Origin of the sequence: Salmonella sp. SAL00670 (genome assembly GCF_046552235.1) — a bacterium.
GTDB lineage: Bacteria > Pseudomonadota > Gammaproteobacteria > Enterobacterales > Enterobacteriaceae > Salmonella > Salmonella enterica.
Genome location: NZ_JBGDUO010000007.1, coordinates 115,343 through 173,013 on the forward strand (window position 1 = coordinate 115,343; position 57,671 = coordinate 173,013).

At 54.5% G+C, this 57,671-nt stretch carries 52 protein-coding genes, 1 pseudogene and 1 riboswitch (2 of these 54 running past the window's edge); of the genes and pseudogenes, 22 read left to right on the plus strand and 31 right to left on the minus strand.

Annotated features, from left to right (window positions below; genetic code table 11):
- Together ACLJRS_RS19935 and ACLJRS_RS19940 are read left to right on the plus strand one after the other, a co-directional pair.
- A protein-coding gene (locus ACLJRS_RS19935; protein WP_000357534.1) for a glycoside-pentoside-hexuronide (GPH):cation symporter crosses the window boundary here: on the plus strand, positions 1-1,209 show its 3' portion. Its footprint begins 198 nt before the window's first position; the window shows 1,209 of its 1,407 coding nt (coding positions 199-1,407); its start codon lies off the left edge, out of view; it ends in the stop codon at positions 1,207-1,209.
- Positions 1,209-2,159 carry a family 43 glycosylhydrolase gene (locus ACLJRS_RS19940; RefSeq protein ID WP_000024778.1) on the plus strand — a complete coding sequence of 317 codons (951 nt, stop codon included), beginning with the start codon at positions 1,209-1,211 and terminating at the stop codon, positions 2,157-2,159. Before ACLJRS_RS19935 ends, ACLJRS_RS19940 begins: the two co-directional genes overlap by 1 nt.
- A gap of 91 nt (positions 2,160-2,250) precedes the next feature.
- On the opposite strand, the gene ampE is transcribed toward ACLJRS_RS19940, so the two are convergent.
- Complete coding sequence (ampE, locus tag ACLJRS_RS19945; RefSeq protein WP_410957887.1) at positions 2,251-3,105, minus strand: beta-lactamase regulator AmpE; 855 nt, start codon at positions 3,103-3,105, stop codon at positions 2,251-2,253.
- Positions 3,102-3,665, minus strand: coding sequence for a 1,6-anhydro-N-acetylmuramyl-L-alanine amidase AmpD (ampD, locus tag ACLJRS_RS19950; protein WP_000936329.1), 564 nt, complete (start codon positions 3,663-3,665; stop codon positions 3,102-3,104). The genes ampE and ampD overlap by 4 nt, the downstream gene beginning before the upstream one ends.
- 87 nt (positions 3,666-3,752) lie before the next feature.
- On the opposite strand from ampD, the gene nadC reads away from it, so the two are divergent.
- The 4 genes from nadC (at position 3,753) to hofC (ending at position 7,892) form a co-directional block, all read left to right on the plus strand.
- Entirely contained in the window at positions 3,753-4,646 is an 894-nt protein-coding gene (gene nadC, locus ACLJRS_RS19955) for a carboxylating nicotinate-nucleotide diphosphorylase (protein WP_001135135.1), read from the plus strand.
- A 221-nt stretch (positions 4,647-4,867) separates the two neighbouring features.
- On the plus strand, positions 4,868-5,305 hold the full coding sequence (gene ppdD / locus ACLJRS_RS19960; protein WP_410957888.1) for a prepilin peptidase-dependent pilin: 438 nt from the start codon (positions 4,868-4,870) through the stop codon (positions 5,303-5,305).
- 9 nt (positions 5,306-5,314) lie between these two features.
- Positions 5,315-6,700, plus strand: coding sequence for a type II secretion system protein GspE (gspE, locus tag ACLJRS_RS19965; protein WP_000650600.1), 1,386 nt, complete (start codon positions 5,315-5,317; stop codon positions 6,698-6,700).
- The gene (gene hofC / locus ACLJRS_RS19970) at positions 6,690-7,892 is read left to right on the plus strand and encodes a protein transport protein HofC (RefSeq protein ID WP_000114101.1); all 1,203 of its coding nucleotides are present in this window, start codon (positions 6,690-6,692) and stop codon (positions 7,890-7,892) included. Before gspE ends, hofC begins: the two co-directional genes overlap by 11 nt.
- A gap of 30 nt (positions 7,893-7,922) precedes the next feature.
- Here hofC and ACLJRS_RS19975 read toward each other — a convergent pair whose 3' ends face one another.
- The gene (locus ACLJRS_RS19975; protein WP_001217365.1) at positions 7,923-8,966 is read right to left on the minus strand and encodes a GMP reductase; all 1,044 of its coding nucleotides are present in this window, start codon (positions 8,964-8,966) and stop codon (positions 7,923-7,925) included.
- A 225-nt stretch (positions 8,967-9,191) separates the two neighbouring features.
- Here ACLJRS_RS19975 and coaE point away from each other — a divergent pair, with 225 nt between their 5' ends.
- From coaE to yacG, 3 genes are read left to right on the plus strand one after another with little or no spacing between them, the layout of a single operon-like run.
- Positions 9,192-9,812, plus strand: a complete 621-nt coding sequence (coaE, locus tag ACLJRS_RS19980) for a dephospho-CoA kinase (RefSeq protein ID WP_001270913.1) — start codon at positions 9,192-9,194, stop codon at positions 9,810-9,812.
- Positions 9,812-10,555 carry a cell division protein ZapD gene (gene zapD, locus ACLJRS_RS19985; RefSeq protein WP_000557443.1) on the plus strand — a complete coding sequence of 248 codons (744 nt, stop codon included), beginning with the start codon at positions 9,812-9,814 and terminating at the stop codon, positions 10,553-10,555. The genes coaE and zapD overlap by 1 nt, the downstream gene beginning before the upstream one ends.
- Positions 10,556-10,564: 9 nt before the next feature.
- Positions 10,565-10,756: a DNA gyrase inhibitor YacG gene (gene yacG / locus ACLJRS_RS19990; protein WP_001286419.1), complete on the plus strand. Its 192-nt coding sequence runs from the start codon at positions 10,565-10,567 to the stop codon at positions 10,754-10,756.
- Here yacG and ACLJRS_RS19995 read toward each other — a convergent pair.
- Positions 10,753-11,694: a LysR family transcriptional regulator gene (locus ACLJRS_RS19995; RefSeq protein ID WP_001622534.1), complete on the minus strand. Its 942-nt coding sequence runs from the start codon at positions 11,692-11,694 to the stop codon at positions 10,753-10,755. The genes yacG and ACLJRS_RS19995 overlap by 4 nt on opposite strands.
- 85 nt (positions 11,695-11,779) lie before the next feature.
- Between ACLJRS_RS19995 and ACLJRS_RS20000 the strand changes: the two genes are divergently transcribed.
- Positions 11,780-12,769, plus strand: coding sequence for an aldo/keto reductase (locus ACLJRS_RS20000; protein ID WP_001200034.1), 990 nt, complete (start codon positions 11,780-11,782; stop codon positions 12,767-12,769).
- A 33-nt stretch (positions 12,770-12,802) separates the two neighbouring features.
- Here the strand turns inward: ACLJRS_RS20000 and mutT are convergent, their stop codons facing one another.
- From mutT to leuO, 23 genes are all read right to left on the minus strand, one after another.
- Positions 12,803-13,198 carry an 8-oxo-dGTP diphosphatase MutT gene (gene mutT, locus ACLJRS_RS20005; RefSeq protein WP_000736055.1) on the minus strand — a complete coding sequence of 132 codons (396 nt, stop codon included), beginning with the start codon at positions 13,196-13,198 and terminating at the stop codon, positions 12,803-12,805.
- A gap of 151 nt (positions 13,199-13,349) precedes the next feature.
- Positions 13,350-16,055 carry a preprotein translocase subunit SecA gene (gene secA / locus ACLJRS_RS20010; protein ID WP_000905756.1) on the minus strand — a complete coding sequence of 902 codons (2,706 nt, stop codon included), beginning with the start codon at positions 16,053-16,055 and terminating at the stop codon, positions 13,350-13,352.
- A gap of 61 nt (positions 16,056-16,116) precedes the next feature.
- Entirely contained in the window at positions 16,117-16,614 is a 498-nt protein-coding gene (secM, locus tag ACLJRS_RS20015; protein WP_000014333.1) for a secA translation cis-regulator SecM, read from the minus strand.
- A gap of 278 nt (positions 16,615-16,892) precedes the next feature.
- Entirely contained in the window at positions 16,893-17,810 is a 918-nt protein-coding gene (gene lpxC, locus ACLJRS_RS20020; protein WP_000595488.1) for a UDP-3-O-acyl-N-acetylglucosamine deacetylase, read from the minus strand.
- Positions 17,811-17,910: 100 nt separating this feature from the next.
- Complete coding sequence (ftsZ, locus tag ACLJRS_RS20025) at positions 17,911-19,062, minus strand: cell division protein FtsZ (RefSeq protein WP_000462785.1); 1,152 nt, start codon at positions 19,060-19,062, stop codon at positions 17,911-17,913.
- A gap of 60 nt (positions 19,063-19,122) precedes the next feature.
- On the minus strand, positions 19,123-20,385 hold the full coding sequence (gene ftsA / locus ACLJRS_RS20030) for a cell division protein FtsA (protein ID WP_000588463.1): 1,263 nt from the start codon (positions 20,383-20,385) through the stop codon (positions 19,123-19,125).
- A complete protein-coding gene (ftsQ, locus tag ACLJRS_RS20035) occupies positions 20,382-21,212 on the minus strand; it encodes a cell division protein FtsQ (protein WP_000075728.1) in 831 nt (276 codons plus the stop codon). The genes ftsA and ftsQ overlap by 4 nt, the downstream gene beginning before the upstream one ends.
- A gap of 1 nt (position 21,213) precedes the next feature.
- On the minus strand, positions 21,214-22,134 hold the full coding sequence (locus ACLJRS_RS20040; protein WP_000763905.1) for a D-alanine--D-alanine ligase: 921 nt from the start codon (positions 22,132-22,134) through the stop codon (positions 21,214-21,216).
- The gene (gene murC, locus ACLJRS_RS20045; RefSeq protein WP_001096070.1) at positions 22,127-23,602 is read right to left on the minus strand and encodes a UDP-N-acetylmuramate--L-alanine ligase; all 1,476 of its coding nucleotides are present in this window, start codon (positions 23,600-23,602) and stop codon (positions 22,127-22,129) included. Before murC ends, ACLJRS_RS20040 begins: the two co-directional genes overlap by 8 nt.
- Positions 23,603-23,720: 118 nt before the next feature.
- On the minus strand, positions 23,721-24,788 hold the full coding sequence (gene murG / locus ACLJRS_RS20050; RefSeq protein WP_000016619.1) for an undecaprenyldiphospho-muramoylpentapeptide beta-N-acetylglucosaminyltransferase: 1,068 nt from the start codon (positions 24,786-24,788) through the stop codon (positions 23,721-23,723).
- Complete coding sequence (gene ftsW, locus ACLJRS_RS20055) at positions 24,785-26,029, minus strand: cell division protein FtsW (RefSeq protein WP_001239803.1); 1,245 nt, start codon at positions 26,027-26,029, stop codon at positions 24,785-24,787. Before ftsW ends, murG begins: the two co-directional genes overlap by 4 nt.
- The gene (gene murD / locus ACLJRS_RS20060) at positions 26,029-27,345 is read right to left on the minus strand and encodes a UDP-N-acetylmuramoyl-L-alanine--D-glutamate ligase (protein WP_000796443.1); all 1,317 of its coding nucleotides are present in this window, start codon (positions 27,343-27,345) and stop codon (positions 26,029-26,031) included. Before murD ends, ftsW begins: the two co-directional genes overlap by 1 nt.
- 2 nt (positions 27,346-27,347) lie before the next feature.
- Complete coding sequence (mraY, locus tag ACLJRS_RS20065; protein ID WP_000964138.1) at positions 27,348-28,430, minus strand: phospho-N-acetylmuramoyl-pentapeptide-transferase; 1,083 nt, start codon at positions 28,428-28,430, stop codon at positions 27,348-27,350.
- Positions 28,424-29,782, minus strand: coding sequence for a UDP-N-acetylmuramoyl-tripeptide--D-alanyl-D-alanine ligase (murF, locus tag ACLJRS_RS20070; protein WP_000626633.1), 1,359 nt, complete (start codon positions 29,780-29,782; stop codon positions 28,424-28,426). The genes mraY and murF overlap by 7 nt, the downstream gene beginning before the upstream one ends.
- Complete coding sequence (gene murE, locus ACLJRS_RS20075) at positions 29,779-31,266, minus strand: UDP-N-acetylmuramoyl-L-alanyl-D-glutamate--2,6-diaminopimelate ligase (RefSeq protein WP_000775069.1); 1,488 nt, start codon at positions 31,264-31,266, stop codon at positions 29,779-29,781. Before murE ends, murF begins: the two co-directional genes overlap by 4 nt.
- Positions 31,253-33,019, minus strand: a complete 1,767-nt coding sequence (ftsI, locus tag ACLJRS_RS20080; RefSeq protein ID WP_000642235.1) for a peptidoglycan glycosyltransferase FtsI — start codon at positions 33,017-33,019, stop codon at positions 31,253-31,255. The genes murE and ftsI overlap by 14 nt, the downstream gene beginning before the upstream one ends.
- Before the next feature lie 15 nt (positions 33,020-33,034).
- Positions 33,035-33,400 (minus strand): cell division protein FtsL, encoded by a 366-nt coding sequence (gene ftsL, locus ACLJRS_RS20085; RefSeq protein ID WP_000625651.1) that lies wholly within the window; start codon positions 33,398-33,400, stop codon positions 33,035-33,037.
- Complete coding sequence (gene rsmH, locus ACLJRS_RS20090) at positions 33,397-34,338, minus strand: 16S rRNA (cytosine(1402)-N(4))-methyltransferase RsmH (protein WP_000970444.1); 942 nt, start codon at positions 34,336-34,338, stop codon at positions 33,397-33,399. Before rsmH ends, ftsL begins: the two co-directional genes overlap by 4 nt.
- Position 34,339: 1 nt before the next feature.
- On the minus strand, positions 34,340-34,798 hold the full coding sequence (gene mraZ, locus ACLJRS_RS20095; RefSeq protein ID WP_000488294.1) for a division/cell wall cluster transcriptional repressor MraZ: 459 nt from the start codon (positions 34,796-34,798) through the stop codon (positions 34,340-34,342).
- Between the two features lie 605 nt (positions 34,799-35,403).
- Positions 35,404-36,408: a catabolite repressor/activator gene (cra, locus tag ACLJRS_RS20100; RefSeq protein WP_000762406.1), complete on the minus strand. Its 1,005-nt coding sequence runs from the start codon at positions 36,406-36,408 to the stop codon at positions 35,404-35,406.
- A 283-nt stretch (positions 36,409-36,691) separates the two neighbouring features.
- The gene (ilvN, locus tag ACLJRS_RS20105; protein WP_001750262.1) at positions 36,692-37,183 is read right to left on the minus strand and encodes an acetolactate synthase small subunit; all 492 of its coding nucleotides are present in this window, start codon (positions 37,181-37,183) and stop codon (positions 36,692-36,694) included.
- A 2-nt stretch (positions 37,184-37,185) separates the two neighbouring features.
- Entirely contained in the window at positions 37,186-38,910 is a 1,725-nt protein-coding gene (gene ilvI, locus ACLJRS_RS20110; protein ID WP_000425617.1) for an acetolactate synthase 3 large subunit, read from the minus strand.
- A 321-nt stretch (positions 38,911-39,231) separates the two neighbouring features.
- Complete coding sequence (leuO, locus tag ACLJRS_RS20115; RefSeq protein WP_001115420.1) at positions 39,232-40,176, minus strand: transcriptional regulator LeuO; 945 nt, start codon at positions 40,174-40,176, stop codon at positions 39,232-39,234.
- A gap of 656 nt (positions 40,177-40,832) precedes the next feature.
- Here leuO and leuL point away from each other — a divergent pair.
- The 5 genes from leuL to leuD all read left to right on the plus strand — a co-directional run bounded on the left by leuL (position 40,833) and on the right by leuD (position 45,688).
- The gene (gene leuL / locus ACLJRS_RS20120; RefSeq protein ID WP_001575587.1) at positions 40,833-40,919 is read left to right on the plus strand and encodes a leu operon leader peptide; all 87 of its coding nucleotides are present in this window, start codon (positions 40,833-40,835) and stop codon (positions 40,917-40,919) included.
- Between the two features lie 87 nt (positions 40,920-41,006).
- Positions 41,007-42,578: a 2-isopropylmalate synthase gene (gene leuA, locus ACLJRS_RS20125; protein ID WP_000082819.1), complete on the plus strand. Its 1,572-nt coding sequence runs from the start codon at positions 41,007-41,009 to the stop codon at positions 42,576-42,578.
- Positions 42,578-43,669, plus strand: a complete 1,092-nt coding sequence (gene leuB, locus ACLJRS_RS20130; protein WP_000042336.1) for a 3-isopropylmalate dehydrogenase — start codon at positions 42,578-42,580, stop codon at positions 43,667-43,669. The genes leuA and leuB overlap by 1 nt, the downstream gene beginning before the upstream one ends.
- A gap of 2 nt (positions 43,670-43,671) precedes the next feature.
- Positions 43,672-45,072 carry a 3-isopropylmalate dehydratase large subunit gene (gene leuC / locus ACLJRS_RS20135; RefSeq protein WP_001140629.1) on the plus strand — a complete coding sequence of 467 codons (1,401 nt, stop codon included), beginning with the start codon at positions 43,672-43,674 and terminating at the stop codon, positions 45,070-45,072.
- Positions 45,073-45,082: 10 nt separating this feature from the next.
- On the plus strand, positions 45,083-45,688 hold the full coding sequence (gene leuD / locus ACLJRS_RS20140; protein WP_000818270.1) for a 3-isopropylmalate dehydratase small subunit: 606 nt from the start codon (positions 45,083-45,085) through the stop codon (positions 45,686-45,688).
- Positions 45,689-46,022: 334 nt separating this feature from the next.
- Here leuD and sgrT read toward each other — a convergent pair whose 3' ends face one another.
- Entirely contained in the window at positions 46,023-46,145 is a 123-nt protein-coding gene (gene sgrT, locus ACLJRS_RS20145) for a glucose uptake inhibitor SgrT (protein WP_001248755.1), read from the minus strand.
- Positions 46,146-46,237: 92 nt separating this feature from the next.
- Here sgrT and sgrR point away from each other — a divergent pair, with 92 nt between their 5' ends.
- From sgrR to thiQ, 4 genes are all read left to right on the plus strand, one after another.
- The gene (gene sgrR, locus ACLJRS_RS20150) at positions 46,238-47,896 is read left to right on the plus strand and encodes an HTH-type transcriptional regulator SgrR (protein ID WP_001139045.1); all 1,659 of its coding nucleotides are present in this window, start codon (positions 46,238-46,240) and stop codon (positions 47,894-47,896) included.
- Between the two features lie 46 nt (positions 47,897-47,942).
- A riboswitch (TPP riboswitch) is annotated at positions 47,943-48,042 on the plus strand.
- Between the two features lie 31 nt (positions 48,043-48,073).
- Complete coding sequence (gene thiB, locus ACLJRS_RS20155) at positions 48,074-49,057, plus strand: thiamine ABC transporter substrate binding subunit (protein WP_000915326.1); 984 nt, start codon at positions 48,074-48,076, stop codon at positions 49,055-49,057.
- On the plus strand, positions 49,033-50,643 hold the full coding sequence (thiP, locus tag ACLJRS_RS20160; protein WP_000235635.1) for a thiamine/thiamine pyrophosphate ABC transporter permease ThiP: 1,611 nt from the start codon (positions 49,033-49,035) through the stop codon (positions 50,641-50,643). The genes thiB and thiP overlap by 25 nt, the downstream gene beginning before the upstream one ends.
- Positions 50,627-51,334, plus strand: coding sequence for a thiamine ABC transporter ATP-binding protein ThiQ (gene thiQ / locus ACLJRS_RS20165; protein ID WP_000915978.1), 708 nt, complete (start codon positions 50,627-50,629; stop codon positions 51,332-51,334). The genes thiP and thiQ overlap by 17 nt, the downstream gene beginning before the upstream one ends.
- 38 nt (positions 51,335-51,372) lie before the next feature.
- Here thiQ and ACLJRS_RS20170 read toward each other — a convergent pair whose 3' ends face one another.
- Both ACLJRS_RS20170 and araC read right to left on the minus strand, forming a co-directional pair.
- Entirely contained in the window at positions 51,373-52,140 is a 768-nt protein-coding gene (locus ACLJRS_RS20170) for a DedA family protein (RefSeq protein WP_001148369.1), read from the minus strand.
- 118 nt (positions 52,141-52,258) lie between these two features.
- A complete protein-coding gene (gene araC / locus ACLJRS_RS20175; protein ID WP_000852387.1) occupies positions 52,259-53,104 on the minus strand; it encodes an arabinose operon transcriptional regulator AraC in 846 nt (281 codons plus the stop codon).
- 340 nt (positions 53,105-53,444) lie between these two features.
- Between araC and araB the strand changes: the two genes are divergently transcribed.
- From araB to araD, 3 genes are all read left to right on the plus strand, one after another.
- Complete coding sequence (araB, locus tag ACLJRS_RS20180; protein WP_000951820.1) at positions 53,445-55,154, plus strand: ribulokinase; 1,710 nt, start codon at positions 53,445-53,447, stop codon at positions 55,152-55,154.
- A gap of 10 nt (positions 55,155-55,164) precedes the next feature.
- Positions 55,165-56,667: an L-arabinose isomerase gene (gene araA / locus ACLJRS_RS20185; protein WP_000151691.1), complete on the plus strand. Its 1,503-nt coding sequence runs from the start codon at positions 55,165-55,167 to the stop codon at positions 56,665-56,667.
- A gap of 140 nt (positions 56,668-56,807) precedes the next feature.
- Positions 56,808-57,503: an L-ribulose-5-phosphate 4-epimerase gene (araD, locus tag ACLJRS_RS20190; protein ID WP_000888689.1), complete on the plus strand. Its 696-nt coding sequence runs from the start codon at positions 56,808-56,810 to the stop codon at positions 57,501-57,503.
- Positions 57,504-57,508: 5 nt separating this feature from the next.
- Here araD and ACLJRS_RS20195 read toward each other — a convergent pair.
- Positions 57,509-57,671: pseudogene (locus tag ACLJRS_RS20195) on the minus strand (DUF4751 family protein); its annotated part runs 53 nt beyond the window's last position; the annotation flags it as partial.

Genomic DNA, 57,671 nt, shown 5'->3' on the forward strand with positions numbered 1-57,671 from the left:
GCGCTTGCCGATCGTACCCAAAGTAAATATGGTCGTTTCCGCCCTTGGCTACTGTGGATTGCATTTCCCTACGCGCTGTTCAGCGTTCTGATGTTCACGACGCCGGACTGGGGCTATAACAGCAAAGTTGTCTATGCTTTCGTCACCTATTTTCTGCTTTCCGTGACCTACACCGCCATCAATATTCCCTATTGCTCACTGGGCGGCGTGATCACCAACGATCCAAAAGAGCGCGTGGCCTGTCAGGCTTATCGCTTCGTGTTAGTCGGCATCGCGACGCTGTTGCTATCGTTAACGCTATTGCCGATGGTGGACTGGTTTGGCGGCGGCGACAAAGCCAAAGGCTATCAGTTGGCGATGACCGTGCTGGCGATTATCGGCATGGGTATGTTTCTGTTCTGCTTTGCCAGCGTCCGCGAACGCGTTCGCCCTGCCGTTCCGACGCACGATGATATGAAGAATGATTTCAAAGACGTGTGGAAAAACGATCAATGGGTACGCATTCTGCTATTGACCTTATGTAACGTCTGCCCGGGGTTTATCCGTATGGCGGCGACCATGTATTACGTCACCTGGGTGATGGGACAAAGCCCCCATTTCGCTACGCTTTTTATTAGCCTTGGCGTGGTCGGTATGATGATCGGCAGTATGCTGGCAAAAGTCTTAACCGATCGCTGGTGTAAATTGAAGGTATTTTTCTGGACCAATATTGCGCTGGCGATTTTCTCCTGCGCGTTCTATTTCTTTGATCCGAAAGCCACCGTGATGATAGTGGCGCTCTACTTCCTGCTCAATATTCTGCATCAGATCCCTTCCCCGCTGCACTGGTCGCTGATGGCGGACGTCGATGATTACGGCGAATGGAAAACCGGCAAACGCATTACCGGTATCAGCTTCTCCGGTAACCTGTTCTTCCTCAAGCTGGGCCTGGCGATTGCCGGGGCGATGGTCGGCTTTTTGCTCTCCTGGTACGGTTATGACGCCAGCGCTAAAGCGCAAAGCGCCTCGGCGATGAACGGTATTATGCTGTTGTTTACCGTTATCCCCGGCGTTGGCTATCTGATTACCGCAGGCGTGGTACGTCTGCTGAAAGTTGACCGTGAACTGATGAAAAAAATCCAGGACGATTTGGAAAAACGTCGCACTAATTACCGCGAATTGAGTGAGTTGCAGGAGCTCAAAGCCGCTGAAAGCGTAAGGAAAGCCTGATGGCAAACTGGCCAAACCCGTTTATTGAACAACGTGCCGATCCGTTTATTTTACGCGACGGCAGCGATTACTACTTTATTGCCTCCGTACCGGAATATGACAGGCTGGAAATCCGCCGGGCTAATTCGCTGGAAGGGTTGCGCGCCGCCGACCCCGTTGTCGTCTGGCGTAAACCGGAAAGCGGCCCGATGAGCCAGCTCATCTGGGCACCGGAAATGCACCGCATCAACGGCAAGTGGTACATCTATTTTGCCGCTACCCATACTCAAGCGCTTGATAAGCTGGGAATGTTCCAGCATCGCATGTTTGCCCTGGAGTGCGCCGATGCCGACCCACTCACCGGCAAGTGGACGGAGAAAGGTCAAATTAAAACACCGTTTGATACCTTCGCCCTCGATGCCACCACTTTTTATCATCAGGGAAAGCAGTGGTATCTGTGGGCGCAAAAAGCGCCGGATATTGCCGGTAACTCAAATATTTATCTGGCTGAACTGGAAAATCCGTGGACGATTAAAGGCGAGCCGGTAAGACTCAGTAAGCCAGAGTACGACTGGGAGTGTCGGGGTTTTTGGGTTAACGAAGGTCCGGCCGTCGTGGTGCATGGCGACAAGCTGTTTATCAGCTATTCGGCCAGCGCCACCGATGAAAACTACTGTATGGGATTACTGTGGATTAACGTAAACGACGATCCGCGCGATCCGGCCAACTGGCATAAATCACCGCGCCCGGTCTTTACCACCAGCTATGAAAATCGCCAGTATGGGCCGGGACATAACAGCTTTACGCAAACGCCGGAAGGTGAAGATGTACTGGTGTACCACGCGAGAAATTACACCGAAATTGAAGGCGATCCGTTGTACGATCCCAACCGCCATACGCGTCTGAAACGGGTGCGCTGGGACGAAAACGGGATGCCTGATTTTGGCGTGCCGCCAGCCGATACGATCTAAGCCGTTGCACTGCCCGGTGGCGCTAGCGCTTACCGGGCCTACAGATTTTTCCATTGTAGGCAGCATAAGCGTTAGCGCCATCGGCACAACGCTACACTAATGCCCCATAAATGGTGAGCAACGCAATAATCACCACCACCACAAACGAGGCCTTCTTCGCCATCGACACCGCCGCTTTGGGGGTTTCTACTTTGTCAGTATGCGGTTCACGCGCCAGTGAGAACTGCGCCAGACGTGTGAGTACCTGATACTGCGAAGTATGCAGATCCGCCAGCGAGGCAAACCAGGCCGGCAACGCTTTCTCGCCATGCCCCAGTAATGCATACACTACGCCCGCCAGACGTACCGGAATCCAGTCCAGCACATGAAGAATAGCGTCAGTGCCGGATTGCAAACGTTGGTGCGGCGTCTGATAGCGCGCCAGCCAGGTCTGCCAGGCCCGTAAAAACGCATAGCCCACCAGCGTTACCGGCCCCCACGGACCGCCAACGATAAACCAAAATAGCGGTGCGAGGTAAAAACGGAAATTTATCCATAACAACGCATTTTGCAGCTCACGCAAAAATTCACGCTCATTACAATCCGGCGGCACGCCGTGAATCAGCGTAAGCTCGCTGGCCATCGCCTCGCAAGGATGCGGATCGTTACGGGACGCCGCTTTCAGCCAGGCGTGATAATGTACTCGCACTTTGCCCGCGCCGATACACAGCACGCCCAGGAGAATCCACACCACCAGCGTCGGCACGTTAAATAGCAGCCCTTTTAACGCCTGGAGCAGTAGAAAAGTCACCACCATCGCGATCGCCGTCATTCCCATCGTGCGCAACATCGAAAAATGCGTAATCCGACGGAATAGCGCCTCCAGCCGATGATCGAGCTGCCAGTGCTCGCCCAGCTTAAACAGGCGCTCGACAATCAGCACCAGTAATGTCGTAAACAGCGTCATGTCATCTCCTTGTGCGACGAGAGGGCTACCAAAGCGCGAAAGCGCGGCCAGTCAAAGGCAGGGCCAGGGTCCGTTTTGCGGTCAGGCGCAATGTTGCAGTGTCCGGTCATATTGTCGGCGATCGCCGGATAGCTAGCGATAAGCGTGCGCGTCACGGCGGCTAGCTGCTGATACTGCGCATCGGTATAAGCCAGCGTATCCGTCCCCTCCAGCTCAATACCAATGGAGAAATCATTACAACGTTCCCGCCCCTGATAGTTTGACACGCCCGCATGCCACGCACGCTTATCAAAAGGCACATACTGGACGATTTCACCGTCGCGACGAATCAGACAATGGGCCGAAACACGAAGATGAGCGATTTCTGCAAAAAAAGGATGGGCGTCTGGATCTATCGTTCCGGTGAATAATGCATCGATCCACGGACCGCCAAACTCGCCGGGGGGCAGGCTAATATTATGCACCACCAGCAAGGACGGTTTTTCGTCATCCGGACGGCAATCATAATGCGGAGAAGGGACGCGTCGCGCCTCTACCAACCAACCCTTATCTGGCAACATGCAGAGTCTCCTTTTGAGTGGTGCTTATAGCTGCTTCAGAGTAGCATGTTTCTACCTTATGATTCGTTAGCAATTTGGAGTTTTATCATGCCGCCTCGCCGTTATAACCCAGACGACCGACGTGACGCGCTACTGGAACGCATTAATCTCGATATCCCTGCCGCCGTTGCTCAGGCGCTGCGTGAAGATTTAGGTGGAGAAGTCGATGCTGGCAACGATATCACCGCGCAACTTTTGCCGGCAGATACGCAAGCCCATGCCACGGTGATCACTCGTGAAGACGGCGTTTTCTGCGGCAAGCGCTGGGTTGAAGAGGTCTTCATCCAACTGGCGGGCGATGATGTGCGCCTCACCTGGCATGTCGATGACGGCGACGCCATTCACGCCAACCAAACAGTGTTTGAACTGAACGGCCCGGCTCGCGTATTGCTGACCGGCGAGCGCACGGCGCTAAACTTTGTCCAGACCCTTTCCGGCGTCGCCAGTGAAGTACGCCGCTACGTTGGACTGCTGGCTGGCACCCAAACCCAGTTGCTCGACACGCGTAAAACGCTGCCGGGTCTGCGCACCGCGCTCAAATATGCGGTTTTATGCGGCGGCGGCGCCAATCATCGTCTGGGCCTCACTGACGCGTTCCTGATTAAAGAAAACCATATCATCGCCTCCGGTTCGGTTCGTCAGGCGGTGGAAAAAGCGTTCTGGCTACATCCGGACGTGCCGGTAGAAGTCGAGGTCGAAAATCTGGATGAACTGGACGATGCGCTGAAAGCAGGCGCGGATATTATCATGCTGGATAATTTCAACACCGACCAGATGCGCGAGGCGGTGAAACGCGTCAACGGCCAGGCGCGGCTGGAAGTATCCGGCAACGTCACCGCGGAAACCTTACGCGAATTTGCTGAAACCGGGGTGGATTTCATCTCCGTTGGCGCGCTGACCAAGCACGTGCGCGCGCTCGATCTCTCCATGCGTTTTTGCTGATCCTCTCCACCCGATGGCGCTGCGCCGTCGGGTCTATAAATCACCTGTCCGTAGATCCGCGTCATTATTCGGTAAAATATTCGTAGCGCCTCGCAATAACGTTGCCGTGTCATGTAACGCAGCGAAAATCTTCAGAATCCGCCTTCCCGTTTTACCTTTTACCGCTCGCCCGCTCTTCCCGCGTTTGCCACAGTAGCGCCAGCTAACTCAAGGAGCGAACAATGGAAAAACAACGCGGTTTCACGCTTATCGAACTGATGGTCGTTATTGGCATCATCGCCATTTTAAGCGCCATTGGCATTCCGGCTTACCAGAACTATCTGCGTAAAGCGGCGCTGACGGATATGTTGCAAACGTTTGTCCCCTACCGTACTGCCGTCGAACTCTGCACTCTGGAACATGGTGGGACGAGCACATGCGATGCGGGCGTCAACGGTATCCCCTCGCCCGTCATCACCCGTTATGTTTCGGGCATGAGCGTGGAAAAAGGCGTCATCACGCTTACCGGCCAGGAGAGTCTGAGCGGGCTTAGCGTCATCATGACGCCCGCCTGGGACAATGCTAACGGCATTACTGGCTGGACGCGTAACTGCAATATTCAAAGCGACAGCGCGTTACAACAGGCTTGTGAAGATGTCTTCCGTTTTGACGCCAACTAAGGAGACAAGATGAAAGACGCTCAGCTCAACACCTTGTGTCAACGTCATCAGGCTGTACTGATCAATAGCGCCAGCAACAGTATCACTGTTGCGGTGGTCGACGCGCCCTCTCATGCGTTACTGGACGCTCTGCATTTCGCCACGCAAAAACAGATTGATATTGTGTGCTGGACTCGCCAGCAAATGGAAAATCATCGGCATAAGCCGGATCAGGCACCCTCGGCAAACGCCGCGAAAGGCGGAGAAACCGCAGCCCAGCTTCTCAATCAGACATTACGCTCGGCGATGGCGAAACGCGCCTCTGATATCCATCTTGAACCCGGCGCCAGCCGCTACCGAATAAGACTCCGCATCGACGGCGTTCTTCATATTCTGCAGGACATCGCCAAAGAGACGGGGCTTGCGCTGACGGCCAGATTGAAAGTCCTGGGAAATTTGGACATCGCTGAACATCGACTGCCGCAGGACGGGCAATTTACCGTTGACCTGTCGGGAGACAGCATCTCTTTTCGTATCGCCACGCTTCCCTGTAAAGAAGGCGAAAAAGTCGTCTTACGGTTGTTGCATCAGGTTGAACAAACGCTGGATCTGGACACGCTGGGCATGTACGGGGCACAACTTACCGCTTTTAGACAAGCCCTACAGCAACCTCAGGGGCTGGTACTGGTGACTGGCCCCACCGGTAGCGGAAAAACGGTCACGCTATACAGCGCGCTACAAACCCGGAATACGCCGGGTATCAACCTCTGTAGCGTTGAGGATCCGATAGAAATTCCACTGGATGGGATTAACCAGACGCAGATCCATCCCCGCGCCGGGCTCACCTTTCAAAATGTGCTGCGTGCGCTATTACGCCAGGACCCTGACATCATCATGGTAGGTGAAATTCGTGACGGCGACACCGCAGAAATCGCCATTAAGGCGGCACAAACGGGCCATCTGGTACTTTCAACGCTACATACGAACTCCACCAGTGAAACCCTGATACGTTTGCAGCAAATGGGCGTAGCACGCTGGATGATCTCATCGGCGCTTACGCTGGTGGTAGCGCAACGCCTGGTAAGGAAGCTTTGCCCGCACTGCAAACAGCGCCTGAGCGATCCCGTAGTGCTATCGCCCAATCTTTGGCCCAGCGCGCTACCGCGCTGGCAGGCAAACGGCTGTCAGCATTGCTACCACGGCTTTTATGGCCGAACCGCGTTATTCGAAGTGTTAACCGTTACCCCGGCATTACGTCAGTTAATTGCGAGCGGCGCATCGGCGCAAGCACTGGAAGCCCACCTCCAACAGACCGGTACAGGGACGCTTTTTGAAAATGGCTGTCGCGCCGTTGAGCAAGGCATGACGTCCTTTGAAGAGATACTGCGCGTTCTGGGAATGCCCCATGAGCGTTAAACAGCTCTGGCGCTGGCAAGGCGTTAACGATAAAGGTCAACTGGAACAAGACGTTGTATGGGTGGACAATCGTCTGGCGCTGATCATCACCCTGCAACATCAGCGCATTATGCCGCTTCGCATCAAGCGCATAGGCGTTAACGCCGCACTGTGGAAAGAAGAGCAAAGCGCTGAAATTATTCATCAGTTGGCCACGCTCATTCATGCCGGGCTGACGCTTTCAGAAGGGCTGGAACTCCTTGCGAAACAGCATCCCCACCGACAATGGCAAGCGCTGTTGCGCACGCTGGCTCACGAGCTTGAACAGGGCGTCCCTTTTTCCAGCGCATTAGTCTCCTGGCCGCAGGTATTTCCGCCGCTCTACCAGACGATGATCCGCACCGGAGAACTGACCGGCAAACTGGCCGAATGCTGCTTTGAACTGGCCCGTCAGCAAAAAGCGCAACGGCAGATTACGGTTAGCGTGAAAAAGGCGCTGCGCTATCCCGCCATTATTCTAACAATGGCCGCCCTGGTCGTTTTCGCCATGCTGCACTTTGTCCTGCCGGAATTTGCCGCCATTTACCGTAGCTTCAATACCCCGCTTCCTCTTCTGACACGCGGTATTATTGCGATAGCGCAATGGGGGTCGGCATGGGGTTGGCTCATCTTGTTCCTGACGATGCTCGTTGCTATCGCTCACCGCAGGGTAAAACAAAAGCCGTCCTGGCAAGCGCAGCGGCAGCGTCTTCTGCTACGGCTTCCCGTTATGGGTCGCCTGATAAGAGGCCAGAAACTAGCGCAAATATTCACCGTACTGGCATTAACCCAAAGCGCAGGTATTCCTTTTCTTCAGGGACTGGAAAGCGCTATCGATAGTCTCGGCTGCCCTTACTGGTCACAGCGTTTAACGCAGGTACATCAGGAGATCGCCGCGGGCAATCCGGTCTGGTTGGCGCTAAAAAATACCCAGGAATTTAGTCCGCTATGCCTGCAACTGGTCAGAACGGGCGAAGCGTCCGGTTCACTCGATATCATGCTGCATAACCTTGCCCGTCACCACAGTGAAACTACGCTGGCGCTGGCCGATAATCTGGCGTCGTTGTTGGAACCGGCGTTATTGATCATCACCGGCTTAATTATCGGTACGCTGGTGGTGGCGATGTATTTGCCGATTTTTCATCTGGGAGACGCGATGAGCGGGATGGGATAAGGCTGGCGCACATTTACGCCAGCCAGAATATTAGAGGCTATTGAAAATGCGGTTTTCTTGTTCCTGCACCCGAATAAAGGTGGTGCGTTTGGTCAACTCTTTCAGGCGAGACGCGCCGACATAAGTGCAGGCTGAGCGTAGACCGCCCAGGATATCGCGGGCAGTATTGCCCACCGGCCCACGCAGCGGCAATTTAACCGTTTTACCTTCTGCCGCGCGGTATTTCGCAACGCCGCCGACATGACGGTTCATCGCAGATTCCGAACTCATGCCGTAGAACAGCATAAATTTCTCGCCGTTCTCTTCTACCACGCTGCCGCCGCTCTCTTCGTGCCCCGCCAGCATGCCGCCCAACATAACGAAATCCGCGCCGCCGCCAAAGGCTTTTGCTACGTCGCCTGGCATGGTGCAGCCGCCATCGCTGACGATCATACCGCCCAGGCCATGCGCCGCGTCAGCACATTCGATAACCGCCGACAGTTGCGGATAACCAACGCCGGTTTTTACACGCGTCGTGCATACGGAGCCGGGACCAATTCCCACTTTCACGATATCGGCGCCGGAGAGGATAAGCTCTTCGCACATCTCGCCCGTTACCACATTGCCTGCGCAGATTGTTTTTGTCGGCCATGCTTCACGCGCTTTTGCGACGAACTGCACAAAATGTTCTGAATAGCCATTGGCCACATCAATACAGACAAAGTTCAGCGCAGGATTCAGCGCCAGAATCTGCACGGTTTTTTCGAAATCAGCATCAGAGGTCCCGGTGGAAACCATCACATGCTTCAGAACATCAGCCGAGGCCGTGTTGATAAAAGCTGCCCATTCTTCAACGGTATAATGTTTATGTACAGCAGTCAGAATATCAAACCCGGCCAATGCTTGCGCCATTTCAAACGTCCCGACGGTATCCATATTGGCCGCGATAATCGGTACGCCAGACCAGGTCTGACCTGAGTGTTTAAAGGTGAATTGACGTTCCAGTTCGACATCGGAACGGCTTTTGAGGGTAGAACGCTTAGGACGGATAAGAACGTCTTTGAAACCTAACTTCAGATCTTCTTCAATACGCATGTACGGATTCCTGGGGTTAATGGCGAAAAATCGAAACTCACAACTCCAGTGACGCTATCATACGCACTAATCATGGCCGTACAAGACTGCGAAATTCTCTTTTTTTACGTTACAATCCCATAAATTTACCTGGCGAATAGTAGGTTAATGCTCAGAGCGTATTGTCTTTGTATGTTTAAAATTTAACCTTTTGATTATCAAACTAAAATTCCGGAAGCTGGAGATATGAGGTATACCGTAGCCTTAACCGGCGGTATTGGCAGCGGTAAAAGTACCGTCGCTGATGCCTTCGCTGACCTCGGAATAACCGTCATCGACGCGGATATTATCGCGCGCCAGATGGTTGAGCCAGGGCAGCCCGCCCTGAACGCAATAGCGGAACATTTTGGTTCTGAACTTATCGCCGCCGACGGCACGTTACGTCGCCGGGCGCTGCGTGAGCGTATTTTTTCGCATCCGGAAGAAAAAGCCTGGCTTAACGCCCTGCTTCACCCCTTAATTCAGCAGGAAACCCAACGACAGTTTCAACAGGCTACGTCGCCCTATGTGTTATGGGTTGTGCCTCTGCTGGTTGAAAACAGGCTGTATCAAAAAGCCAACCGCGTACTGGTGGTTGACGTGACGCCCGAAACGCAGCTCATACGCACAATGCAGCGTGATGATGTTACGCGCGAGCATGTTGAACACATTCTCGCTGCGCAGGCGACGCGTGAAGCGCGCCTTGCCGTGGCGGACGATGTTATTGATAATAACGGCGCACCGGATGCTATCGCATCAGATGTGGCCCGCCTGCACGCCAGTTATCTTAAGCTCGCGTCGCAGTTTGTCTCACAGGAAAAACCGTAATGCACACCCAGGTCCTATTTGAACACCCTCTCAATGAGAAGATGCGTACGTGGCTGCGCATAGAGTTTTTGATCCAACAGCTCTCCATCAACCTGCCAATTGCAGACCATGCTGGCGCACTGCATTTTTTCCGTAATATCAGCGATCTACTGGATGTGTTCGAACGGGGCGAAGTCCGTACCGAACTGCTGAAAGAACTGGAGCGCCAGCAGCGTAAATTACAGGCCTGGGTTGAGGTTCCCGGCGTCGATCAAGACCGTATTGAAGCCCTGCGCCAGCAGTTAAAATCGGCGGGCAGCGTGCTGATCTCCGCCCCGAGGATTGGCCAGCAGCTACGCGAAGATCGCTTGATTGCCCTTGTGCGTCAACGCTTAAGTATTCCTGGCGGCTGTTGCAGTTTCGATTTACCCACTCTGCATATCTGGTTGCACCTACAACAGGCGCAGCGCGACGCCCAGATTGAAACCTGGCTTGCCAGCCTGAATCCCCTCACCCAGGCGCTGACGCTGGTGCTTGATCTGATCCGTAATTCAGCGCCTTTCCGTAAGCAAACCAGCCTGAACGGTTTTTATCAGGATAACGGGGACGACGCCGATTTGCTGCGTCTTATGCTGACGCTCGATTCACAACTTTATCCGCAAATTTCCGGCCATAAGAGCCGTTTTGCCATTCGCTTTATGCCGCTGGATAGTGAAAATGGTCTGGTGCCGGAGCGTCTTGATTTTGAACTGGCCTGTTGCTAAGGAGTAAAAATGTCTGACGTGACCGTCGTAAACTGTCCGACCTGCGGTAAACCGGTCGTCTGGGGGGAAATTAGCCCCTTCCGCCCATTTTGTTCTAAACGCTGTCAGTTAATTGATTTGGGCGAATGGGCCGCCGAAGAGAAACGAATCGCCAGCAGCGGCGACCAGTCTGATAGCGACGACTGGAGCGAAGAGCGCTAACAGTGATGGCTCTGTTGAGATGGCAATATCGCCTTATGACAAAAATAATCAATAAATACGCGTAGTTTTGGCGCCATATGCGCGCGGCCGGGATAATACAAATAAAACCGGTCCGCCGCAGGCAGCCACTCCTCAAGTACGGAACACAACCGCCCATCCTGTAAGTCTTCGTGGACATCCTGTTCAAAAACATAGGTTAGCCCTGCCCCATCACGCGCGGCGGAGAGACGCAACGCTTTATCATTCACCATTAACGCGGCTTCCGGCGTAATTTCCAGCCGTTGCGCTCCGTGAACAAACTCCCACCGATATAGCCCGCTCTCACGCGTAAAACGATGGCAAAGGCAGCGGTGATTGATGAGTTCCTGAGGGTGCAGCGGCGTGCCAAAACGCGCAAGGTATGCAGGGGATGCTACGATCGCCGGGCGTAAAACATCACCGAGCGGAACGACATTCATATCAAGTTGTACCGCATCGCCAAAGCGAATACCGGCATCAAAGCGTTCGTTAATTAAATCCACAAAACCGTCATTCACATCGATATCCAGCCGAATATCGGGATAATCGCGCATGAAACCGGCGAGATTAGGTTGTAACAGAAGCGTAGCCGCCGTGCGCGGTACGGTCAGGCGTAATGTCCCTCCGGGTATATCGCGGCTCTGGCGGGCATGTTCCATCGCCTCATCAATATGGTTTAATGCGGGCCTGATACTGGCAAGAAAGGCATGTCCTGCTTCTGTCAAACCGACACGCCGGGTGGTTCGGTTCAACAATTTCACGCCAAGTTCATCCTCCAGTTGACGCATATTCTGACTTAACGCCGATGTAGAAATATGTAACTGCGCCGCTGCCCGCGTGAAGCTATGGTTTTCAGCAATCATGCAAAAAGCATGCAATATGGACATCACATCATGACGCATTATTAAGCCAGCCTTCATAAACCATGCTTATTCCCCCTATTTTTCATCTTATACGCCAGGTATAGACTGCCTGCCATGCACAAAATATCCTCATGGAGGTAGTATGCAATATCGTACATTAGGCGCAAACGGACCGCGAGTGTCAGCCATCGGACTGGGATGTATGGGCATGAGCGCATTTTACGGCGCTCATGACGACAGCACCTCAATTAAGACGCTACATTATGCGTTAGATCAGGGGGTAACACTGCTCGATACCGCAGATATGTATGGCCCTTATACCAATGAAAGGTTAGTTGGAAGAGCCATCGCCGATCGTCGCGATCGGGTATTTTTAGCGACGAAATTTGGTATCGTTCTCGACCCTGCTAACCCTATGGCGCGTGGCGTCAATGGCAGACCGGAGTACGTTCGCCGTAGTTGTGAGCAAAGCCTGCAACGCCTGGGGGTCGATCATATCGATCTGTACTATCAACATCGCGTTGATCCATCAGTTCCCATAGAAGAGACTGTCGGTGCAATGGCGGACCTGGTGCGCGAGGGAAAAGTGCGTTATCTCGGGCTATCCGAAGCATCAACGCAAACGCTGGAACGCGCCCATAACGTTCACCCTATTACCGCGCTGCAAAGTGAGTATTCGCTTTGGTCCCGCGAAGCGGAAATTTCAGCACTTTCCACCTGTGAACGGTTGGGTATAGGATTTGTCGCTTACAGCCCGCTGGGACGCGGATTTCTGACCGGTACGATTAAAACGCCAGAAGATTTTGCTGCGAATGACTTCCGTCGCACAAATCCCAGGTTCATGGGTGAGAACTTCTCGCGCAATTTACGTCTGGCTGAAGCAATAAAACAAATGGCACGCGAAAAAGAGTGTACCCCCGCACAATTAGCGCTGGCCTGGCTGCTGGCCCGCAACAGGCACATCGTTCCCATTCCCGGCACCCGCCACTGCGCCAGGGTGGATGAAAACCTCGGCGCGTTATCACTGACCCTAAGCCCGCAGGAGCTGGCGGCAATTGAGGCGGTTTTTCCTCACGACGCCGCGGCCGGCCCCCGCTACTGGCCGGAAATTATGTCGACATTAAATCGCTAATAAGATCGATGGGGATCGTGTTGCGATCCCCCACTAAGGCGCAAATTGGCGTAATTTACGAATAATCGGTTCATTGGCCGGCGGAAAATCGTCCGTATTCAACGCGTTTTGCGCGATCCACCGTCCCGGCTGTCCTTCTTTCCCCCACGGTTCGCCCTCCCAGCGTTCAACCAGCCAAAACCACAGCGTAATGTGTCTATCCGGGAATTGATATTCCAGAGTGTCGAATAATGTCACCTGTGTTGGCGTAATCCCCACCTCTTCCTGTAGCTCCCGGATCAACGCCTGCTCTGGTGTTTCGCCGGCTTCAATTTTTCCGCCGGGAAATTCCAGCTTGTTCGCCATATGCGCATCAGCGGCGCGTTGGGTAATAAAAATTTCGTCGTTCGGGTTGCGGATAATCCCAACCGCGATTTGCAGTTTTTTCATCTTGGTGCATCCATAAAAAAGGCGCAGTCGCCTGCGCCTTTTTATCTGTGTTCAATGCCAGGCCGAATAAGCGTAGCGCCCTTCGGCAATAATGCCAGCACCGACCTGATGGCAACACATTATGTCTTATCAGGCCGGTAAGTTTATCGCATTAGCTCAGGCGACCGTGACACTGTTTGTATTTCTTACCGGAACCGCAAGGGCAAGGATCGTTACGTCCAATCTTACGTTCGCCGGTTTGGGCGGCCAGATCGGCAGCCACGGCGGCATCGTCATCCTGATGGCTTAGCTGCTGCATCTGCGCCAGGCGCTCCGCCTCTTCGCGACGCTGCATTTCCATCGCTTCGACCTCTTCAGGCATACGTACCTGGACTTTGCTCAGGGTACTGATCACTTCATATTTCAGCGATTCCAGCATCGCGGCGAACATAGCGAAGGATTCGCGCTTGTATTCCTGCTTCGGATCTTTTTGCGCATAGCCGCGCAGATGAATACCCTGACGCAGGTAATCCATCGCCGCCAGGTGCTCTTTCCACAGGGAATCGAGCGTTTGCAGCATCACGCCTTTTTCGAAATGACGCATCATTTCAGCGCCAACCACCTCTTCTTTACGCTGATACACCTCGATGGACTGCGCCAGGATGCGCTCACGCAGCGTCTCCTCATGCAGCTCCGGCTCTTTATCCAGCCATTCGGCAATCGGCATCTCCAGGTCGAAGTCGTTTTTCAGGCGTTCCTGCAAACCCGGGATATCCCACATCTCTTCCAGCGACTGCGGCGGAATGTAGGCGTCGATAGTCGCCTTAAAGACATCTTCGCGAATGCTGTTAATGGTGTCGCTCACGTCAGACACATCCAGCAGTTCGTTACGCTGGGTATAAATTGCACGGCGCTGATCGTTCGCCACATCATCATATTCCAGCAGTTGCTTACGAATATCGAAGTTACGGCTTTCTACTTTACGCTGCGCGTTAGCGATAGCTTTCGTCACCCACGGGTGCTCAATCGCTTCGCCCGGCTTCATCCCCAGTTTACGCATCATACCGGAGACACGATCGGAGGCGAAAATACGCATCAGCGCATCTTCCATCGACAGGTAGAAACGGGAAGAACCCGGATCGCCCTGGCGACCGGAACGGCCACGCAGCTGGTTGTCGATACGGCGGGATTCATGGCGCTCGGTGCCAATGATATGCAGACCGCCGGCAGCCAGAACCGCGTCATGGCGTACCTGCCAGTCCGCTTTAATCTGCGCAATCTGTTCTTCCGTCGGCGCTTCCAGCGCGGCGACTTCCGCCTGCCAGCTACCGCCCAGCATAATATCGGTACCACGCCCCGCCATGTTGGTAGCGATAGTGACCGCCGCTGGATAACCAGCCTGCGCAACGATGCCTGCTTCGTTGGCGTGGAATTTTGCGTTCAGGACGTTATGTTTGATGCCCGCTTTGGTCAGCTCTCTGGAGACCACTTCAGATTTCTCGATAGAAATCGTCCCGACCAGCACTGGCTGACCGTTCGCGGTACGCTCTTTAATATCTTCGATAATGGCCTGGATTTTTTCCGCTTCGGTCATGTAGACCAGATCCGGCAAATCTTTACGGATCATCGGACGGTTGGTCGGAACAACGACGGTGTCCAGCTTATAGATAGAGCTAAATTCGAAGGCTTCAGTATCCGCCGTACCGGTCATACCGGCCAGCTTTTCATACAGACGGAAGTAGTTCTGGAAGGTAATAGACGCCAGCGTCTGGTTTTCATTCTGAATTTCAACGCCTTCTTTCGCTTCTACCGCCTGGTGCAGACCGTCAGACCAGCGACGCCCCTGCATGGTACGACCGGTATGTTCATCAACAATGATGACTTCGCCGTCTTTCACAATGTAATCCACGTCACGGGTAAACAGCGCGTGCGCGCGCAGCGCGGCGGTGACGTGATGCATCAGCATAATATTGCCAGGCGAGTAGAGCGACTCGCCTTCATCCATAATGCCTTCTTGCACCAGTAGCTCTTCAATCAGCACCAGACCGCGTTCGGTCAGGTTAACCTGGCGCGCTTTCTCATCAACGGAGAAGTGGCCTTCGCCCTGGAAAGTGTCAGAATCTTCTTTCTCCTGACGAATCAGGTGCGGAATGATTTTGTTCACTTTTTTGTACATTTCCGAGCTATCTTCCGCCGGGCCGGAAATAATCAGCGGCGTACGCGCTTCATCGATCAGGATGGAGTCAACCTCATCCACCAGCGCATAATGCAGTTTACGCTGCACGCGCTCTTCCGGGCTGAACGCCATGTTGTCGCGCAGGTAGTCAAAACCGTATTCGTTGTTAGTGCCGTAAGTGATGTCGGCAGCGTAAGCTTCACGTTTGGCTGGCGCAGGCATACCTGGCAGGTTGATACCAACGGACATACCGAGGAATTCGAATAGCGGACGGTTGTTTTCGGCGTCACGCTGCGCCAGATAGTCGTTCACGGTCACCACATGAACGCCTTTGCCGGACAGCGCGTTCAGGTAGGCTGGCAGCGTTGCGGTCAGCGTCTTACCTTCACCAGTACGCATTTCGGCGATACAGCGATCGTTGAGCACCATACCACCCAATAGCTGAACGTCGAAGTGACGCATCCCAAAGACGCGTTTACTGGCTTCACGCACCACCGCGAACGCTTCCGGAATCAGGCTCTCTACGCTTTCGCCTTTTTCAATACGGGCGCGAAATTCGTTGGTTTTCGCTTTCAGTTCGTCATCGGAGAGTTTTTCCATCTCCGGTTCCATCGCATTAATAAGGCTGACGGCCTTACGCATACGACGCAGCGTACGATCGTTACGGCTACCGAATACTTTGGTTAATAATTTGATTAGCATAATAAAGTCTCAAATGCCCCGCGCCGCGGAGCTACAAATAAAGTAAAAGGGTCTTTTTTCGTTAGCTGAGACGTTGCGGACCGGCGCGGATACCCTGCGCCTGACTTATCCAGGCCGGGATGCTAAATGCGGTTTGTGGCGCAAAATACGCCAGGGAGAGGCGACGAACAATCGCCGGCGGCGTGCCCTCCTGCGTGAGCATCGCGCTGAGCGTATTCAGTAAGGCGATATGATGCGCCTGTAATGGCGACGGCGCGTCGGCAACGGGCAGCGTTTGCGGCGCCATTGCAAAAGAAAGGTGGCGAATCACCGTGCGAATAGCGTGCTGATGCCAGTAATCTACGGTGAAATTGGGACGACGGTTAGAGGCTTCTAACAGCGCAAAATGGCTAAAGTTAACTTTAGACGCGGTGCTGGCGGTCGTCCTTGCAGGCGTATTGGTTTCAGCGGCGTTACTGAGCGCGGGCAAACCAAAACTCGCCGCGACCATCCCTAATAAGAGATGCGGCCAGAAGTATCGTCTGCCTAACTGTCGCCAGCGCGTCAGTATTCCACTCACGTCATTGCCACCTGATATGCCCCTCATGGGCTTACGGAATCAAAACAATTTGCGCACAAATCTTATCATTAAAGCGTACGCGCTACAGCAGTAATGACGAGAAGCTAAGGTGAAAATCGGCTAAGAAAACAGCGAACGCGCCGTGTTTCCATTTAACCCTGTCAAAATGGCTGTATTAAGGAAAGCGCAGATAAAGGATAGTAAAAAAAACGACTGGCTCGCCTGGCCGGAGAGAGTGCCAGGTTAACCAGTCGAATTTTATACGACAGCGTATGTCGTTATGCCAGTACCGTCGAAGGCGCTTTGAAAGCCAACGGCAGTTCTGTGTCGTCCTGGAAGGTCACAAATTCCCAGGCTTCCTGTTTTGCCAGGACTGCCTGTAACAATTTATTATTCAATGCGTGACCGGATTTATACGCGGTAAACGCACCAATAATATTGTGACCACACATGAACAAGTCACCGATCGCGTCAAGCATTTTGTGACGAACGAATTCATCTTCAAAACGCAGGCCGTCTTCGTTCAATACGCGATAATCGTCAACAACGATGGCACAATCGAAGCTGCCGCCCAGGCACAGGCCGCGGGACTGCAGATATTCGATATCACGCATAAAACCGAAGGTACGCGCACGGCTGATCTGGCGCATGAACGCATCCGCAGAGAAGTTCATCGCGTAGCGCTGGCTGCTGGAATCGATCGCCGGATGGTTAAAGTCGATGGTGAAATCCAACGTAAAACCATTGTACGGTCTGAATTCAGCCCATTTATCGCCATCTTCAACCCGAACAGTCTCTTTGATGCGTACGAATTTTTTGGCGCAGTTCAGTTCATCAATACCGGCATCAAGCAGCAGGTAGACAAACGGAGCGGCACTGCCATCCATGATCGGGATTTCCGGGGCATTAACCTCAATAACGATGTTATCGATACCTAAGCCCGCCAGAGCAGCGTTCAGGTGCTCAACGGTTGAAATCCGTACATCATGCTCATTCACCAGACACGTACAGAGCATGGTATCACGCACAGATTTGGCATCGGCCGGGAAATCTACCGGTGGATTCAAGTCGGTGCGACGATAGATGACCCCGGTATTGGCCGGCGCAGGGCGTAATGTCAGGGTGACTTTTTTGCCGGTGTGTAAACCGACGCCAGTCGCCTGAACGATACGTTTAAGTGTCCTTTGTTTGATCATCGTATAATCTCGCCAAATTACCTATCCAACCGAAGTGTACTATACATTCGGCGGGCCAGTTTAGCACAAAGAGCCCAGAATCCCAAATTCCAGCTAATTCTTAATCAGCTTGCTTACGCAGGAATGCGGGGATATCCAGATAATCCGGCTCTTTCGCCGCCTGTGGTGTATTGTCGTTAACCACTTTCGCGACCGTTTTTTGCTCCTGCGTCAGCGGCGCCATACCGTGCTGCTGATAACGATCCAACACCGGCTGCTGCACCTGTTTATTGGTGACCAGAGTGATTTCAGGACGCTTGTCCATACCAATTCCAGTGGCAACAACGGTCACGCGCAGTTCGTCGTTCATATCCGGGTCCAGAGAAGTACCGATAACCACGGTGGCGTTATCCGATGCAAAGGCACGGATGGTGTTACCGACGGTTTCGAACTCATCCAGACGCAGGTCGAAGCCCGCAGTAATGTTGACCAACACGCCGCGCGCGCCGGACAGGTCGATATCTTCCAGCAGCGGAGAAGAAATAGCCATTTCAGCCGCTTCTTCCGCACGGTCTTCACCGCTCGCCACGCCGGAGCCCATCATTGCGTAGCCCATTTCAGACATCACGGTACGCACGTCAGCAAAGTCGACGTTCATCAGACCCGGGCGGGTGATCAGCTCTGCGATGCCCTGAACCGCGCCTTTCAGCACGTCGTTAGCCGCGCCGAACGCGTCGAGCAGGGAGATACCACGGCCCAGCACTTTCAGCAGCTTGTCGTTCGGGATGGTGATCAACGAGTCCACATGCTTGGACAGCTCGGTGATACCCTGCTCCGCAAATGCCATGCGCTTTTTGCCTTCAAAATTGAAAGGCTTAGTCACCACGGCAACGGTCAGAATACCTAAATCTTTTGCCACTTCAGCAACCACTGGCGCCGCGCCGGTTCCGGTACCGCCGCCCATGCCTGCCGCGATAAATACCATGTCTGCGCCTTCAAGCGCCGCACGCAGCGCTTCACGGTCTTCGTCCGCCGCGTTACGACCGACTTCCGGGTTAGCGCCAGCGCCCAGACCTTTGGTAATGCCGCTACCAATTTGAATGGTCTGGCCAACCGCCGTTTTACGCAACGCCTGAGCGTCGGTATTCACCGCGAAGAATTCAACACCTTCGATGCGCTCGCGCACCATGTGTTCAACAGCGTTACCGCCGCCACCACCGACGCCGATGACTTTAATCACCGCGTCGTTGGTTAGTTCCATAGGTTCAAACATAATCTCTCTCCGTCATGTGCCTGTCGCCTGAGGCCGTAATATCTGGCGGCCTCATAAAAATTAAAACTCTTTTCGCAGCCAGCTATTAAGTCGCTTGATCCACGAGCCAACTGATGCCGTAACACGTTTTTCCACTTCTGCTTCACCGTTTAAGTGGGACTCTTTCCCGTAGTGAAGCAATCCCACCGCCGTTGAGTAATACGGCTCCTGGGCATAATCCGTCAGACCGGTGATATTCAGCGGCGCGCCGATACGCACCTGCGTATGAAACACGCGCTGAGCGCAAGCAGCAAGCCCTTCGATTTGCGCCGCGCCGCCGGTTAACACAATCCCCGCCGCCAGGTGATGTTTTACCCCTTGTTGGCGAAGCTGTTCCTGTAATTGCAATATCTCTTCGTTGACCAGATTGAGCAGCTCGGTGTAACGCGGCTCAATCACTTCCGCCAGCGTCTGGCGTTGCAGGCTGCGCGGCGGACGCCCGCCTACGCTCGGTACTTCAACGCTCTCGTCTTTACCGACAATGGAACCCAGCGCGCAACCGTGGCGAACTTTAATGGCTTCAGCATCGCTCGGCGGCGTACCAAAGGCATAAGCGATATCGCTGGTCACCACGTTCCCCGCGTAAGGGATCACTTTGGTATGACGCAGCGCGCCGCCAGTATAAACGGCGATATCCATTGTACCACCGCCGATATCCACGACACAGACGCCCAGTTCACGTTCATCTTCCGTTAACACGGAATAACTGGCCGCCAGTCCGGCAAATATCAGTTGGTCAACTTTCAGACCACAACGTTCAACAGCTTTGACAATGTTTTTTGCCATATCGTTGTGGCAGGTAATCAAATGTACTTTCGCCTGCATACGCACGCCGGAAAGACCGACCGGATTTTTAATGCCTTCCTGGTAGTCAATGGCGTACTCCTGAGGAATCACATGCAGCACGCGATGTTCATCGCGCACGCGCACTGACTTCGCAGTATGCACGACGTTTTCCACATCTTCTTGCGTCACTTCCTCTTCGGAAATGGGCACCATACCAATTTCATTCTGACAGCTAATATGTTTGCCGGAAAGCGCCAGATATACCGAGGAGATCTGGCAATCGGCCATCAATTCCGCCTGGTCAATGGCGCGCTGAACGCATTTCACCACTGACTCAAGGTCATTCACCCCGCCTTTATCCATACCCCGCGATGGGCAACTGCCCACGCCAATGATATTGACCATACCGTCGGGCAGAACTTCCCCTACTAAAGCGGCAACCTTCGCGGTGCCAATCTCCAGTCCTACTACCAGTTTTCTGTCCGTCGCCTTGATCATTGTTGTTCTGCCTGTGCCTGATTCTGTTGCTGATTAGATTCCTCAGGGGGGAGCGGCGCCCAGCCAACTGCCGCACCTGAGTCATAACGCAAATCAACGTAGCTAATCCGTTTGCCATCGGTTTGCGCCTGCTGCTGTAAAACCGGATAGAGTTCTACAAAGCGAGCCAACCTTTTCATCGTATCGCCCCTGCCGAGATTGAGCTTAATGCCGTTATTAAGCGTCAATTGCCAGGAGCGACGTGCGGTCATCGCCGCTTCCTTTAGAGTGAATTTATCCTTAGCCAGCACCTGCCCCATCTCGCGGTATCCCTGCAACACTTCACTCGCGCTGCCTTCCGGGCCATACAACATGGGTAAAACCTGTTTGCCGATGCGGTCTGACGGCACGCTGAAGGTGTTCCCTTCAGCATCGACCATATGTTGATCATTCCAACGCGCAATCGGCACATATTCAACCAGATGAATCTTCAATTCATCAGGCCACTGTTTTCTGACGCTGGCCTGTTTAATCCACGGCAAACGCTCAATCTGGCTCTGGATAATGTTCACATCCTGCGTCATGAAGGTTCCCGGCGCGCCCAGAGCCAGTATCGCCTGACGGATATCATCGTTACGCGTGTAGTGACGCTCGCCGGTTAATACCAGCTTTGATAACGGTAAACGCTGCGCATCTTCCATCCACCCTAACACGACCCACCCGCTAACAAACACGGTGCACAGTACCGTCAGCAGGAATAAAATTCCTGCAAGACGCGTTCCATTATTGCGGCGTGAAGAAGGCGTCTCTTCATCACTGTTTCGCGTGTTCAGCGCAGCCTGCGACATATCAGTCCGCCAACTCCAGAATTCGTACCACTAACTGCGAGAAGCTCATTCCCGCCTGACGCGCCGCCATCGGCACCAGACTATGGCTGGTCATCCCCGGAGAAGTATTGGCTTCCAGCAGATAAAACTGACCATCGCTGTCCAGCATGACGTCAATACGCCCCCATCCCGTGCAGCCTAAAGCTTTCCATGCCTGCAGGACGAGAGACTGTAGCGCGGCTTCCTGGGACGCATCTAAACCGGCAGGGCAGAAATACTGAGTCTCATCAGAGAGATACTTCGCCTCATAATCATAGAAGGTTCCTGCCGGTTGGATACGAATTGACGGTAAAATTTCTTCGCCAACTATCGCCACTGTAAATTCCGGACCGCACAGCCATTTCTCAATCAGTATTTCGTCATCATGCTGAAAAGCCAATGATAACGCACCCTGTAAAGCATTTTCTTCTACTACTTTCGTCATACCGACGCTGGAGCCTTCACGGCTGGGTTTGACGATCAGCGGTAAACCCAGCGCCGAAATTCGCGCTTTTTGTTCTTCGCTAAGACCTTTTTCAAACTCAGCGCGCGTCAGCGCGACCCACGGCGCAACCGGTAAGCCTGCGCCCTGCCACAGCAATTTACTGCGCAGTTTATCCATGGAAAGCGCCGAGGCCATCACGCCGCTACCGGTATAAGGCAGGCCGAGCAGTTCAAGCATTCCCTGTAAGGTGCCATCTTCACCGCCACGGCCATGCAACGCAATAAAGACCTTCTGAAAGCCCATTGCTTTAAGCTGCGCGACATCGACCTCTTGCGGATCGACGGGATGCGCATTAATGCCGCCTTCACGTAGCCCGGCCAACACTGCCGCGCCGGAATTTAACGAAACGTCCCGCTCCGCAGAGGTTCCGCCCAACAGGACCGCGATTTTATCAGCCATGTTGCTCTTCCTCCTGGATTTGCGGCTTCAGCTTGATTTCAGATAAGTAACGCGCAATTTTGCCAACATTTCCTGCGCCTTGCACTAATATCAAGTCGTTACCCGTCAGCACCGGCGCTAACATTGTCGCAACCTGAGCCGGATCGGAAACCAGAATCGGGTCAATTTTTCCCCGATTACGAATCGTACGACATAAAGAACGGCTATCCGCGCCCGGAATCGGCGCTTCACCCGCCGGGTAAACGTCCAGCATCAGCAGCGCATCGACCTGGGTCAGCACATTGGCGAAATCGTCATACAGATCGCGCGTGCGCGTGTAACGGTGCGGCTGAAACAGCATCACCAGGTTTTTATCCGGCCACCCTGCTCGCGCAGCTTTAATGGTGGCATCTACTTCAGTCGGATGATGACCATAGTCATCCACCAGCATCGCCGTCCCGGCTTTACCATTCACCGGCTCAAGCGGGAACTCGCCGAGGAAGTCAAAACGACGCCCGGTCCCCTGGAAGCTTTCCAGCGCGCGCAGGATAGCGTCATCGGCGATGCCTTCTTCGGTCGCTACCGCCACTGCCGCCGCGGCATTCAGGGCATTGTGGCGACCCGGCGCATTCAACGTGACATGCAGATCCGGCATTCCCTGGCGCAACAGCGTAAAGTGCCCCTGCGGCCCTATCTGCTGATAATCTTCTACGCGGACGTCAGCATCCTCGCTAAAGCCATACGTCGTGGTCTGACGCCCCACCCGCGGCAGCAACTCGCGGATGACCGGATCATCGACGCACATTACCGCGCGACCGTAGAACGGCAGGTTATGCAGGAAGTTAATAAACGTCTGCTTTAAATTTTCAAAGTCGCCATGATAGGTATCCATATGGTCGGCTTCGATGTTGGTGACGATCGCGACCATCGGCTGCAAATGCAGGAAGGACGCGTCGCTCTCATCTGCCTCGGCAATCAGGTAACGACTATGGCCCAGACGCGCATGAACGCCTGCGGCTTTCACCAGTCCGCCATTCACGAAAGTCGGGTCCAGCCCCGCTTCGGCATAAATACTGGACACCATCGCGGTCGTTGTGGTTTTTCCGTGCGTCCCGGCAATGGCGATGCCGTGGCGAAAACGCATCAGTTCCGCCAGCATTTCCGCACGGCGAATAACCGGAATACGCGCTTCATGCGCCGCGACAATTTCCGGGTTATCCGCGGAAATTGCGCTGGAAACGACGACCACGCTGGCATCACGCACATTTTCCGGACGATGGTTAAAGAAAATCGTCGCCCCCAGGCTCGTCAACTGCTGGGTCACCGGATTCGGCGCTAAATCGGAACCACTGATCTGATACCCTTCATTGGCCAGAACTTCGGCAATACCGCCCATACCAGCACCACCGATGCCGACAAAGTGAATGTGCCGAACGCGACGCATTTCGGGCACGATGGAACGCAGTTTTGCCAGTTGTTGTGTATTCATTCTTTACGCCATTAACTCCAATACCCGCCATACTTCAAATTGCAGATGCGTTGGCTTGCCTGCAACCCAAATTATTGAGGGTAGAAAAACCCTGCGATGCAAAAGGCACCGCCACAAATTATGTCCGGGCAACCCGGCTGACTTCACTGGCGACGCGTTCGGTAGCATCCGGAATGGATACCGCGCGGGCACGCTCCGCCATGGTTAACAACGCCTCGCGCGACCACCCCGCCAGGGTGTCGGCGACAGCCTCTACAGTAAACTGCGGCTGCTCAAAAATCTTAGCTGCGCCGGCGTTTTCTAACGGCAGCGCATTCCAGTACTGCTGCCTGTCTTTATGCTGAAACGGCACGAATATCGCCGGTAATCCGGCGGCAGCGATCTCGCTCACCGTTAAAGCGCCGGAACGACATACCACCACATCCGCCCACGCATAGGCGGCGGCCATGTCATCGATAAATTCCGTTACCTTATGTTGCGGTTGTCCCGCCCCGGCATACGCCTGCTCTACCGTGTGCTGCGCGCCTTTTCCGCTTTGATGCCAGATTGTAACCGTATCGCCCAGTCTGGCGGCAACCTGCGGCATCGTCTGGTTCAGGACTCGCGCCCCCTGAGAACCGCCGACCACCAACACGCGAATCGGGCCGTCACGACCGGCCAGACGCACCTGCGGCAACGGCAACGCCAGTACGTCGGTACGCACCGGGTTACCCACCACTTCCGCGTTCGGAAACGCACCGGGAAACGCCTGCATCACCGTGGTCGCGATTCTGGCCAGCCACTGATTGGTTAGCCCGGCGATACCGTTTTGCTCATGCAAAACGACCGGAATACCCAATGACCAGGCGGCAAGACCGCCGGGGCCGGAAACATAACCGCCCATTCCCAGCACGACATCCGGCTTAAATCGCTTCATGATCGCCCGCGCCTGCCGCCAGGCGTTAAAAATCCGCAGCGGCGCCGCCAGAAGCGCTTTTACGCCTTTACCGCGCAGACCGGAGATCCGAATAAAGTCAATGTCGATGCCATGCTTCGGCACTAAATCCGCTTCCATACGATCGGCGGTACCCAGCCAGCGAACCTGCCAGCCCTGGGCCATTAAATGATGCGCAACGGCCAGTCCCGGGAACACGTGCCCGCCGGTACCGCCCGCCATCACCATTAACCGCTTCGGTTGACCACTCATCGAGAACCTCGTGTAAACGCCTGCGCTTTTTCCAGACGCGTTTCATAATCAATACGTAATAAAAACATAATGGCCGTCGACATAATCAACAGACTCGACCCGCCATAACTGATCAGCGGCAGCGTAAGACCTTTGGTCGGCAGCATCCCCGCGGCCGCGCCAACGTTTACCAGCGCCTGGAAACTAAACCAGATACCGATAGAACACGCTAAAAATCCGGAAAAACGGTGGTCAATCTCCAATGCCTTACGGCCAATCGACATCGCGCGAAAAGCGACGAAGAATACCATTAAAAGCGCCAATACCACACCGATATAACCCAGTTCTTCCCCAATAATGGCGAAGATGAAATCGGTGTGCGCCTCGGGCAAATACTCCAGTTTCTGCACCGAATTCCCCAGCCCTTGCCCCCATATCTCACCGCGACCAAAAGCCATCAGCGACTGCGTCAGCTGATAACCGCTGCCGAACGGATCTTCCCAGGGGTTCCAGAACGAGGTAACGCGGCGAATACGATACGGTTCGGCGAGGATTAACAGAATCACCGCAGAGATGCCCATCCCGATAATGGCGATGAACTGCCATAATTTCGCCCCGGCGAGAAACAGCATCGCCAGCGTGGTGACAAACAGTACGACCACTGTCCCGAGGTCAGGCTGCGCCAGCAGTAACACCGCCAGCACCAGAATCACGCCCATTGGTTTTAAAAAGCCGCGCAGGTTATTTCGCACCTCATCAACCTTACGCACCAGATAGTTCGCGAGGTAGCAGAACAGCGACAGCTTGGTAAACTCCGCAGGCTGAATACGCAGCGGCCCCAGCGCAATCCAGCGCGACGCCCCGTTGACCGAGCTCCCGACGACCAGCACGATAAGCAGCATAATGATCGACGCAATCAGCATCGTCGTGCTGTATTTTTGCCAGAAGGTCATGGGCAAACGTAGCGTGACCATCGCCAGACAAAATGCCAGGAAGATATAGAGCGCATCACGTTTGGCAAACAAAAACGGATCGTTCGCCAGGCGCTGCCCGACTGGCATGGAGGCCGACGTCACCATGACAAAACCAATCGCCGCCAGCCCGAAGGTCAGCCATAGCAGCGTGCGGTCATACATGATCAGACTGTCGGCGTCTTTATCGCGCGAAGCCATCACCCAGCCTTTAAGCGCCGCAAACAGCCAGGCCAGGAGGCCAAAGCCTGGTACGCGCGGCATTCTCAGACGGGGGAGAGATAAACGCATCAACCTAACTCCTTCGCCAGACGGGTAAAGACATCGCCCCGTTGCTCAAAATTTTTAAACTGATCGAGGCTGGCGCAGGCGGGCGACAACAGCACCATATCACCCGGCTGAACGCGCGGCGCCAGCAAACGCATCGCCTCTTCCATCGTCTCAGTCTGTTGGGCGATTTCCGGACGCAGTGCGGCAAGCTGCGCGCCATCGCGCCCAAAGCAATACAGGCGGATACGATCGCCGGTCAGATAGCGCGCCAGCGGAGAAAAGTCTGCCGACTTACCGTCGCCGCCCAGCAGCAGATGCAGCGTACCGTCCACATGCAAACCGTTTAGCGCCGCTTCGGTACTGCCGACGTTGGTCGCTTTCGAGTCATTGATCCAACGTACGCCGTTATGCTCCAACGCCAGCTGGAAGCGATGCGCCAGACCGGTAAATGTCGTCAACGCCTTCAAACTGCTGGCGCGCGGCAGACCTACGGCATCCGCCAGCGCCAGCGCCGCTAACGCATTGGTATAATTATGCTGACCGGAAAGCTTCATCTCTTTCACGTTCAGCACCTTCTCGCCTTTGACTCGCAGCCAGGTTTCGCCCTGCTGACGATTAAGGTGATAATCACCCATATTGACGCCAAAGCTGACGCAGCGCTCATCGGCCCCGCGTACCGGCATCGTCAACGCGTCATCGGCATTCACTACGCACACTTTCGCCTTCTCGTAGACGCGCAGTTTCGCCGCCCGGTACTGTTGCAAACCAAACGGATACCGGTCCATATGATCTTCAGTGACGTTGAGCACCGTTGCCGCCGCCGCTTGCAAACTTGAGGTAGTTTCCAGTTGGAAACTGGATAATTCCAGCACGTACAATTCGCGATCGGCATCCAGCAGCATCAGCGCCGGAAGACCGATATTGCCGCCAACGCCGACATTGACGCCCGCCGCTTTCGCCATCTCGCCCACTAAGGTGGTCACGGTGCTTTTGCCGTTCGAGCCAGTGATGGCTACAATCGGCGCCTGCGCTTCGCGGCAAAACAGTTCGATATCGCCGACAATTTCTACTCCAGCGCTGGCGGCAGCGCTCAGCGAAGGGTGTGCCAGAGCAATACCAGGGCTGGCAACGATTAAATCCGCCGCTAAGAGCCACTCGTCGTTCAGGCCGCCAACGTGACGCTCAACCTCTTGCGGCAGCTTATCCAGACCCGGCGGCGTCACGCGAGTATCCATCACCCGCGGCGTCACGCCGCGGGCGAGAAAAAAGTCCACGCAAGAGAGTCCGGTTAAGCCCAGACCAATAATGACGACGTTTTTGTCCTGGTAATCAGCCATGATTAACGTACCTTCAGCGTTGCCAGGCCAATCAGCACCAGCATCAGCGAAATAATCCAGAAGCGCACAATCACGCGCGGTTCCGGCCAGCCTTTCAGTTCATAGTGGTGATGGATAGGCGCCATACGGAAAATACGCTGTCCGCGTAGTTTAAAGGAACCCACCTGCAGGATGACCGACAGAGTTTCCACCACAAAGACGCCGCCCATGATCACCAGCAGGAACTCCTGACGCAGCAGCACGGCGATAATGCCCAACGCGCCGCCCAACGCCAGCGATCCGACATCGCCCATAAAAACCTGCGCCGGATAGGTGTTAAACCACAAGAATCCTAATCCCGCGCCGACAATCGCCGTACAGACAATCACCAGCTCGCCCGCATGGCGTAAATACGGAATATGCAGGTAATTGGCGAAGTTCATGTTCCCGGTCGCCCAGGCCACCAGCGCAAAGCCGGCGGCAACGAAAACAGTCGGCATGATCGCCAGGCCATCAAGCCCGTCGGTCAGGTTTACGGCGTTACCCGTACCGACGATAACAAAGTAGGACAGCAGAATGTAAAACAGCCCCAATTGCGGCATAACATCTTTAAAGAACGGCACCACCAGTTGGGTCGCGGGCGTGTCTTTCCCGACGAGATAAAGCGCAAAGGCCACGCCGAGCGCGATAACCGACATCCAGAAATATTTCCAGCGCGCAATCAGCCCTTTGGTATCTTTCCGCACCACTTTGCGGTAGTCATCGACAAAACCGATAATGCCGTAGCCAATCAATACCACCAGCACGCACCAGACGTACGGGTTAGACGGGTAAGCCCATAACAGAACGGAAATCACAATCGCCGTCAGGATCATGATGCCGCCCATCGTCGGCGTACCGCGTTTACTGAAGTGCGATTCCGGGCCATCGTTACGTACCACCTGGCCAAAAGAGAGTTTTTGCAGACGAGCGATCATACGCGGGCCCATCCATAAAGAGATGAACAGCGCGGTCAACAGGCTGACGATGGCGCGAAACGTCAGATAAGAAAAGACGTTAAAGCCGGAATAATATTTGACCAAATGCTCGGCCAGCCAAACTAACATGAACCTTTCTCCTGTAACGCATGAACCACATCTTCCATCGCGGCGCTGCGTGATCCTTTCACTAAAATAGTCATCATTGGTTGCTCCTGAAGCAGAGCGTGTAAACGCGCAATGAGCGCGGCTTTATCGGCAAAATGTTCGCCGACGCCGCTGGCGTGGCTGATAGCCTGACTGAGTTTTCCGGTGCTTAACACGCGATCAATACCCGCCGCTTTTGCGGCCTCGCCAACCTGGATGTGGCACGCTTCGCTTTCTGCGCCCAACTCGGCCATATCGCCTACCACCAGCACACGGTAGCCGGGCATTTCAGAAAGGACCTGCACTGCGGCGGTCATCGAACCGACGTTGGCGTTATAAGCGTCATCCAGTACCAGTTGGTTTTCACTTAGTTGAATCGGGAACAGACGCCCGGGTACGGCTTTTAACGCCGCCAGCCCTGCTTTAACCGCCGCCAGCGTCGCCCCCACCGCCATTGATAAAGCAGCGGCCGCCAGCGCGTTGGCAATATTGTGCCGCCCCGGCAACGGCAGCAGCACATCAATGCTGCCCATCGGCGTTTGCAGGGTAAATTCGGTACCGTGTGACGTCACGTGGATATTCGCAGCGGTAAAGTCGCTGTTTGCCGCATTCGGCGAAAAGCGCCACACCTGACGATCGCCAATAATGCTTTGCCAGTTCAGCCAGTCATTATTATCGGCATTCATAATCGCGATACCGTTCTCAGGCAAACCGGTATAGATTTCGCCTTTCGCTTTCGCCACGCCGGCCAGCGAGCCGAAACCTTCCAGATGCGCCGCCGCCAGGTTATTGACCAGCGCCGCTTCCGGGCGCGTCAGGCTAACGGTCCAGGCGATTTCTCCCTGGTGATTAGCGCCTAACTCGATTACCGCATAGTCATAATCATGGTTTAAGCGCAGCAGCGTTATCGGCACGCCGATGTCGTTGTTAAAATTGCCTGCGGTATACAGAGTATTTCCGCACTGGCTAAGAATCGCGGCGGTCATCTCTTTGACCGAGGTTTTGCCGGACGAACCGGTTAACGCCACCACCCGCGCCGGTACCTGCATACGTACCCAGGCGGCCAGTTGGCCAAATGCCTGACGCGTGTCTTTTACAATCACCTGCGGAAGATCGATATCCAGAGGACGACTGACCAGCAGGGCGCCAGCGCCGTTCGCTTTTGCTTTATCAGCAAAATCATGCGCATCAAAGCGTTCCCCTTTCAGCGCCACGAACAGGCATCCCGGCGTCACTTTCCGTGTGTCGGTAATGACCGTATCGAGCGTGAGATCCGCCCCGCGGTGTTCGGCGCCAAGGACATCGGCAATTTTGCTGAGCGTTACGCTAATCATGCGATCCCCCCCAGCAAACGCGCTGCGGTCACGCGGTCTGAATAATCAAGACGCTGCGTGCCGACAATCTGGTAGTCCTCGTGCCCTTTACCTGCAATCAGCACGACGTCATTGTCTTTTGCCTGCATAATGGCATTGGTTACCGCCTCAGCGCGGCCTTCCATTACCCTGACCTGCCCGGCGTCCAGCACTCCGGCCAGAATATCGTTGATAATGGCGCGCGGCTCCTCGGTACGCGGGTTATCGTCAGTCACCACGACGATATCCGCGAATTCTTCGGCAATGGCCCCCATGAGTGGGCGCTTACCTTTGTCACGATCCCCGCCACAGCCAAAGACGCACCACAATTTTCCGGCGCAGTGCAGGCGCGCCGCCTGCAACGCTTTTTCCAGCGCATCCGGCGTGTGCGCGTAATCCACCACTACCGTCGGTTTGCCTGGCGCAGTGAACACTTCCATACGCCCGCAAACCGGCTGCAAACGCGCGGCGGTTTTCAGCAAATCCGTTAACGGATAGCCCAGCGCCAGCAGCGTCGCCAATGCCAGCAGTAAGTTGCTGACGTTAAACGCGCCCATCAGGCGGCTTTCGATTTCGCCGTCACCCCAGCTTGAAGCAAAACGAATCGTCGCTCCGCGGTCGTGGTAGTCCACCGCCTCCGCTTTCAGCCAACGACCGTGACAGTTAGGGTTGATATGCCCTTCCATCGATACTGCGACCGCATCGGGTAGCGACGCCAGCCAGCGGCGTCCAACTTCATCATCGGCGTTGACGATTGCCTGACCGTGATGGTGGGTGGAATAAAGCATCCATTTTGCCGCCTCGTAATGCGCCATATCGCCATGATAGTCGAGATGGTCGCGGCTCAAATTAGTAAACACGGAGGCGGCAAATTTCAACGCCGCCACGCGATGCTGCACCAGGCCGTGAGAAGAGACTTCCATCGCGCCGAAGGTCGCGCCCTGCGCAACCAGACTGGCCAGCACATGCTGAACATCCACAGCGGAACCGGTTGTGTTCTCCGTCGGGATCACTTTACCCAACAGTCCGTTGCCTACCGTTCCCATCACTGCGCTGGTTTCGCCGAGCAACTGGCTCCACTGCGCCAGTAGTTGGGTGGTGGTAGTCTTGCCATTGGTGCCGGTCACAGCCACCAGACGCATGTTTTCAGATGGCTCATGGTAAAAGCGGCCCGCCAGCGCAGATAAACGCTCATTGAGCTGGCTGAGATAGACAACCGGTACGCCGTGCATTTCGCGAATCTCACCGTCGCTCGCCTCGTCTTTCGCCTCTGCAATAATGGCAGCTACGCCTTGCGCTATCGCCTGCGGGATATATCGACGCCCGTCCGCCTGATGACCCACTACTGCCACAAAGAGATCGCCCGCCGCAGCCACACGGCTGTCGAGCGTCATCTCTCGCAGTTCTCGCGCGGGTAGTCCAGCCACCCACGGAGCAAGAAGGTCGCGCAAATTACGATCTGCCACCTGTTCCCTCGCCTTGATTAATTACGAATTCATTTTTTTCGCCCGTTGCCAGCGCGTCCGGTTCGATGTTCATGGTGCGCAGAACGCCGCCCATGATGGCACCAAATACCGGCGCGGAAACGGCGCCGCCGTAGTATTTACCCGCCTGCGGATCGTTGATGACAACCACCAGCGCGAAGCGCGGCTGACTCGCAGGCGCGACGCCTGCGGTATAAGCAATGTATTTGTTGATGTAGCGACCGTCCGGCCCCACTTTTTTCGCCGTACCGGTTTTAATCGCGATACGGTAGCCTTTAATCGCTGCCTTCACGCCGCCGCCGCCCGGCAGCGCCACGCTTTCCATCATATGCACCACGGTGCGTACAGTGGATTCAGGGAAGATGCGTTCGCCGGGTACAGGCGGATCAACTTTGGTAATCGACAGCGGGCGATAAATGCCATAGCTGCCGATCGTTGCATAGACTCGCGCTAACTGTAACGGCGTTACCATTAGCCCGTAGCCGAAAGAGAAGGTGGCCCTCTCTATGTCGGACCACCGTTGTTTTTGAGGATATAAGCCACTGCGTTCTCCGACCAACCCCAAATTGGTCGCCTTTCCTAGCCCAAAACGTGAGTAAGTATCTACTAACGCTGAGGACGGCATCGCTAACGCCAGTTTGGATACACCGACGTTACTCGACTTCTGTAGAACCCCGGTCAGGGTTAATTCGCTGTAGCGCGCCACGTCTTTAATTTCGTGGCCGTTAATTCGGTATGGAACGGTATTCAACACCGTATTTTCGTTGACGATACCGCGCTGAAGCGCAGTCATCACCACCATCGGCTTAACCGTAGAACCCGGTTCAAACACGTCGGTGATGGTACGGTTACGCATCGCGTCTTTCGGCGTACCGGCAAGGTTGTTGGGGTTATAGGAAGGGCTATTCGCCATCGCCAGTACTTCACCGGTATTGACATCGACCAGCACCGCGCTACCGGACTCCGCCTTGTTAAACGCCACCGCGTTGTTCAGTTCGCGGTAAACCAGCGCCTGTAAGCGTTCATCAATGCTTAACGCCAGGTTGTGCGCTGCCTGACTGTCAGTGGAGGAGATATCCTCAATCACGCGACCATAGCGGTCTTTACGCACGATTCGCTCGCCAGGCTGACCGGTAAGCCACTTATCAAAGCTCTTTTCAACGCCTTCAATCCCCTGACTGTCGACGTTGGTAAAACCGATGAGGTGAGCGGTTACTTCTCCTGACGGGTAGTAGCGGCGGGATTCTTCACGCAAATGAATGCCCGGCAGTTTGAGTTTTTTGATGTAGTCCGCCATGTCAGGATTTACCTGGCGCGCCAGATAAATAAAACGCCCTTTCGGGTTGGCGTTGATACGGGCGGAGAGCTGATCGAGCGGAATATTGAGCGCAGTAGAAAGCGCTTTCCAGCGATCGCCAACGCTGATGCCGCCGGCGTCATGAACTTCTTTCGGGTCGGCCCAGATCGCCTTAACCGGTACGCTGACCGCCAGTGGACGCCCGGAACGGTCGGTAATCATACCGCGTGAGGTGGAGACTTCCTGAACACGCAGCGAACGCATATCGCCCTGACGCACCAGCATATCCGGGGCGATAATCTGTAGCCACGCCGCGCGTCCAAGTAAAAAAACCAGCGCCAGTAAAATACAGCCGCACAGCAACGCAAAACGCCAACTGATGAAGTTGGTCTGTTCTTCCTGGCGTTTCGATTTTTGCGTTTTTGCCGCTGCTTTCATGCGTCGCGTTTATCCTTATTTTTGCACTACGATATTTTCTTGGGACGGATCAACATGCTGCATTTGCAGCTTTTCCGTTGCGATCCGCTCCACCCGGCTGTGATCGCCGAGCGCATTTTCTTCAAGGATCAGGTTGCGCCATTCAATGTCCAATGCATCGCGCTCCAGAACCAATTGTTCACGCTGCGCGGTGAGTAAACGAGTATGGTGCGCCGTCGTGACCACCGTCACCGCCGTTAAAATGATGCAAATGAACAAGCAGAGTGGCAGCTTCCCGAACCGCAAAAGATCGTCACCGATCACGCCAGGCAAGGCATGGCGCTCGTTGCTTCCTATCGATCCCTTCACTTTGCTTAGGGCTTCTGTCACTCTGCTGATCATGCGTTCGTCCTCTCTGCGATACGCAGAACTGAACTACGGGCCCGAGGATTTTCAGCTACCTCTTTTTCACCCGGCATCAACTTGCCTAACGCTCGTAACTCACGACCGCCCAGTTTTTTGAGCTGCGCTTCCGTCATCGGTAATCCCGCCGGTACCTGCGGACCGCGGCTTTGCTCACGCATAAAGCGTTTCACAATACGGTCTTCCAGCGAGTGGAAACTGATGATTGAAAGCCGCCCGCCTGGGGCCAGTACGCTGAGCGAGCTTTTTAGCGCCTGCTCTATCTCCTCCAGTTCACTGTTTACCCAGATGCGCACCGCCTGGAAGGTACGGGTCGCGGGATGTTTGAATTTGTCTTTTACCGGGGTCGCCGCCGCAACCACTTCCGCCAGCTCTTTGGTGCGGGTCATCGGCTGTTCGCGATTGCGCTCAACAATGGCGCGAGCAATACGTTTGGCAAAACGCTCCTCGCCGAATGTTTTCAGCACCCAGGCGATATCCGCTTCCTCCGCCGTTTGTAACCACTCGGCGGCAGACTGGCCGCGCGTCGGGTCCATTCGCATATCCAGCGGACCGTCGCGCATAAATGAAAAACCGCGCTCCGCATCGTCAAGCTGCGGAGAAGAGACGCCAAGATCGAGAAGGATCCCGTCAATCTTGCCGGTAAGCTCGCGCTCGGCTACATAATCAGCCAGCGCGGAAAAAGGTCCATGAATGATGGAGAAGCGAGGATCATTAATGGTCTGCGCAACGGCGATCGCCTGCGGATCGCGATCGATCGCCAGCAAGCGCCCCTCTTCGCCCAGTTGCGAGAGGATCAGGCGCGAGTGGCCGCCGCGACCAAATGTGCCATCAATATAGATACCATCCGGACGAATATTCAGCCCATTAACGGCTTCATCCAACAGTACCGTAGTGTGTTTAAAATTTTCCATCATCTTATAGAGACAAGTCCTGCAGCCGCTCCGATAACGTTTCGGTAGCTGACTGTTCAGCGTCGATATCTTCCTTGACCTGTTGATACCAGGTCGTTTCATCCCACAGCTCAAATTTGTTGAACTGTCCAACCAGCATCACTTCTTTCGTCAGTCCGGCATGTTGCCGCAGAACTGGCGCGATCAGTAATCGACCTGCACCATCCATCTGACATTCGCTGGCATGGCCCAACAGTAAACGCTGTACGCGACGTTCTACCGGGTTCATGCTCGACAGACGAGATAACTTTTGCTCAATAATTTCCCATTCAGGCAGGGGGTAAAGCAGCAGGCATGGGTGATGGATGTCAATGGTACATACCATTTGACCGGTAGCGCTCTCGATCAGTTGCTCCCGATAACGGGTCGGCACGGTCAGGCGCCCTTTACTGTCGAGATTGACTAACGTTGCCCCCCGGAACATGCCAGTCTCACCCCTTCTTACCACTTTATCCCACAAATTCCCACTCGAAGGAGTTTACGGAGCGGAGGAAAAGCTTGTCAAGCAAGTCACAACGCTTACCTAAGTAAAAAAGCCAATGTTTACGGCGAATATCTGCGTTGATTAATTTCCGCCCAGCGTGCAAGCCAAATTAACGTTATGAATATTTGTAAGAAAAAAACCAAAGGCCCACCGCCGTTTAAAACGGACTCAATATAATCCGAGAAAAATATAAAGTGTCAGTTTGCGACGCGAGCGGCATTTTAGGACATATTGCACCGTGTTAACAGTGCCTGTTTAACGTGTGCGGTGCCTGCTATACCAGCGCCTACGAGCGACTGTCGCGCCAAAGACAAAAAGTGGCTGTTAATTCGACGATTTCTTGCCTGCTTGTAACAAAACAATACAAAGGAAAAGACTCGTTACGTCTTAATTAGTGGAATGTGGACGATTTCGGACAAAAGAAAGGTAATAAAAAAGAATTTTCGGATAATTTTAAGGAATAATCTTAATTATTTAAGGGATATTTTTACTGATACGCATTTGTTTGACGGCGGCAGAAGAGAGAGTCTTTTACCGCCGGTCCTTTAGCTACGGCTCAGAATGCCGCGACGATAAAGGTTTCGCCGAATACGCGTTAAGCCGGGTTTCGGTTTACGCGGTTCATCAAGACTTGCCAGCACAATCTCCAGCACGCGTTCCGCGACATCACGATGACGCTGCGCCACCGCCAGTACCGGGCATTGCAGAAAATCCAGCAGCTCATGATCGCCGAAGGTCGCAATCGCTAAATCCGAAGGCAGTTTTCCATCGCGCCGCAGCGTTACGTCCATCACGCCCTGTAATAGCGCGAACGATGTCGTAAAGAGCGCCTGCGGCATAGGATGCGTTTCCAGCCATTTCTCAAACAACTGCGCGGCGGCTTCGCGCTCATAGCTGTTGGCATATAAGAAATTCACCTCCCGCGGATCGTCTTTCCATGCAGTGCGGAACCCCTGCTCGCGCAGGAAACTGACGGACAACTCCGGCAGCGCGCCCAAATAAAGCACCGTTTCCGCCGGGAATTTACGCAGCTCTTCCGCCAACATCTCGGCATCATCCTGATCGGCGCCGACCACGCTGGTGAAATGTTCGCGATCCAGCGCGCGGTCGAGCGCGACGATGGGGAACGGATCGTTGGCCCAGCGCTGATAGAAGGGATGCTCCGGCGGTAACGAAGTTGAAACAATGATTGCATCCACCTGGCGTTGCAAAAGGTGCTCAATGCAGCGCATTTCGTTATCCGGCTGATCTTCAGAACAGGCGATCAGCAGTTGGTAGCCACGCTGGCGTGCCTGGCGCTCAAGATAGTTTGCGATACGGGTGTAGCTCGTGTTTTCAAGGTCCGGGATCACCAGACCAATGGAACGTGTGCGTCCAGCACGCAGCCCGGCAGCCACAGCGTTAGGATGGTAATTGTGCTCACGCACTACCGCCATGACTTTTTCTACGGTTTTGTCGCTCACGCGGTATTGCTTTGCTTTACCGTTTATAACGTAGCTTGCAGTTGTGCGCGAGACACCGGCCAGCCGAGCGATTTCATCCAGTTTCACAATTGCCCCTTGTGTAAATTGTACAAACCATAACCTTTATGTCGGCATGGGTTAAAATCGTTAACATCTAAGCGCAGTTTGATCACTCCGGCAACCGCTTTTATTCCGGGTTACCACGGATTTCGCAAAAAAAAGCCCAACCGGTGATATTGGGTTGGGCGATAATTCCTGTTGGCTGATATCCGGCAAACCTGCCTGATGGCGCTACGCTTATCGGACCTGGGCCAGATATCAGCCTGTAGACCGGATAAAACGCAAGCGCGTCGTCATCCGGCGAATCTGCTCAGCGCATAACCTTATCGCCGCGCGAAAGCCCGACGACGCCTGAACGCGCCACTTCAACAATTTTCGCCACGTCGCGCAGCGAGGCCAGAAAAGCATCCAGTTTATCGCTGGTGCCCGCCAGTTGAACGGTATACAGCGTTGGCGTGACATCAATAATCTGACCACGGAAAATTTCCGTATTACGCTTCACCTCTTCCCGTCCGTAGCCGCTGGCCTGGATTTTCACCAGCATGATTTCCCGCTCAACGTGCGCTCCCTGTCCCAGCTCGCTGACGCGCAGCACATCAACCAGCTTGTGCAGTTGCTTTTCAATTTGCTCAAGCACTTTTTCATCGCCTACCGTCTGGATAGTCATACGCGACAACGTCGGATCGTCTGTCGGCGCGACGGTCAGGCTTTCAATATTATATCCGCGTTGCGAAAAGAGGCCGATAACCCGCGATAACGCCCCAGATTCGTTTTCCAGTAATACCGATAAAATCCGGCGCATCATCAGGTCCTCTCCGTTTTGCTTAACCACATTTCGTCCATCCCGCCCCCGCGAATCTGCATCGGATAGACATGCTCGCTGCCATCAACGGTGACATCGACGAACACCAGTCGGTTATTACGCACATGCTCAAGGGCTTCGCTGAGTTTACTTTCCAGCTCATCCGGACGGTTAATCTGCAGCCCGACATGGCCATAGGCTTCCGCCAGGCGCACAAAATCCGGTAACGACTGCATATAAGACTGAGAATGGCGACCGGAATAGATCATATCCTGCCACTGTTTCACCATCCCCAGATAACGGTTGTTCAGGTTCAAAACCAGTACCGGCAGTTCATACTGTAAGGCTGTCGACAGCTCCTGAATGTTCATCTGTATACTGCCATCGCCGGTCACGCAGACCACCATTTCTTTCGGCAGGGCCATTTTAACGCCCAGCGCAGCCGGTAGGCCAAAACCCATCGTGCCGAGCCCGCCGGAATTAATCCAGCGACGTGGTTTATCGAACGGGTAATAGAGGGCGGCAAACATCTGGTGTTGTCCTACATCGGACGTCACGTAAGCGTCGCCCTTCGTCAGACGCCAGAGGGTTTCAATCACCGCCTGGGGTTTAATACTTTCGCTTTCCGCGTCATATTTCAGGCACTGACGGGCGCGCCAGATCTCTATCTGCTGCCACCAGTCGCGAATATAATCCTGCGGCTGAGACGGCGCATCCTGCGCCAGTAGCTCCAGCATTTGTTCCAGTACCAGGCGGGCATCGCCCACCACCGGGATATCAGCGTTAACCGTTTTGGATATGGACGTCGGGTCAATGTCGATGTGTAATACCGTCGCGTTCGGACAATATTTAGCGAGATTATTCGTCGTGCGGTCGTCAAATCGTACGCCAACAGCGAAAATCACGTCGGCGTTATGCATGGTCATATTGGCTTCATAAGTGCCATGCATTCCCAGCATTCCTAACGACTGGCGATGAGTAGCAGGAAACGCGCCCAGTCCCATTAATGAAGAGACCACCGGCAGGTTAAAGGTTTCAATGATGTGGCGCAGCGGCACATAGCAGGCCGCGCTTATCGCCCCTCCCCCAACATAGACCACCGGCTTTTTTGCCGACGCCAGCGTTTGCAAGGCACGCTTAATTTGTCCTTTATGTCCTGATGTTGTGGGATTGTAAGAGCGCATACTGACCGTCTCCGGCCAGGCATACGGCATTTTTTTCGCCGGATTCAAAATATCTTTCGGCAAATCCACGACCACCGGCCCAGGACGTCCGCTTGCCGCCAGCCAGAAGGCCTTTTTAAGCACCTGGGGAATATCTTCCGTCTGTTTGACCAGGAAGCTATGTTTGACCACCGGTCGGGAAATCCCCACCATGTCGCACTCCTGAAAGGCATCATAGCCAATCAATGAGGTGGCGACCTGGCCGGAAAGAATCACCAGCGGAATGGAATCCATATAGGCCGTAGCAATCCCGGTAATCGCATTGGTCGCTCCCGGTCCGGAAGTCACCAGCACCACGCCAACGTCGCCAGTGGCTCGCGCCAGGCCATCCGCCATATGCACCGCGGCCTGCTCATGACGCACCAGCACATGATCGATCCCTCCAACGGTATGTAGCGCATCATAAATATCAAGCACTGCGCCTCCAGGATAGCCGAACACCTGCTTTACGCCTTGATCGATAAGCGATCGGACGACCATCTCGGCTCCAGACAACATCTCCACGGCTTGCCTCCACTTTATACCTGTCATCACGGTTTGACGGACACCTTAACCGCTCGCTATCACGCCTGGCAATTGGGTGGAATGACGTAAAGATGGGGAAGGTTAGAATAATCAGGAGGCAAGAAGAGAAGAAATGGAGAAATACTCCGTCTGAATCACACCAGGTAATAAATAATCGCTTATAAATGCAGACTTACAGCAATTCATCTATTTTTCACAACGACGAAAAGAATCGCTCACCGTTAAATCAGCATAAAATTTTTGATATACGCAAAAAAGCAGAATAAACCAGAATTTGTTTCTGATTTATTCTGCCCGGTTTTATCGCTTACAAACAGAAACTAATAAATCTTCCATCCATTGGTGCCCTTTATCACGCCCAGCCGCTTCATGCCAGGAAAGGTAGCATGTCCGGCTATTCAGTTTTAAAGGCAACGGCAATATTTGCAGATCCAGCGACTCCGCAAACTCTTCCGCCAGCCAGCGCGGGGCAATAGCGACCAAATGCGTCTGCGAAACCACGTTCAGAACGCTGATAAGCGCCATGCCCTGATAAGCCACGCTCGACTGTTTATCCGGCGTGTCATACCACGGCTGACTAAATGACGCATAACGATCGAGAGAAACAACCGCATGTTGTTCATTATAAACATCGCCTTCCAGTAGCGGGCCGCTAATACGCGGGTGTTTTCGGCTGGCGACTAAAACCATTTCATCTTTAAATAGCGGTACGCTGGTAAACTCAGGACGACGGAATTCTTCATAACTAATAACGAACTCGGTTTCCTGATAGCGTAACTGATGCTCAGTATTCTGATTCAACGACGCTTTAAAAACGACATGAATATTTGGCGCAATTTTTTCTACACGATTATAAATCTGTGACGTCAGGATATTATCCAGCGGACTGCACACGCAAAGATTGAATACACGTTCGCTGCTGGTCGGCTCAAACCCCGATCCCGGCAATTCATTTTGCACCAATTGTAACGCCTGACGGACTGAACCAAATAACTGAAATGCACGGGCAGTCGGCTGAATTCCTCGTCCATATCGAACAAAAAGTTCGTCATTAAACATAACCTTCAGACGCGCTACGGCGTTACTGACCGCAGGCTGCGACATTCCCAGCGTGTGGGCGGCGCGCGTAATATTCTGCTCTTGCATTACCGCATCGAACACGGTCAATAGGTTCAAATCAACCATGCGAAGCTGTGGTTTGCCCATATCTAAAAGATGCGGCTTTTCGGTTTTGACCTCTGGCATATTTAACTCCACTGTCACGCTTAACTCCCTTTTTCTGGCTGAAGGCAGAAATAATTCCTGAAAATATGATTTACCATGCATATAAAATAAGAAAAAGGGAAAGCGTTAAAATTCGGAAAACATAAAGACGCTGACAGAGACAAATAGAATGCCAGCGCAAGCGTAATGTGTCCTGAGTCACACCATTGCGATTCATAATGTTTAAATTACGCAAGCAATATAACCATAACTATGGCAAATACACAATCATACACCAAGTGAATGATCATTTAAGTTTCAATTAAATGTTTATATTATTAATAGCTAAAAAGTTAACATTAATTTATCAATAACTTTATCCTTATCCATTAAGTAAACAAGGTTATTTGTTAAAATATAAAACAAATCAAAAAGATAAACCAAACCTTTAGCATACCTTTAACAGGCCATTCCCCTAGCCAATTTGCAAACAAAAATGCCTAAATATTTCAAACAATGAAAAGTATGAATGTCCACTCGTTCTTTTATCCTTTATTGGACGCGCAGCCCAGCACAATTAGCTAAAGTACGTATCCGGATATTGTCAACAAAATGCAATGGCGACAGAAAATAGAGTTGACATTAAACGGCATATCCAGTACCACTAAAAGCATAACGCATTCGCTGGAGCTGAATTAATGTCACATATCGTTCGTTTCACTGGGCTACTACTACTCAACGCATTTATTGTGCGCGGTAGACCGGTGGGCGGCATTCAACATTAAGTCAGCTCGAAGTCAAATAAAACCCGCGCCGTTGCGCGGGTTTTTTTATGCCTGACGCAAGGCGCCCCTGGAGACAAGGACCACATCATGAGCCAGCAAGTCATTATTTTTGATACGACCTTACGCGACGGCGAACAAGCGTTACAGGCCAGCCTGAGCGCGAAAGAGAAGCTGCAGATTGCCCTGGCCCTTGAGCGCATGGGTGTTGATGTCATGGAAGTAGGCTTCCCGGTCTCTTCTCCGGGTGATTTTGAATCTGTCCAAACCATCGCCCGCACCATCAAAAACAGCCGCGTTTGCGCCCTGGCGCGTTGTGTAGAAAAAGACATCGACGTCGCGGCACAGGCGCTGAAGGTCGCCGACGCGTTTCGCATCCATACTTTTATCGCCACCTCGCCAATGCACATCGCCACCAAGCTGCGCAGCACGCTGGATGAGGTCATCGAACGCGCGGTATACATGGTTAAGCGGGCGCGTAATTACACTGATGACGTGGAATTCTCCTGCGAAGATGCTGGCCGGACGCCTGTTGACGATCTGGCGCGCGTGGTGGAAGCCGCTATAAACGCCGGCGCGAGAACCATTAATATTCCCGATACCGTGGGCTATACCATGCCGTTTGAGTTCGCGGGAATCATTTCCGGCCTGTATGAACGTGTCCCCAATATCGACAAAGCTATCATCTCCGTTCATACCCACGACGATTTAGGGATAGCAGTAGGCAACTCGCTGGCGGCAGTACATGCGGGCGCGCGTCAGGTTGAAGGCGCGATGAACGGTATCGGAGAACGTGCCGGTAACTGCGCACTGGAAGAAGTGATCATGGCGATTAAAGTGCGCAAAGACATCATGAACGTACACACCAACATCAATCACCACGAAATCTGGCGCACCAGCCAGACCGTCAGCCAGATCTGTAACATGCCGATCCCGGCCAACAAAGCGATTGTCGGCAGCGGCGCTTTCGCCCACTCTTCCGGCATCCACCAGGATGGCGTCCTCAAGAACCGCGAAAACTATGAAATCATGACGCCAGAGTCCATCGGTCTGAACCAGATACAGCTGAACCTGACCTCCCGCTCTGGCCGTGCCGCCGTGAAACATCGCATGGAAGAGATGGGTTACAAGGACACAGACTACAACATGGACCACCTGTACGACGCGTTCCTGAAGCTGGCGGACAAAAAAGGCCAGGTGTTCGACTATGACCTGGAAGCGCTGGCGTTTATTAATAAACAGCAAGAAGAACCAGAGCATTTCCGTCTGGATTACTTCAGCGTGCAGTCCGGCTCCAGCGATATCGCCACCGCTTCCGTGAAGCTGGCCTGTGGTGAAGAGATCAAGGCCGAGGCGGCGAACGGCAACGGCCCGGTCGACGCCATCTATCAGGCGATTAACCGCATCACTGGCTACGACGTTGAGTTGGTTAAATACGACCTGAACGCCAAAGGCCAGGGCAAAGACGCGCTGGGTCAGGTCGATATCGTCGTAAACCATCATGGTCGCCGCTTCCACGGCGTCGGGCTGGCGACGGATATCGTCGAATCCTCCGCCAAAGCGATGGTGCACGTACTGAACAATATCTGGCGCGCCGCCGAAGTTGAAAAAGAATTGCAACGCAAAGCTCAAAATAAAGAGAACAACAAGGAAACCGTGTAATGTCGAAGAACTATCATATTGCCGTACTGCCGGGCGACGGTATCGGCCCGGAAGTCATGGCGCAAGCCCTGAAAGTTATGGATGCGGTACGCAGCCGTTTTGATATGCGTATCACCACCAGCCGCTATGACGTCGGCGGTATTGCTATCGACAATCATGGTCATCCACTGCCGAAAGCCACCGTTGAAGGGTGCGAGCAGGCGGATGCCATTCTGTTTGGCTCCGTCGGCGGCCCGAAATGGGAAAATTTGCCCCCGGAAAGCCAGCCAGAGCGCGGCGCCCTGCTGCCGCTGCGCAAACATTTCAAATTATTCAGTAACCTGCGTCCGGCGAAACTGTATCAGGGGCTGGAAGCATTTTGCCCGTTGCGCGCCGATATCGCCGCTAACGGTTTCGATATCCTGTGTGTGCGCGAGCTGACCGGCGGGATCTATTTCGGACAACCAAAAGGCCGTGAAGGCAGCGGTCAGTACGAAAAAGCCTTTGATACCGAAGTTTATCACCGCTTTGAGATCGAGCGCATTGCCCGTATCGCCTTTGAATCGGCGCGTAAACGCCGCCGTAAAGTCACCTCTATTGATAAAGCCAACGTACTGCAAAGCTCTATCCTGTGGCGTGAAATCGTCAATGATGTCGCGAAAACGTATCCCGATGTGGAACTCGCGCACATGTATATCGATAACGCCACCATGCAGTTGATTAAAGACCCGTCGCAGTTTGACGTACTGCTGTGCTCTAACCTGTTCGGCGACATTCTGTCCGACGAATGCGCCATGATCACCGGCTCAATGGGGATGTTGCCCTCCGCCAGCCTGAACGAGCAAGGGTTTGGCCTGTATGAACCGGCTGGCGGCTCCGCGCCGGATATCGCCGGGAAAAATATCGCCAACCCAATTGCGCAGATCCTGTCACTGGCGCTGCTGCTGCGCTACAGCCTGGATGCCAACGATGCGGCAACGGCCATTGAACAGGCGATCAATCGCGCATTAGAAGAGGGCGTTCGCACCGGCGATTTAGCCAGGGGCGCTGCCGCAGTCAGTACCGATGAGATGGGCGATATTATCGCCCGCTATGTCGCAGAAGGGGTGTAATCATGGCCAAAACGTTATACGAAAAATTATTTGATGCCCACGTGGTCTTTGAGGCGCCAAACGAAACGCCGCTGCTGTACATCGACCGCCACCTGGTGCATGAAGTCACCTCTCCGCAGGCGTTTGACGGTCTGCGCGCGCACCATCGTCCGGTACGTCAGCCAGGGAAAACCTTCGCTACGATGGATCACAACGTCTCGACGCAGACTAAAGACATTAATGCTTCCGGTGAAATGGCGCGTATCCAGATGCAGGAGCTGATTAAGAACTGTAACGAGTTCGGCGTCGAGCTGTATGACCTGAATCACCCATATCAGGGCATCGTCCATGTGATGGGGCCGGAACAGGGCGTCACCCTGCCGGGCATGACCATCGTCTGCGGCGACTCCCACACCGCCACCCACGGCGCGTTTGGTGCGCTGGCCTTCGGCATCGGCACTTCTGAGGTAGAACATGTACTGGCGACGCAAACCCTGAAACAGGGACGCGCTAAAACCATGAAGATTGAAGTCACGGGCAACGCCGCGCCGGGCATTACCGCCAAAGACATCGTGCTGGCGATCATCGGTAAAACCGGTAGCGCCGGCGGCACCGGACACGTGGTTGAATTTTGCGGCGACGCTATCCGCGCGCTGAGTATGGAAGGCCGCATGACGCTGTGCAATATGGCGATTGAGATGGGCGCCAAAGCCGGTCTGGTCGCCCCGGATGAAACCACTTTCAACTACGTAAAAGGGCGTTTGCACGCGCCGAAGGGCCGCGATTTTGACGAAGCCGTCGAGTACTGGAAAACGCTGAAAACCGATGACGGCGCGACCTTTGATACTGTCGTCGCCCTGCGAGCAGAAGAGATCGCGCCGCAGGTGACCTGGGGCACGAATCCGGGCCAGGTGATTTCCGTCACCGACATCATCCCCGATCCCGCCTCCTTTAGCGATCCGGTTGAGCGCGCCAGCGCCGAAAAAGCGCTGGCTTATATGGGCTTACAGCCGGGCGTACCGTTAACGGACGTTGCTATCGATAAAGTCTTTATCGGCTCTTGTACCAATTCACGCATTGAAGATTTGCGCGCGGCGGCGGAAGTCGCCAAAGGGCGCAAAGTTGCGCCGGGCGTGCAGGCGCTGGTGGTGCCGGGTTCAGGTCCGGTGAAAGCGCAGGCGGAAGCGGAAGGTCTGGACAAGATCTTTATCGAAGCAGGATTTGAATGGCGCTTACCGGGCTGTTCCATGTGCCTGGCCATGAATAACGACCGCCTGAACCCGGGCGAGCGCTGCGCATCCACCAGCAACCGTAACTTTGAAGGCCGTCAGGGCCGCGGGGGGCGCACTCACCTGGTTAGCCCGGCGATGGCCGCCGCTGCCGCCGTTACCGGCCACTTCGCCGATATTCGCAGCATCAAATAAGGAAACTACCATGGCAGAGAAATTTACCCAGCATACCGGCCTGGTTGTCCCACTGGATGCCGCCAACGTCGATACCGATGCAATTATCCCTAAACAGTTTTTGCAGAAGGTTACGCGCACCGGTTTTGGCGCCCATCTGTTTAACGACTGGCGTTTCCTGGACGAAAAGGGCCAACAACCAAATCCGGAATTCGTGCTGAACTTTCCGGAATATCAAGGCGCGTCGATCCTGTTGGCGCGGGAAAACTTTGGCTGCGGCTCGTCACGCGAGCACGCGCCGTGGGCGTTGACCGATTACGGCTTTAAAGTGGTGATCGCGCCAAGCTTCGCCGACATTTTCTACGGCAACAGTTTCAATAACCAACTGCTGCCGGTAACCCTGAGCGACGCACAGGTCGATGAAATGTTTGCTCTGGTGAAAGCCAATCCGGGCATTAAATTTGAAGTGGATCTGGAGGCACAGGTGGTGAAAGCAGGCGATAAGACCTACAGCTTTAAAATCGACGACTTCCGCCGCCACTGCATGTTGAACGGTCTGGACAGCATTGGGCTGACGCTGCAGCACGAAGACGCGATTGCCGAGTACGAAAATAAACAACCGGCATTTATGCGGTAACCTTTCACGCCTTACCGGGCCTACAGGGTATGCAATATCACCAGGTTGCCACTATATCCTGTAGGCCTGATAAGCGTAGCGCCATCAAACTTCGGGTTACTCATCAGTCGCTCATGCCGGGGATATTCCGGCATTTTTTACACGTCTTTTACTCGCCCGGTCACCCCCGCGTGACCACAGAAACCGCCGCAGAAATCCCGTTGAGGCGCCGTCCCATCGTCGTCATCCAGAAACAGCCGAAATAAAAAAAGCCAGCAGATATTATCTGCTGGCGGGTGATTTTAGGCTATCGCCTACACCAATACTCAGTCACACATGATGTCTGCAATTGGCTTCAATCGGTCGCCTCCCACTGCATCAGTTCCGCGAGCATTTTTAAGCGCTGCGGCGCGCTCAGGCAAGCCAGCCAGGACGTTTTTTCCGTCGCGGCAAAATATCTCAACCAGAACTGGCGCATAGTGACCTCTTCCTCTTGCTTCATCGAAAGATATTATTGGCCTAATATAGGGATAATAAAATTGCTGAGTTTTTCATCGGAGTTCCCCTTTTATGCCCTCAGGTCGCCTGCAACAACAATTTATCCGTCTCTGGCAATGTTGTGACGGTAAAACGCAAGACACCACGCTTAATGAGCTGGCGGATCTGCTGAACTGTTCGCGTCGCCATATGCGTACGCTGCTAAATACGATGCAGGCGCGCGGTTGGCTAACATGGGAAGCTGAGGTTGGACGCGGAAAGCGTTCGCGTCTGACGTTCCTGTATACCGGACTGGCGCTGCAACAGCAGCGGGCGGAAGACCTGCTGGAACAAGATCGAATCGATCAACTGGTACAACTGGTCGGCGATAAAAGCGCTGTCAGGCAAATGCTGATTTCCCATCTGGGACGCAGCTTCCGCCAGGGGCGGCATATTCTGCGGGTTCTTTACTATCGTCCGATGCACAATCTCCTGCCGGGAACCGCATTACGTCGCTCGGAAACCCATATTGCCCGGCAAATTTTCAGTTCGCTCACGCGGGTAAATGAGGAAAACGGGGAACTGGAAGCGGACATTGCCCACCACTGGCAGCAAATTTCCCCTTTACTGTGGCGCTTCTACCTGCGCCCCGGCATTCATTTTCATCATGGCCGCGAGCTGGAGATGGAAGATGTCATCACCTCGCTGACGCGTATCAATACGCTTCCGCTTTACTCGCACATCACAAAGATAGACTCCCCTACCGCGTGGACGCTGGATATTCATCTTTCCCAGCCGGATCGCTGGTTGCCGTGGCTGCTGGGCCAGGTCCCGGCGATGATTTTGCCGCGGGAGTGGGAAACGCTGGCTAATTTCGCCAGCCACCCTATCGGCACCGGGCCTTATGCCGTGCGGCGTAATACGCCAAACCAGCTCAAGATACTCGCCTTTGATGATTACTTCGGCTATCGGGCGTTGATAGACGAAGTGAACGTCTGGGTACTGCCGGATATCAGTGAAGAACCGGCCTGCGGCTTGATGCTGGAAGGGCCGATACAAGGCGGTGAAAAAGCGATAGAAAGCCGACTGGAAGAGGGGTGCTATTACCTACTATTCGACGCCAGAACGCCGCGCGGCGCACATCCGCAGGTCAGAGAATGGGTAAGCCACGTCCTCTCCCCCACCAATTTACTCTATCATGCCGATGAACCGCTACAGCAGCTCTGGTTCCCGGCCTATGGGCTTTTACCGCGCTGGCATCACGCCCGTCCAGGCCCGGGCGAAAAACCCGCCGGGCTGGAAACCCTCACGCTGACCTTCTATCGCGAACACATTGAGCACCGGGTTATCGCCCGTATCATGAGCGCGCTTCTGGCTGAACATCAGGTGCATCTGCATATTCAGGAGATCGACTACGATCAATGGCACGCCGGCGAGATCGAAAGCGATATCTGGCTCAATAGCGCTAACTTTACGCTGCCGCTGGATTTCTCGCTGTTCGCGCACTTGTGCGAAGTACCGCTCTTGCAGAACTGCATTCCGCGCGACTGGCAGGACGACGCCGCGCAGTGGCGCGCTGGCGAGATGAACCTGGCGAACTGGTGCCAGCAACTGCTGGTCAACAAAGCGATTGTGCCGTTGATCCACCACTGGCTGATTATCCAGGGACAACGCAGTATGCGCGGGCTGCGCATGAATACCCTCGGCTGGTTTGATTTTAAATCGGCGTGGTTTGCGCCGCCAGATCCTTAACGCCAGCTCTTGATTGCTGCCCGGCAACAAAATCACTACACTAACGCCGAACTCAACGGGGTGCCGCGCTCATGCGCGCGCTGAGAAAATACCCGTCGAACCTGATCCGGATAATGCCGGCGAAGGGATTTGAGGCTACCTCTCAAGTCCTTTGCCACTCTTTAACTGAGGTGCAAAGTGTTAAAAAAATATCTTCCACTTTTACTCCTGTGCGCGGCGCCTGCTTTCGCCAAACCCGTTCTCACCGTCTATACCTACGACTCGTTCGCCGCCGACTGGGGGCCAGGCCCGGCGGTGAAAAAAGCGTTTGAAGCCGATTGCAACTGCGAGCTGAAACTGGTGGCGCTGGAGGATGGCGTTTCACTGCTCAACCGCCTGCGGATGGAGGGGAAGAACAGCAAAGCCGATGTGGTGTTGGGGCTGGACAACAATCTGCTGGAAGCGGCCACGCAAACTAAACTTTTTGCCAAAAGCGGCGTGGCGAATGAAGCGGTCAAGGTGCCCGGCGGCTGGAAAAACGACACATTTGTGCCGTTCGATTACGGCTATTTCGCCTTTGTCTACGATAAAAGCAAGCTGAAAAATCCGCCGAAAAGCCTGAAAGAACTGGTCGAGAGCGATCAAAAATGGCGGGTGATTTATCAGGACCCGCGTACCAGTACGCCAGGGCTGGGGCTGTTACTGTGGATGCGCAAAGTCTATGGCGATAACGCGCCGCAGGCCTGGCAAAAACTGGCGGCCAAAACGGTGACGGTGACGAAAGGCTGGAGCGAGGCCTACGGTTTATTTCTGAAAGGTGAAAGCGATTTGGTGCTCAGTTACACCACCTCTCCGGCGTATCACATTATTGAAGAGAAGAAGGACAATTACGCCGCCGCGAACTTCAGCGAAGGCCATTACTTACAGGTAGAAGTCGCGGCGCGTACCGTCGCCAGTAAGCAGCCGGAACTGGCGGAGAAATTCCTCAAATTTATGGTTTCTCCGGCGTTTCAGAACGCCATACCCACCGGCAACTGGATGTACCCGGTAGCGGACGTCGCCTTACCCGCAGGGTTTGAATCATTGGCCAAACCCGCCACAACGCTGGAATTCACGCCGCAACAAGTGGCAGCACAACGCCAGGCATGGATTAGCGAATGGCAACGCGCCGTCAGCCGTTAATTCCCGGCTGGCTGATTCCGGGGCTGTGCGCCGCCGCGCTGATGATAACCGTCTCGCTGGCGGCCTTTCTGGCGCTTTGGCTGAATGCGCCGTCGGGCGCGTGGTCGACAATCTGGCGGGATAGCTACCTGTGGCATGTGGTGCGCTTCTCATTCTGGCAGGCGTTTCTGTCCGCAGTGCTGTCTGTGGTCCCGGCGGTTTTTCTCGCCCGCGCGCTTTATCGACGCCGTTTTCCTGGACGTCTGGCGCTGCTGCGTCTGTGCGCCATGACGCTGATTCTGCCGGTACTGGTTGCCGTGTTCGGCATTCTTAGCGTGTATGGCCGTCAGGGCTGGCTGGCCTCGCTGTGGCAGATGCTGGGGCTTCAGTGGACATTCTCCCCCTACGGCTTGCAGGGCATTTTACTGGCGCACGTCTTTTTTAACCTGCCAATGGCGAGCCGTTTGTTGCTGCAATCTTTGGAAAGCATTCCCGGCGAGCAGCGCCAGCTCGCCGCCCAGCTCGGTATGCGCGGCTGGCATTTTTTCCGTTTTGTCGAATGGCCGTGGCTGCGCCGCCAAATTCCGCCCGTCGCGGCGCTGATTTTTATGCTCTGCTTCGCCAGTTTCGCAACGGTTCTGTCGCTCGGCGGCGGCCCGCAGGCCACCACTATCGAGCTGGCTATCTTTCAGGCGCTCAGTTATGACTACGATCCCGCCCGCGCGGCGATGCTGGCATTAATCCAGATGGTCTGCTGCCTGGCGCTGGTACTGCTAAGTCAACGGTTGAGCAAAGCGATTGCGCCGGGGATGACGCTGACGCAGGGCTGGCGCGATCCTGACGATCGTCTCCACAGCCGTCTGACGGACGCCTTATTAATCGTGCTGGCGCTGCTGCTGCTGCTTCCGCCGCTGGTCGCCGTGGTGGTCGATGGCGTCAACCGCAGCCTGCCGGAGGTGCTGGCGCAACCCATTCTGTGGCAGGCTGTCTGGACATCGCTACGCATTGCGCTGGCGGCGGGCGTTCTGTGTGTGGTGCTGACCATGATGCTACTGTGGAGTAGCCGCGAGCTACGCCAACGCCAGCAACTATTCGCCGGACAAACGCTGGAACTCAGCGGGATGTTGATCCTCGCGATGCCGGGGATCGTGCTGGCGACAGGCTTCTTTTTACTGCTTAATAACAGCGTTGGCTTACCGGAATCCGCCGACGGCATCGTGATTTTCACCAATGCGCTGATGGCAATCCCCTACGCGCTAAAAGTCCTGGAAAACCCAATGCGCGATATTACCGCCCGTTATGGAATGCTGTGCCAGTCATTAGGAATTGAAGGCTGGTCGCGGTTAAAGGTCGTGGAACTGCGGGCGCTGAAACGTCCGCTGGCGCAGGCGCTGGCGTTTGCCTGCGTACTTTCTATCGGTGATTTTGGCGTCGTCGCGCTTTTCGGCAATGACAATTTCCGCACGCTGCCGTTTTATCTGTATCAGCAGATCGGCTCCTACCGCAGCCAGGACGGCGCGGTGACCGCGCTGATACTGCTGCTGCTCTGCTTTACGTTATTTACCCTCATAGAGAAACTACCGGGCCGACATGCTAAAACTGATTGATATCACCTGGCTTTACCATCATTTGCCGATGCGTTTTACGCTGGCGGTAGAACGCGGCGAGCAGGTGGCGATTCTTGGCCCCAGCGGCGCGGGGAAAAGCACGTTGTTGAATTTAATTGCCGGTTTTCTTGCGCCTGCCAGCGGTACGTTACTGATTGCCGGTGAAGATCATACGCTTACGCCGCCCTCACGCCGTCCGGTCTCAATGCTGTTTCAGGAGAGTAATTTATTCAGCCACCTGAATGTGCAGCAAAATATCGGTCTGGGGCTAAACCCCGGGTTAACGCTCAACGCCAGCCAGCGGGAAAAACGGGACGCTATCGCACGTCAGATGGGCATTGAGAGTCTGATAGCGCGTTTGCCGGGCGAACTGTCCGGCGGCCAGCGTCAGCGGGTAGCGCTGGCGCGCTGCCTGGTACGCGAACAGCCGGTACTGCTGCTGGATGAACCGTTCTCCGCGCTCGATCCCGCGCTGCGCCAGGAGATGCTGACGTTGGTCAGCGATATCTGCCGCGAGCGACAGCTCACGCTGTTGATGGTCTCGCACAGCGTGGAAGATGCGGCGCGAATTGCGCCCCGGTCAATCGTCGTCGCCGACGGACGCATTGCGTGGCAAGGCAAAACAGACGAGCTACTAAGCGGTCAGGCCAGCGCCTCAGCGCTATTGGGCATCAAATCCCATATTTTGTAGGCCGGATAAGGCGAAGCTGCCATCCGGCAAAGGAATCGTTAGTAACCCACAACTTTGCGCAGAATATCGATATATACCGGCATCAGCGGGTGGCGAACCAGCACCACCAGCGCGACCACGCCGATCCCGAGCGTCAACGGCGCCAGATACAGCAAACGGCTGCGGGGGAAATACGCGGTTAAACGATCGACTGCCGCTTTGCCGCTGCGCCACAGCCGCCAGCATAGCCAGCCTCCGACCCACAGCAGCAACGCCGTCGCCAGCAGCAGCCATTTGAAATCTCCGCTCTGCATATCGGAAGGAATATCGATTGCCGCTCCCGCCAGAATGCCCGGCAGGAAATAAAACGGCGGCCACAGCAAACAGCCAATCAAGTTCGGCCCAATAAATTTCGCCACGGGAAGATCCAGCATCCCTGCCACCATCGGCACCAGCGGCCTCGTCGGACCGACAAAACGTCCGACCAGGATCGTGAACATACTGTGCTGATGCAGCGCGTGTTCGGTTTTATCCAGCAGCGACTTGTTCTTTTTCATAAAAGACCAGCGGTGTAGCGGCTTTTTAAAGCGCCACCCCAGCCAGAACGAAATCCAGTCTCCCATCAGACAGCCGATAATACCCACCAGCCAGGCATGCCAAAAATTGAGCTCGCCGCTGCCGATAAGCGCGCCCAGCCCCGCCATCAGTACCGTGCCGGGTAAAATCAACCCCACCAGCGCCAGCGATTCCAGGAAGGCGACCAGCAACACGGCGATAAGCGAATACAGAGTGGATTGGGTGATAAAGTGTTCCAGCAGTGCTTGCATAGTGTGTCCGTCAGCGTGATGAAGCAGGGATTCTGCTTACCCCGTCCCCCTTCGTCAAGCCGTCAATTATCCGAATAGTTACGGCTTATGACATCTTTGTGGACACATCATTCACTTTTTATTCACATCCGGCCCTGAACTCGCTAGGACTTGCCCCGGTGCATTTTTTAAATACCCGCGAAAAATAGAGCTGATCGTCAAATCCAACATTGCGCCCAACGGTCGCTATCGGCATTCGCGTGGTGCTAAGCAGGAGTTTCGCCTGGCTGATACGCTGATCTTCGCGCCAACTCAATACGCTAATGCCTAACTGCTGGCGGAACAGATGCGATAACCGGGAGGGCGACAGGCAGACATGCTGGGCGACGCTGGCGATATCAAAATGGCTGTCCGCCAGATGGTCGCTGATATACTGGCAGGCATCGCGCACACGGCTATCCATCGGCGGATGCAACGACTCATTAATTACCGCCATACGTCTGAGCAACAGCTGCTCCAGCAGATTGATCGCCAGTAGCTCAGAATAGCGGCCTTCCCCTTGCCCGGCGCTGATGATCTGCCCGAACAGTTCGCTGAAATGCGGCTGGCGCGCCTCGTCCGGGCGGAAAAATCCTGTCTGGGCAAAGATTGTCGGCCAGGTCAGCCACTCCTGCCAGTAGGCGCGAGGCCGGAAATAAACCCACTGGTGATACCACTCGCTGGCGTCCGGATGCCGTCCATAGTGATGAATCTCGCCCGGCGGAAACAATAATATATCGCCAGGCCGACAGACAAACTGCTCGCCATTATTATTAATGACGCCCTCTCCGCGGATGGTCAGGTTAAGAATATATCCCTTCATGCCCAACGGACGATCGATAAAAAAATCCAGATATCCATTCGCTTCAATTGGCGTCAGTCCGGCGACCAGATGGGCATTAAATGAATATCCCGGCAATAGCGGATCATTTTGCGTTTCAGCCATGATTTCTCTACCCCCCGATGTTCAGAGAAGAAACAAATTGTCCATATTGACCAGGACGACAGTGCTTACGTCTCCGCAAGACCTTGCGCTTGATGAAAGCACGTATCAACCCCGCTTGTGAAAAGCGCTTTGTAACAAAAGCGTACAGTTCAGGCGATAAAATTAAGTAACAGAAGTGTCTATAACTATGGCTGGAATGTCCACATTGAATATTTGCACAGCGTCACACTTTGCAAAGCATTAGCATTTTTGTCCATAAGATTAGCGGATCCTGCCTGACGGTTTTTGCCGCGACTCTCTACTGTTTCTCCATACCTGTTTTTCTGGATGGAGTAAGACGATGGCAATTGCAATTGGCCTCGATTTTGGCAGTGATTCAGTGCGCGCTCTGGCAGTGGACTGCGCCACCGGCGACGAGATCGCCACCAGCGTAGAGTGGTATCCGCGCTGGCAAGAAGGCCGTTATTGCGACGGCCCGAACAACCAGTTCCGTCATCATCCGCGCGACTACATGGAGTCAATGGAGGCCGCGCTGAAAGCCGTTCTGGCACAATTAAGCGCCGCGCAACGCGCAAATGTCGTTGGCATTGGCGTTGACAGCACCGGTTCTACGCCAGCGCCGATTGACGCCGACGGTAACGTCCTGGCGCTGCGTCCGGAGTTCGCCGAGAACCCGAATGCGATGTTTGTGCTGTGGAAAGATCACACCGCGGTGGAAGAGGCCGACGAAATCACTCGTCTGTGCCATAAGCCAGGTAAGGTCGACTACTCCCGCTATATTGGCGGCATTTACTCCAGCGAATGGTTCTGGGCGAAGATTCTGCACGTCACCCGCCAGGATAGCGCCGTCGCGCAGGCCGCCGTCTCGTGGATTGAACTGTGTGACTGGGTGCCGGCGCTGCTTTCCGGCACCACTCGCCCGCAAGATATCCGCCGTGGCCGCTGCAGCGCCGGGCACAAAACACTGTGGCATGAAAGCTGGGGCGGTCTGCCGCCCGCGAGCTTCTTTGATGAACTCGATCCGTGCATTAACCGTCATCTGCGCTACCCGTTATTTAGCGAAACCTTCACCGCCGATCTGCCCGTGGGCACCCTGTGCGCCGAATGGGCGCAGCGCCTCGGCTTGCCGGAAAGCGTGGTGATTTCCGGCGGCGCGTTCGACTGTCACATGGGCGCGGTCGGCGCGGGCGCACAGCCCAATACGCTGGTAAAAGTCATCGGCACGTCTACCTGCGACATTCTGATTGCGGATAAACAGAGCGTCGGGGATCGCGCCGTGAAAGGCATTTGCGGTCAGGTTGACGGCAGCGTGGTGCCGAACTTTATCGGTCTGGAAGCGGGCCAGTCCGCTTTCGGCGACATCTACGCCTGGTTTAGCCGCGTGTTGAGCTGGCCGCTGGAACAACTTGCCGCGCAGCACCCGGAACTGAAAACCCAGATTAACGCCAGCCAGAAGCAGCTACTGCCAGCGCTCACCGACGCCTGGGCGAAAAATCCGTCCCTGGATCACCTGCCGGTGGTGCTCGACTGGTTTAACGGTCGCCGCACGCCAAACGCTAATCAGCGTCTGAAAGGCGTCATTACCGATCTCAATCTCGCCACCGACGCGCCAGCGCTATTTGGCGGTCTGGTAGCTTCGACCGCCTTCGGCGCGCGCGCCATTCAGGAGTGTTTTACCGAGCAGGGTATCGCGGTCAATAACGTGATGGCGCTTGGCGGCATCGCCCGTAAAAATCAGGTCATTATGCAGGTCTGCTGCGACGTACTGAATCGTCCGTTGCAGATCGTCGCTTCCGACCAGTGTTGCGCATTAGGCGCCGCTATCTTTGCCGCCGTCGCTGCGAAAGTCCATGCCGATATTCCTGCCGCCCAGCAAAGCATGGCAAGCGCGGTAGAACGCACTCTGCGTCCCCGCCCTGAACAGGCGCAACGCCTCGAACAGCTTTACCGCCGCTACCAGCAGTGGGCGCTAAGCGCAGAACAACATTATCTTCCGACTGCCGCGCCGGCGCCAACGACCCCGGCCAATCAGGCAATCCTGACTCATTAAGGACACGACAATGACGATTTTTGATAATTATGAAGTATGGTTTGTGATTGGCAGCCAGCATTTGTATGGCGCAGAAACCCTGCGTCAGGTCACCCAACATGCCGAGCATGTGGTCAACGCGCTGAATACCGAAGCCAAACTGCCATGTAAACTGGTATTAAAACCGCTGGGCACCTCGCCGGATGAGATTACCGCCATTTGTCGTGACGCCAATTATGACGATCGCTGCGCAGGGCTGGTGGTCTGGCTGCACACCTTCTCCCCGGCCAAAATGTGGATCAACGGGCTGAGTATCCTTAACAAACCACTACTGCAATTCCATACCCAATTTAACGCCGCCCTGCCGTGGGACAGCATTGATATGGACTTTATGAACCTGAACCAGACTGCGCACGGCGGCCGCGAGTTCGGTTTTATCGGCGCGCGGATGCGTCAGCAGCACGCGGTCGTCACTGGCCACTGGCAGGATAAAGAGGCCCATACGCGTATCGGCGCCTGGATGCGCCAGGCGGTCTCTAAACAGGATACCCGCCAGCTAAAAGTCTGCCGCTTCGGCGACAATATGCGTGAAGTCGCAGTGACTGACGGTGATAAAGTGGCCGCGCAAATCAAATTTGGCTTTTCGGTCAATACCTGGGCGGTCGGCGATCTGGTGCAGGTGGTGAATTCTATCGGCGACGGCGATATCAACGCTCTGATTGACGAGTATGAAAGCAGCTATACCCTGACGCCCGCCACCCAAATCCACGGCGATAAACGCCAGAACGTGCGGGAGGCGGCGCGTATTGAACTCGGTATGAAGCGTTTCCTGGAACAGGGCGGCTTCCACGCATTCACTACTACCTTTGAAGATTTACACGGTCTGAAACAGCTTCCGGGTCTGGCCGTACAGCGTCTGATGCAGCAAGGCTACGGCTTTGCGGGCGAAGGCGACTGGAAAACCGCCGCTCTGCTTCGCATTATGAAAGTGATGTCAACCGGTCTGCAGGGCGGCACCTCATTTATGGAGGATTACACCTACCACTTCGAGAAAGGCAACGATCTGGTGCTCGGCTCGCACATGCTGGAAGTGTGTCCGTCCATCGCGGTGGAAGAGAAACCGATCCTCGACGTCCAGCACCTCGGCATTGGCGGCAAGGAAGATCCGGCGCGTTTGATTTTCAATACCCAAACCGGCCCGGCGATCGTCGCCAGCCTGATCGACCTCGGCGATCGTTATCGCCTGCTGGTCAACTGCATTGACACCGTAAAAACGCCGCACTCCCTGCCGAAACTGCCGGTGGCTAACGCGCTGTGGAAGGCGCAGCCGGATCTGCCGACCGCCTCCGAAGCGTGGATTCTGGCTGGCGGCGCGCACCATACCGTCTTCAGCCACGCGCTGGATCTGAACGATATGCGCCAGTTTGCAGAAATACACGATATCGAAATCGCGGTGATTGATAACGATACCCATCTGCCGGCCTTTAAGGACGCGCTGCGCTGGAACGAGGTGTATTACGGGTTCAAACGTTAATTGGTGAAACGGATTGCCCGGTGGCACTGCGTTTACCGGGCCTACGGTCCTGTAGGCCGAATAAGGCATTTATGTCGCCATCCGGCACACCGTCGCTCGTAGGCCGGATAAGCGAAGCGCCATCCGGCAGGGAGAAAACAATGTTAGAAGATCTCAAACGCCAGGTACTGGAAGCTAATCTGGCGCTGCCAAAACACAACCTGGTCACCCTTACCTGGGGTAACGTTAGCGCCGTCGATCGCGAACGCGGCGTACTGGTGATTAAGCCGTCCGGCGTCGATTATAGCGTCATGACCGCTGAGGATATGGTGGTGGTCAGTCTGGAGAGCGGTGAAGTCGTTGAAGGTCATAAGAAACCGTCGTCCGATACGCCAACCCACCGTTTGTTATATCAGGCATTTCCGACTATCGGCGGCATCGTACACACCCATTCGCGCCACGCGACTATCTGGGCGCAGGCGGGTCAGCCGATTCCGGCGACGGGAACCACCCACGCCGACTATTTCTACGGTACGATTCCCTGCACTCGCAAAATGACCGAGGCGGAAATTAATGGCGAGTATGAATGGGAAACGGGCAATGTCATTGTTGAAGCCTTTGAAAAACAAGGCATTGACGCCGCTCAAATGCCCGGCGTGCTTGTCCATTCGCACGGCCCGTTTGCCTGGGGTAAAAATGCCGAGGATGCCGTGCATAACGCCATCGTGCTGGAAGAAGTGGCCTATATGGGGATCTTCTGCCGCCAGCTTGCGCCGCAGTTGCCCGACATGCAGCAATCCTTGCTGGATAAACACTATCTACGCAAACACGGCGCAAAAGCCTATTACGGGCAGTAATGCCTCTAAAAACGCGTCCCATTGGGGGCGCGTTGATGAATCTGGTCGGTGATATATTCAGCAAATGCGCTTTGATAGACGTAATGATCAGAACTCACATATTCAATAATATTGTCATAATGTCCCTGCCACGCTTTTCCTTCCAGCGCATGGAAGAAAATATAATCT

What these genes read in the sequence shown, in the direction of transcription:
- ftsL (WP_000625651.1), bottom strand. Translation starts at nt 33,400, where the DNA reads ATGATCAGCAGAGTGACAGAAGCCCTAAGCAAAGTGAAGGGATCGATA.
- mraY (WP_000964138.1), bottom strand. Translation starts at nt 28,430, where the DNA reads ATGTTAGTTTGGCTGGCCGAGCATTTGGTCAAATATTATTCCGGCTTT.
- leuB (WP_000042336.1), top strand. Translation starts at nt 42,578, where the DNA reads ATGTCGAAGAACTATCATATTGCCGTACTGCCGGGCGACGGTATCGGC.
- araC (WP_000852387.1), bottom strand. Translation starts at nt 53,104, where the DNA reads ATGGCTGAAACGCAAAATGATCCGCTATTGCCGGGATATTCATTTAAT.
- ACLJRS_RS19975 (WP_001217365.1), bottom strand. Translation starts at nt 8,966, where the DNA reads ATGCGTATTGAAGAAGATCTGAAGTTAGGTTTCAAAGACGTTCTTATC.
- ampE (WP_410957887.1), bottom strand. Translation starts at nt 3,105, where the DNA reads ATGACGCTGTTTACGACATTACTGGTGCTGATTGTCGAGCGCCTGTTT.
- coaE (WP_001270913.1), top strand. Translation starts at nt 9,192, where the DNA reads ATGAGGTATACCGTAGCCTTAACCGGCGGTATTGGCAGCGGTAAAAGT.
- ilvN (WP_001750262.1), bottom strand. Translation starts at nt 37,183, where the DNA reads ATGCGCCGGATTTTATCGGTATTACTGGAAAACGAATCTGGGGCGTTA.
- araD (WP_000888689.1), top strand. Translation starts at nt 56,808, where the DNA reads ATGTTAGAAGATCTCAAACGCCAGGTACTGGAAGCTAATCTGGCGCTG.
- mraZ (WP_000488294.1), bottom strand. Translation starts at nt 34,798, where the DNA reads ATGTTCCGGGGGGCAACGTTAGTCAATCTCGACAGTAAAGGGCGCCTG.
- ftsI (WP_000642235.1), bottom strand. Translation starts at nt 33,019, where the DNA reads ATGAAAGCAGCGGCAAAAACGCAAAAATCGAAACGCCAGGAAGAACAG.
- zapD (WP_000557443.1), top strand. Translation starts at nt 9,812, where the DNA reads ATGCACACCCAGGTCCTATTTGAACACCCTCTCAATGAGAAGATGCGT.
- lpxC (WP_000595488.1), bottom strand. Translation starts at nt 17,810, where the DNA reads ATGATCAAACAAAGGACACTTAAACGTATCGTTCAGGCGACTGGCGTC.
- ppdD (WP_410957888.1), top strand. Translation starts at nt 4,868, where the DNA reads ATGGAAAAACAACGCGGTTTCACGCTTATCGAACTGATGGTCGTTATT.
- hofC (WP_000114101.1), top strand. Translation starts at nt 6,690, where the DNA reads ATGAGCGTTAAACAGCTCTGGCGCTGGCAAGGCGTTAACGATAAAGGT.
- murD (WP_000796443.1), bottom strand. Translation starts at nt 27,345, where the DNA reads ATGGCTGATTACCAGGACAAAAACGTCGTCATTATTGGTCTGGGCTTA.
- yacG (WP_001286419.1), top strand. Translation starts at nt 10,565, where the DNA reads ATGTCTGACGTGACCGTCGTAAACTGTCCGACCTGCGGTAAACCGGTC.
- ftsW (WP_001239803.1), bottom strand. Translation starts at nt 26,029, where the DNA reads ATGCGTTTATCTCTCCCCCGTCTGAGAATGCCGCGCGTACCAGGCTTT.
- thiP (WP_000235635.1), top strand. Translation starts at nt 49,033, where the DNA reads ATGGCAACGCGCCGTCAGCCGTTAATTCCCGGCTGGCTGATTCCGGGG.
- leuA (WP_000082819.1), top strand. Translation starts at nt 41,007, where the DNA reads ATGAGCCAGCAAGTCATTATTTTTGATACGACCTTACGCGACGGCGAA.
- ftsQ (WP_000075728.1), bottom strand. Translation starts at nt 21,212, where the DNA reads ATGTCGCAGGCTGCGCTGAACACGCGAAACAGTGATGAAGAGACGCCT.
- ACLJRS_RS19995 (WP_001622534.1), bottom strand. Translation starts at nt 11,694, where the DNA reads ATGAAGGCTGGCTTAATAATGCGTCATGATGTGATGTCCATATTGCAT.
- ACLJRS_RS20040 (WP_000763905.1), bottom strand. Translation starts at nt 22,134, where the DNA reads ATGGCTGATAAAATCGCGGTCCTGTTGGGCGGAACCTCTGCGGAGCGG.
- nadC (WP_001135135.1), top strand. Translation starts at nt 3,753, where the DNA reads ATGCCGCCTCGCCGTTATAACCCAGACGACCGACGTGACGCGCTACTG.
- ftsZ (WP_000462785.1), bottom strand. Translation starts at nt 19,062, where the DNA reads ATGTTTGAACCTATGGAACTAACCAACGACGCGGTGATTAAAGTCATC.
- araB (WP_000951820.1), top strand. Translation starts at nt 53,445, where the DNA reads ATGGCAATTGCAATTGGCCTCGATTTTGGCAGTGATTCAGTGCGCGCT.
- murG (WP_000016619.1), bottom strand. Translation starts at nt 24,788, where the DNA reads ATGAGTGGTCAACCGAAGCGGTTAATGGTGATGGCGGGCGGTACCGGC.
- mutT (WP_000736055.1), bottom strand. Translation starts at nt 13,198, where the DNA reads ATGAAAAAACTGCAAATCGCGGTTGGGATTATCCGCAACCCGAACGAC.
- ACLJRS_RS20000 (WP_001200034.1), top strand. Translation starts at nt 11,780, where the DNA reads ATGCAATATCGTACATTAGGCGCAAACGGACCGCGAGTGTCAGCCATC.
- gspE (WP_000650600.1), top strand. Translation starts at nt 5,315, where the DNA reads ATGAAAGACGCTCAGCTCAACACCTTGTGTCAACGTCATCAGGCTGTA.
- murC (WP_001096070.1), bottom strand. Translation starts at nt 23,602, where the DNA reads ATGAATACACAACAACTGGCAAAACTGCGTTCCATCGTGCCCGAAATG.
- ACLJRS_RS19940 (WP_000024778.1), top strand. Translation starts at nt 1,209, where the DNA reads ATGGCAAACTGGCCAAACCCGTTTATTGAACAACGTGCCGATCCGTTT.
- araA (WP_000151691.1), top strand. Translation starts at nt 55,165, where the DNA reads ATGACGATTTTTGATAATTATGAAGTATGGTTTGTGATTGGCAGCCAG.
- leuO (WP_001115420.1), bottom strand. Translation starts at nt 40,176, where the DNA reads ATGCCAGAGGTCAAAACCGAAAAGCCGCATCTTTTAGATATGGGCAAA.
- rsmH (WP_000970444.1), bottom strand. Translation starts at nt 34,338, where the DNA reads ATGATGGAAAATTTTAAACACACTACGGTACTGTTGGATGAAGCCGTT.
- sgrR (WP_001139045.1), top strand. Translation starts at nt 46,238, where the DNA reads ATGCCCTCAGGTCGCCTGCAACAACAATTTATCCGTCTCTGGCAATGT.
- murF (WP_000626633.1), bottom strand. Translation starts at nt 29,782, where the DNA reads ATGATTAGCGTAACGCTCAGCAAAATTGCCGATGTCCTTGGCGCCGAA.
- secA (WP_000905756.1), bottom strand. Translation starts at nt 16,055, where the DNA reads ATGCTAATCAAATTATTAACCAAAGTATTCGGTAGCCGTAACGATCGT.
- ampD (WP_000936329.1), bottom strand. Translation starts at nt 3,665, where the DNA reads ATGTTGCCAGATAAGGGTTGGTTGGTAGAGGCGCGACGCGTCCCTTCT.
- leuD (WP_000818270.1), top strand. Translation starts at nt 45,083, where the DNA reads ATGGCAGAGAAATTTACCCAGCATACCGGCCTGGTTGTCCCACTGGAT.
- leuL (WP_001575587.1), top strand. Translation starts at nt 40,833, where the DNA reads ATGTCACATATCGTTCGTTTCACTGGGCTACTACTACTCAACGCATTT.
- thiQ (WP_000915978.1), top strand. Translation starts at nt 50,627, where the DNA reads ATGCTAAAACTGATTGATATCACCTGGCTTTACCATCATTTGCCGATG.
- sgrT (WP_001248755.1), bottom strand. Translation starts at nt 46,145, where the DNA reads ATGCGCCAGTTCTGGTTGAGATATTTTGCCGCGACGGAAAAAACGTCC.
- ftsA (WP_000588463.1), bottom strand. Translation starts at nt 20,385, where the DNA reads ATGATCAAGGCGACGGACAGAAAACTGGTAGTAGGACTGGAGATTGGC.
- ACLJRS_RS20170 (WP_001148369.1), bottom strand. Translation starts at nt 52,140, where the DNA reads ATGCAAGCACTGCTGGAACACTTTATCACCCAATCCACTCTGTATTCG.
- leuC (WP_001140629.1), top strand. Translation starts at nt 43,672, where the DNA reads ATGGCCAAAACGTTATACGAAAAATTATTTGATGCCCACGTGGTCTTT.